This is a genomic window from Variovorax sp. KK3, assembly GCF_001984055.1.
In the GTDB taxonomy this organism is placed as follows: Bacteria; Pseudomonadota; Gammaproteobacteria; order Burkholderiales; family Burkholderiaceae_C; genus Variovorax.
Genome location: NZ_LYVO01000047.1, coordinates 1 through 51,342, shown reverse-complemented (window position 1 = coordinate 51,342; position 51,342 = coordinate 1). Strand labels below are relative to the sequence as shown.

Below are 51,342 nucleotides of genomic sequence, written 5' to 3'. Positions count from 1 at the left end.
GCCCAAGCCCGCCCAATGAGCCCCGCCGCCAAGTCCACCGAGCCCTCCGGCCCCCGCCTGCTGGTGGTGGACGACGATGCCGACATGCTGCGGCTGCTGTCGATGCGCCTCAACGCGGCCGGCTACCAGGTCACGGCCGTGACCTCGGCCGAATCGGCGCTCACGCAGCTCGAGATCGAGCATCCGCAGCTGGTGCTCAGCGACGTGCGCCTGCCGGGACGCGACGGCCTGCAGCTCTTCGACGAGATCCGCAAGCGCCATCCGACGTTGCCGGTGATCCTGCTGACCGCGCACGGCACCATTCCCGACGCGGTCGAGGCCACGGCGCGCGGCGTCTTCACCTACCTGACCAAGCCCTACGACGCACGCGAGCTGCTCGAGAAGATCTCGCAGGCGCTCGCGCTCGGCGCACCGCCGCCCAGCGCCGGCAAGAGCAGCGACGAGAGCTGGCGTTCCGAGATCGTCAGCCGCAGCAACCGCATGGCCGAGGTGCTGGCCGAGGCGCGCATGGTCGCGCAGTCGGATGCGAGCGTGCTGCTGCGCGGCGACAGCGGCGCCGGCAAGGAAATGCTGGCCCGCGCCATCCACAAGGCCAGCGCACGCGCGGCCAAGCCCTTCGTGGGGGTGAACTGCGGTGCCATTCCCGAAGCGCTGCTCGAATCGGAACTGTTCGGCCACATGAAGGGCGCCTTCACGGACGCCGTGGCCAACCACAAGGGACTGTTCCAGCAGGCCGACGGCGGCACCCTGCTGCTCGACGAAATCGGCGACATGCCGCCGGCGCTGCAGGTCAAGCTGCTGCGGGTGCTGCAGGAGCACGCCGTGCGGCCGGTGGGTGCCACGCAGTCGATCGCGGTCGACGTGCGGATCATTTCCGCCACCCACCGCGATCTCGACGCCGCGATGGAGGCAGGGCAGTTCCGCGAGGACCTGTATTACCGCCTCAACGTGGTCACGCTGAACCTGCCGCCGCTGTCGGCGCGGCGCGAGGACATCCCGCTGCTGGCCAATCACTTCCTGAACCGGCTGTCCAGCAAGTACAACAAGCGCCTTTCGGGCTTCGCGCCGGAAGCTTTGAAAGCGCTGACCACTGCGCCCTGGCCGGGCAACGTGCGGCAGCTCTTCAATGTGGTCGAGCAGGTGTGCGCGCTCTCGAGCTCGCCGTTGATCCCGTTGGCGCTGGTGCAGCGGGCGCTGCGCTCGCCGAGCGTCGAGGTCCAGACCTATGCCGATGCCAAGCAGCGCTTCGAGCGCGAATACCTGGTCGGCCTGCTCAAGCTGACCGACGGCAACGTGGCCGACGCGTCGCGGCTGGCGGACCGCAATCGCACGGAGTTCTACCGCCTGCTGCAGAAGCATGGGCTCACCCCGGGCCACTTCAAGGCCGACGTGTCGCTGGCCGGCGCTGGCGTGTCGCCGCCCGGCGACGAGCCTAAGTAGTTGATTTCATTGGAAATTGACCTGCCGTTTACCGAGCGTGTCGGGATTCGGCGACAAATTCGGGGGTTTTGAGGCCTTTGGACCTCAAAAAATCGCGCCGACAATGCTCAAATTGCCGTAAGCCTTTGATTTAAAAGCGCTTTTCAGGCCTGGCACAGGGTTTGCCCTTGTACTGGCATGACAGCTATCACCAGCCCATCTTTCGCACTGCGTCCGCAGCGCGACGGCCTGCGTCAAAAGCAGTTTTCCCTCTCGCGGTCGCGCACCGCGGGGCACCCGTCGTCGGCGCTGGCCCATGGCGGCGGCGCGGCACCGGACTGCGTCTTCAAGCGCTTTCCGGCCATTGGCGACACCGCCTCCGACAAACAACGTTGAGAAACAGCCAGCAAATTGCCATGAAGCCCAACGACTTCTCCCAACTCAACGTCCTGACCGAGGCCGATTTCTCCCACCGCAGCGTGCTGCGCGAGGAGCGTCACCCCAATTCGGTCACGGCGCCTCCCATCAACCGCGGCTCGATGACGCCCCGCCCCTGGCGCGGCTTCTGGAACAGCATCGGCACCGCCATGCTGGTCAAGCTCGGCGCCGGCAAGGCCGGCGCCGACGCGTCGCCCGCGCCCCGGCCGACGCAGGCTTGGCAACGTGCTGCCCAGCAACGCCGCCTCGCCTTCATGGCCCTGACGGTGTTCAGCACGATCGTCGCGTCCACACTGTTCGCCGGCGTGCAGCCCGACTACAACAACTTGTGGCTCGAGTACGGCCAGATCGGCCTCTACGGCTTGCTCTCCGGCTGGGTCGTGACCGGCTTCGTGACCGCGCTCATGGGCTTCTACGTGTCCGTTCGCGGTGACAAGCACGCGCTGTCGGCAAAGCAAGTGGCGCACCACCCGATGAACCCGGAAGCGCGCACGGCGATCATCATGCCGATCTGCAACGAAGACGTGGCGACCGTGTTCGCCGGCTTGCGTGCCACCTGCGAATCGGTGGCGTCGACCGGCCATGCGAAGCAGTTCGACGTGTTCGTGCTGTCCGACAGCTACAACCCCGAGACGGCCGCCGCCGAGCGCAAGGCCTGGGAAGAACTGCGCGCCGCGCTGGCCGACAGCCCGAACCAGCCGCAGGTCGAGGTGTACTACCGCCTGCGCACCCGCCGCACGCACCGCAAGGCCGGCAACGTGGCCGACTTCTGCCGCCGCTGGGGCAAGGACTACCGCTACATGGTGGTGCTCGACGCCGACAGCGTGATGAGCGGCGACTGCCTGACCTCGATGGTCAAGCTGATGGAAGCCAACCCGACGGCCGGCGTGATCCAGACCGCCACCCAGGCCATCGGACACGTGACGCTGCACGCCCGCGCCCAGCAGTTCGCATCGCGCGTGACGGGCCGCCTGTTCACGCTGGGCATGCAGTTCTGGCAACTCGGCGAGTCCCACTACTGGGGCCACAACGCGATCATCCGCGTCGAGCCCTTCATGCAGCATTGCGCACTGGCGCCGATCCGCGGCAAGGGCGGCTTCGCCGGCGGCATCATGTCGCACGACTTCGTCGAAGCCGCGCTGATGCGCCGTGCCGGCTACCACGTGTGGCTGGTCGCCGACCTGGTCGGCAGCTATGAACAGCAACCGCCGGACCTGCTGGCCGAACTGCAGCGCGACCGCCGCTGGTGCCAGGGCAACCTGCAGAACGCCCGCCTGATGGCCGAACCCGGCCTGCATCCGGTGCACCGCGCGATGTTCGTCACCGGCACCATGGCCTACGTCTCGGCACCGCTGTGGCTGGCCTTCCTGACCCTGGGCACCGCCCTGTGGCTGAGCGGCTCGAGCCTGATCGCCAACTGGATGGTGATGCCGATGGAACTGGCCGGCCTGTGGCTGTGGACCCTGTGCCTGTTGTTCCTGCCTCGCATCCTGGGCCTGGTGGCCGTGGTCATGCGCAAGGAGCAGCGCCAGTACGGCGGCGTCGGCGGCCTGATCAAGAGCGCCGCACTCGAAAGCGCGCTCGCCATCATCCAGGCGCCGGTTCGCATGCTGGCTCACTCGCTGTTCGTGGTGGTCGCGCTCACCGGCATCAAGCTGGAATGGAAGTCGCCTCCGCGGGAAGCAGCTGCCGTGCCGTGGCGCATCGCCTTCACGCAGCTCGCACCGATGACGCTGGTGATCGCCGCCTTGGCGGTGGGCATCGCGATGATCGATGCCAGCGCCCTGACCTGGTTGATGCCGGTTGGCCTGCCGCTGCTGCTGGCGATCCCGCTGACGGTGCTGACCAGCCAGATCGCGCTCGGCAACTCGCTGCGCGACCGTGGCTTCCTGCTGATTCCGGAAGAGTCGCGTTCGCCGGCCGTGCTGCGCAGGGCCTGGATGCACGCGGTGCGCCTGGCCAGAGCTTGACGCTCCCTCGCCCACAAAAAAGCCCGCTGAGCGGGCTTTTTTTATGGGCGCTCAGAAGCGCGGCATCCCGCCGCCGCCTCCGCCCATCCCCGGCATGCCCTTCATGCCCCCCATCCGCTTCATCATCTTCATGAGGCCGCCGCCCTTCATCTTCTTCATCATCGTCTGCATCTGCTCGAACTCGTTCAGCAGGCGATTGACCTCCTGAACCTGCACACCGGCACCCGCCGCGATGCGGCGCTTGCGCGTGGCCTTGAGCAGTTCGGGCTTGCGGCGCTCCAGCGGCGTCATGCTGTTGATGATGCCTTCCTTGCGGCGGATGTCGCGCTCGGCGCGGGTCATGTCGGCTTCGGTCGCCTTGGCGGCCATCTGGGCAGGCAGCTTGTCCATGATGCTCGACAGGCCGCCCATCTGCTTCATCTGCTGCAGCTGGCCAAGGAAGTCGTTGAGGTCGAAGCCCGCACCGCTCTTGACCTTGGCGGCGAGCTTCTGCGCCGCCGCCACGTCGACGCCGGCCGTGACCTGTTCGACCAGCGCCACGATGTCGCCCATGCCCAGGATGCGGCCGGCATGGCGCTCGGCATCGAAGACCTCCAGCCCGTCGATCTTTTCGCTGACACCCGCGAACTTGATCGGCACGCCGGTGACCTGCCGCACCGACAACGCAGCGCCGCCGCGCGAGTCACCGTCGGTCTTGGTCAGGATGATGCCGGTGAGCGGCAGCGCCTCCTTGAAGGCCTTGGCCGTGTTGATCGCGTCCTGGCCCTGCATCGCATCGACCACGAACAAGGTCTCGACCGGATTCAGCGCGCCATGCAATTGCTGGATCTCGGCCATCAGCACCTCGTCGATGGCGAGGCGGCCGGCCGTGTCGACCAGCAGCACGTCGAAGAAATGGCGCTTGGCGTGGTCGAGCGCAGCCCTGGCGATGTCGAGCGGCTTCTGGTCCGGCGTGCTCGGGAACCATTCGGCACCCGCCTGCTTCGTCACCGTCTTGAGCTGCTCGATGGCGGCCGGCCGGTAGACGTCGCCCGACACCGTCAGCACCTTCTTCTTGCGCCTCTCGATCAGGTGCTTGGCCAGCTTCGCGGTGGTGGTGGTCTTGCCCGCACCCTGCAGGCCGGCCATCAGGATGACGGCGGGCGGCTGGGCCACGAGGTTGATGTCGGCCACGCCTTCGCCCATGGTGGCGGCGAGCTCGCGGTTAACGATGCCCACCAGCGCCTGGCCCGGCTTGAGGGAGCCCAGCACTTCCTGGCCGAGCGCTTTTTCCTTGACGCGGGCGACGAAGTCGCGCACCACGGGCAGCGCGACATCGGCCTCGAGCAGCGCCATGCGCACCTCGCGCAGCATGTCCTGGACGTTGCTCTCGGTGATGCGGGCCTGGCCGCTGACCTGCTTGACGAGGCGTGAGAATTTTTCGGTGAGGGCGCTGGCCATGGTGCTTCCCGCGGCGGGGATCGGTGGGTGGGGGAGCAGGCGTTCCTTGGCGGGAAATACGCGAAGGCGAGAGGCTAAACTCCGGCCGATGATTTTAGCGATCCCCTCTCCACTCGGCGTGGCGCTGGGCATCGCCGCAGCCGCGGCCTACGGCGCGACCGCTGCCGCATCGTCCTGGCTCGGACGGCCCGCCACCCAATGGATGCTCGGCTTGGCCTGGCTGCTGCACGCCGGCGTGCTGGCCTGGTCGCTGGCTGGCGGCAACCCGCGCTTCGGCTTCGCGCCCGCGCTCTCTGTCACGGCCTGGTTGGTGATGACGGTGTATGCCATCGAAAGCCGCCTCTATCCGCAGTTGCAGGTGCGGCGCGTGCTCGCAGGGCTGGGCGCGCTGGCGGTGCTGCTGGCGCTGGTCTTCCCGGGCACGCCGCTGCACGTATCGGCCTCGCCCTGGCTGCCGCTGCACCTGGCGCTCGGCATCGCTTCATACGGCCTCTTCGGCGCGGCCGTCATCCATGCCTGGATCATGACCCGCACTGAAAAACAGATCCGCCTCGCGGCCGAGCCGCATGCCGGCGTGCCGCTTCTGACCATGGAACGACTGACCTTTCGCTTCGTCACCGCCGGCTTCGTGCTGCTGTCCGCCACGCTGCTCGCCGGCCTGCTGTTCAGCGAGCAGCTCTACGGCATCGGCGTGCGTGGCTGGAAGTGGGACCACAAGACAGTGTTCTCCGTGCTGGCCTGGCTCGCTTTCGCGGTGCTGCTGGTCGGGCGCTCGCGTTTCGGCTGGCGCGGTCGTGCGGCGCGGCGCGTCCTCTACGCCGGTTCGGCGCTTCTTCTTCTGGCCTACGTGGGCTCGCGCTTCGTGCTCGAAGTCGTCTTGGGGCGGGTGGCGGCATGAAATACCTGGTGGTTCTTCTCGTGGTGCTGATCGCCATCTGGGCCTGGCGCAATGCGCGCCACCGCAAGGAGTTGGAAGCGCATCACGCGGCGCCCCCAAAGCCGCCTGTTTACGACATGCCCAACAGCAAGGAGCCGATGATGCCCATGGTGCGCTGCCGGCATTGCGGCTTGCATGTGCCCAGCGCCGATGCGGTGTACGACTTCGACAAATCGACGTACTGCAGCGTCGCCCATCGGCTGGCGAAGACCGGCCGCTGAGACTGCCGATGACGCCGCTCCTCTGGTCGCGTGCCGAGCCGGCGACCGATTGGGCGCCGCTCGACCAGGTCCGCGGCGACAGTTCGGCCCTGCAGCGGCTCTGGCGCGGATTCATGACCGCGCGCAGCTTCGTCGCACTCGTGCTGCTGCTGCTTCAAGGCGTGATCTATGCGCTCGGGCAGCCGCCCCGGCCGGCCATCGTTCTGATCACGGGTGCGTACCTGCTGGCCACGATGTTGACGGCGCGCTTCGCGACGTTCCGGCCGCCGATCCGCCGCTTCGGCTCGGCCTGGCTGGTCACGGTCGGCATCGATCTCGTGGTCTTCAGCGCCCTTCAGTTGCTGCAGGCGGGCAGCATCAACTACACACCGCTCTTCGCGCTGCCGGTGCTGATGGGTGCGGTGCTCGGCACCGGCACGGTGGGCATGGGCACGACGGCGATGGTCGCGCTGCTCCTGCTCGCACATGCCGGCTGGTTCTGGCTGTTCGACCAGTCCGACGCCTCGGCACGCTTCGTCCAGGGCGCGCTCACCGGCACCGGTCTGTTCGTGGTCGCACTGCTGGCGCACGAGCTTTCTCGCCGCCTGATGCGCGAGGAGGCGCTGGCAGAAACCAACCGCAGCGCCGCGCAGATGCACGCACTGGTCAACGACCTGGTGATCGAGACGCTCAGCGAAGGCGTGCTGGTGATCGACTCGCAGGGCCAAGTGCATGCGTCCAACCCGGCCGCGGACACCATCCTCGGCCAGGGCCTCGCGCAGCTCGCGTTGCCCTTCACGCTGGGTGCGTATCCGGCCTGGGCACCGCTGGCGACGATCGCACGCAACACCTTTGCGCGCCGCACGTCGCAGGCACGCGAACTGCCCATCGCACAGGCGCAGGGCTCGCCGCGCGAGGTTCGTGTGCGCACGCGCCTCACGCGCGCCGAGGAGCTCGGCATCGACAGCCTGTGCGTGATGTTCCTGCAGGACCTGCGCGAACTCGAAGCGCGAATCCGCACCGAAAAGCTGGCCGCCATGGGCCGCATGTCGGCGGCCGTGGCGCACGAGATCCGAAACCCGCTGGCGGCGATCGCGCAGGCCAGCGCTCTTCTGGCCGAAGACCTGGTCGATCCGGCCCACCGCCAGCTCACGGGCATGGTGCAGCAGAACGCCCAGCGCCTGGCGCGCATCGTCGACGACGTGCTCGACGTGGCACGCGCCCGCCAGCAGCGGGTGCTGCCGCTGGGCGAACAGCTGGTGCTCGATCCGGCCGTGCGCATGCTGGCCGAGGAATGGGTGCAGCAGTCGCAGCGTCAGGGCGTTCAGCTGGTGCTTGCGGCCGGGGGCAGCGCGGTGCGTTTCGACATCGAGCACCTGCGCCGCATCCTGGTGAACCTGCTGGACAACGCCGCGCGCTATGCCGGATCGCGCGAGGGCTCGATCCAGGTGACGACGCGGCTGAACGCCTACGGCGGCGCCGGCCTGCACGTGTGGAGCGATGGCGCGCCGCTCGAACCGGCCGTTCAGCGCCATCTTTTCGAGCCCTTCTTTTCGTCGGAAAGCCGCTCCAGCGGGCTCGGGCTCTTCCTGTGCCGCGAGCTGTGCGAACGCCATGGCGCCACCATCAACTACGAGCGCCGCTCGCTGGGCGCGGGCGAGCCCGAGGGCAACGAGTTCGCGATCGCCTTCCTGTCCGGCGAAAGTGGGCTGACACAATAGCGCCGTGAGCAGTTCTCATCCGTCCGCACCGCGCACCGTCCAGATCCTGGTCGTCGACGACGAGCCCGACCTGCGCACGCTGTACGAACTCACGCTGCTGCGCGAAGGCTACCGCGTCGAAGCGGCGGGCAGCGTGTTGGAGGCGCGCCGGCACCTCGATGCCGGCCGCTTCGACGCCGTGATCACCGACATGCGCCTGCCCGACGGGCTGGGCCTGGAGATCCTGCAGCGCATACAGCAGGAACAGCGCAGCGAGCGCTGCGTCGTCATGACCGCCTACGGCTCGGCCGAGAACGCGGTCGAGGCGCTGAAAGCCGGCGCCTTCGACTACCTGACCAAGCCGGTGGACCTGAAGCAGTTCCGAAGCGTGGTCGCATCGGCCGTGCAGGCGCAATCCGTGGCACCGGCACGCGCGGTGCGACCGGTCGAGGACAGCGCCAGCAAGGCGACGGTCGCCGCGCCGAGCGACGCCGGCCAGGCCGCGCTCGAACGGCTGGTCGGCAGCTCCGAGCCGATGCGCCTGGTGAAGGCGCGCATCGCCAAGGTCGCGCGCGGCATGGCGCCGGTGCTGGTGCGCGGCGAGTCCGGCACCGGCAAGGAACTGGTCGCACGCGCGGTGCATGCCTGCAGCCAGCGCAGCGACGGGCCTTTCATCGCCGTCAATTGCGGCGCGATTCCCGAGAACCTGCTCGAGGCCGAGTTCTTCGGCGCACGGAAGGGCTCTTACACCGGCTCCGCGCAAGACCGCGACGGCTACTTCCAGGCCGCGCGCGACGGCACCCTGTTCCTCGACGAGATCGGCGACCTGCCGCTGGCCATGCAGTCCAAGCTGCTGCGTGCCATCCAGGAGCGCAGCGTGCGGCCGATCGGCTCGACCCAGGAAGACGCGGTCGACGTGCGCATCGTGAGCGCCACCCACAAGGACCTGCATGCCGAAGTGCAGGCGGGGCGGTTCCGGCAAGACCTGTTCTACCGGCTCAACGTCATCGAGATCGCGGTGCCGGCGCTGCGCGAACGCCGCGAAGACCTGCCCGCCCTCAGCGAAGCGCTGCTGACCCGCATCGCGCGCGACGCCGCGATGCCGGCGCCGGCGCTGTCTGCCGAGGTGCTGCACCGGCTGTCGCAGCATCCCTTGCACGGCAACGTACGCGAACTCGAAAACCTGTTGCATCGCGCGGTGGCACTGAGCGATGGCGACGTGCTGCACCTCGACATCGCCGGCGCGCCCGCGGCGCTGCAGCCGGCGGACCCCGCACCAGAAGCCGCGCTTCCAGGCGCACAGTCGGCAGCGGAATCGCCGGCCCCGTTGCCTCCGGTCTATGCATCGTTGGCCGTGCCCAGCGACCTGCAGAGCTACCTCGATCAGCAGGAGCGCGAGATCCTGGTGCGAGCGCTGCGCGAAAGCGGCTTCAATCGCACCGCGGCCGCGGCGCGGCTGGGGCTCAGCCTGCGGCAGATCCGCTATCGCATCGCACGCCTGGGCATCGCGACGCCGGGCGGGGACGACAACCATGGCAATGGCGCCGACGAGTGAGCGCAGCGGCGGCGACGGCCTCTGGCAGGCCGGCTGGTACCGCTTCGCACGCGCTCTCCACTCGCCGAATTTCGGACCACGGCCGGTCGGTGCGCATGTCGACCTGATCGTGCTGCATTCGATCAGCCTGCCGCCCGGCCGCTACGGCGGCGACGAAGTGCAGCAGCTCTTCACGAACCGGCTCGACTGGGATGCCGACCCGTACTTCGAGCGCATACGCGGGCTCGAGGTCTCGGCGCATTTTTTCGTGCGTCGCAATGGCGAACTCTGGCAGTTCGTGAGCTGCGACGACCGGGCCTGGCATGCCGGCGCGTCGTCGTGGCGTGGGCGCACCAACTGCAACGACGACTCGATCGGCATCGAACTCGAAGGGCTGGAAGGCGAGGGTTTCGAAGCGCCGCAGTACGAGACGCTGGCGAGCCTCTGCCCCGCGATCGCGCAGCACTACCCGATCGCCTTCATCGCCGGCCACGAACACATCGCGCCAGGCCGCAAGGAAGACCCGGGCAGCGGCTTCGACTGGCCCTTGCTGCAATCGCAAACGGGGTGGGACCGCGCGATGTTTCCCGATGCCGTAGTGCAACGCTGAATTTTTTCAATCGCTGCTCCGGTCGCGATGCAAGCGCGCGACGGTCGCGCGCAATTGTTTCCCGCAGCGATGCTGCCTAGCAACCATGCGGCTTTCAGGCCCAAAAGCGCTCGCAGGGCGCATGAACAGCGGCACGCGTTAAGGTGGTTCAACAGCCACGCGGCACGGCATGCCGCTCACCATCGCGCGTGGGCGGCGACGGGGATGTAGGTGCATTGAACTACAAGGAAAACACTACATCTAGTGGGTTGTAGCCCATTTGGACCCCAGATATAGTGTGCCCTGCCGCGCGCCTCACGCCGAGCAACCGGCCAGTGCGGCGCCGCCCCCAACAAGAATTGCCAACCGAGGACCGAATGCAAACTGCCCTGAACCAACCCGCCACGCCTCGCGCCGTACCCTCCTCTACGACGCAGCACGACAAAGCCGGCTCGCCTGCTGGAAGTGCACTCGCCAACTACCAGATCATCCGCCGCAACGGCGCGGTCGTCCCCTTCGAGCCCAACAAGATCGCGATCGCGATGATGAAGGCCTTCCTCGCGGTGCACGGCACCCAGGGCGCGGCCTCCGCCAGCGTGCGCGAGACGGTCGACACGCTGACCCAGGCCGTCGTGCGCGCGATGCAGCGCTCGCGCCCGGGCGGCGGCACCTTCCACATCGAGGACGTGCAAGACCAGGTCGAGCTCGGCCTGATGCGCGGCGGCCACCACGAAATCGCGCGTGCCTACGTGCTGTACCGCGAACGCCGCGCGCAGGAGCGCCTGCGCCAGGGCGAGCAGGATGCACCGATCGCGGTGTCCACCCTGCACGTGCTGGACCGCGGCGAACGCGTCGCGCTCGACCTGAACGAGCTCAAGGGCTTGATCGAATCCGCCTGCGCGGGCCTGGGCGACAGCATCACCGCCGGCCCGATCGTGGCCGAGACCATGCGCAACCTGTACGACGGCGTGCCGCTCGACGAGGTCTACAAAGCGTCCATCCTGGCCGCGCGCACGCTCATCGAGAAAGACCCCGACTACACGTTCGCCACCGCGCGCCTGCTGCTGCACACGATCTTCAAGGAGATCATCGGCCGCGAAGTGCCGTCCGCCGAGCGCGCCGGCGTGTATGCCGATTACTTCCCGCAGTTCATCAAGAAGGGCGTGGACAACGAACTGCTCGATGAGCGGCTGCTTCAGTTCGACCTGGCCCGCCTGGGCGCCGCGCTCAAGCCCGAGCGCGACCTGCAGTTCGACTACCTGGGCCTGCAGACCCTGTACGACCGCTACTTCCTGCACGTGCGCAAGTCGCGCATCGAGCTGCCGCAGGCGTTCTTCATGCGCGTGGCCATGGGCCTGTCGCTCAACGAGATCGACCGCGAAGCGCGCGCCGTCGAGTTCTACGAGGTGCTGTCCTCGTTCGACTTCATGTCCAGCACCCCGACGCTGTTCAACAGCGGCACGCTTCGCTCGCAGCTGTCCAGCTGCTACCTGACCACCGTGCCGGACGACCTGGACGGCATCTACGAGTCGATCAAGGAAAACGCCCTGCTGTCGAAGTTCGCCGGCGGCCTGGGCAACGACTGGACCCGCGTGCGTGCGCTGGGCAGCCACATCAAGGGCACCAACGGCGAATCGCAGGGCGTCGTGCCCTTCCTCAAGGTGGTGAACGACACCGCCGTCGCGGTGAACCAGGGCGGCAAGCGCAAGGGCGCGGTCTGCACCTACCTGGAGAGCTGGCACCTGGACATCGAGGAATTCCTGGAGCTGCGCAAGAACACCGGCGACGACCGCCGCCGCACCCACGACATGAACACGGCCAACTGGATCCCCGACCTGTTCATGCGCCGCGTGATGGAAAAGGGCAACTGGACCTTGTTCTCGCCCTCGAGCGTGCCGGACCTGCATGACCTGTTCGGCGCCGACTTCGAAGCCGCCTACGTGGCGTACGAAGAGAAGGCCGCGCGTGGCGACATCAAGCCCAGCAAGACGCTGCCGGCCTCCGACCTGTGGCGCAAGATGCTCACGATGCTGTTCGAGACCGGGCATCCGTGGATCACGTTCAAGGACGCCTGCAACGTGCGCTCGCCCCAGCAGCATGCCGGCGTGGTCCATTCGTCGAACCTGTGCACCGAGATCACGCTCAACACCAGCGACAGCGAAACGGCCGTCTGCAACCTGGGCTCGGTCAACCTGCTGCAGCACCTGAAGGACGGCAAGGTCGACCAGGAGAAGCTCAAGCGCACCGTCTCCACCGCGATGCGCATGCTCGACAACGTGATCGACATCAACTACTACGCGGTCAAGAAGGCGCGTGACTCCAACCTGCGCCACCGCCCGGTCGGCCTGGGCGTGATGGGCTTCCAGGACGCGCTGTACGAACTGCGCGTTCCCTACGCCTCGCACGAAGCCGTGCAATTCGCCGACGAGTCGATGGAAGCCATCTGCTACCACGCCTACTGGGCCTCGACCGAGCTGGCGCGCGAGCGCGGCAAGTACTCGAGCTACAAGGGCTCGCTGTGGGACAAGGGCGTGCTGCCGCCCGACACGCTCGACCTGCTGGAGCGCGCACGCGGCGGCTACGTCGAAGTGGACCGCTCGGCCACGCTCGACTGGGACGCCCTGCGCCAGAAGATCAAGGCCGACGGCATGCGCAACTCCAACTGCGTCGCCATCGCGCCGACCGCCACCATCTCGAACATCATCGGCGTGGACGCCTCGATCGAGCCCTGCTTCGGCAACCTCTCGGTCAAGTCCAACCTCTCCGGCGAGTTCACCGTCATCAACCATTACCTGGTGCGCGACCTCAAGCGCCTGGGCCTGTGGGACGACGTGATGGTGATGGACCTCAAGCACTTCGACGGCTCGCTGCGCCCGATCGACCGCGTGCCGCAGGACGTGAAAGCGCTCTACGCCACCGCCTTCGAAGTCGAGACCACGTGGCTCGTGGAAGCCGCTGCGCGGCGCCAGAAGTGGATCGACCAGGCGCAGTCGCTCAACATCTACATGGCGGGCGCATCGGGCAAGAAGCTCGACGACACCTACAAGCTCGCGTGGCTGCGCGGCCTGAAGACCACTTACTACCTGCGCACGCAGAGCGCGACGCATGCGGAGAAGTCGACCGTGCAATCGGGCCGGCTCAACGCGGTGTCGTCGGGTGCGGGCGGCGAGTCGTCGTCCGGCATGAGCGCGCTCGACGCAGCGGCTGCCGCTGCGAAGGCACAGCTCAACGCGATGCCCGCAACCGACATCGCGTTCTGCGGCGTCGACGATCCGACGTGCGAAGCGTGCCAGTGATGTCGGTCTGAAGTCGCATCGATTCGCGGCATCGCCCGACAGATGGCGATGCACGCGAACAACATAACGGCAACATAAATAGAGCGCGATGTGAAGGAGCACTTTGCAACTCACATCGTTGCTCACATAATTTGAGCATTGGATTTTTCTATGTTGACCTGGGACGAAGAAGTCAAGCCCTCCTTGCCAAGTACGCAACAAGGACTCCGGCATTCACCAAACAGCGGCGCGCAAGCCGGCCGCTCGGTGGAACATCCGACTTCGCAATTCGCGCCTGCACTCTCCGCAGTCGCCAACACCCTCTCTCCGCTCTCTCCGATTTCGCAACCGTCGGCCCGCACGCTCGATGACGGCGCCGCCCTGCGCGCACCGCAAGCCGCGCCCGCGACCGCTGCAGCGCGCCGCGTGAAGGCCGCCGACAAGCGCATCATCAACGGCCAGACCGACGTCAACCAGTTGGTCCCCTTCAAGTACAAGTGGGCCTGGGAGAAGTACCTGGCCACCTGCGCCAACCACTGGATGCCGCAGGAAGTGAACATGACGCGCGACATCGCGCTCTGGAAAGACCCGAACGGCCTGACCGAAGACGAGCGCCGCATCGTCAAGCGCAACCTCGGCTTCTTCGTGACGGCCGACTCTCTGGCCGCGAACAACATCGTGCTGGGCACCTACCGCCACATCACGGCGCCCGAATGCCGCCAGTTCCTGTTGCGCCAGGCATTCGAAGAAGCGATCCACACCCACGCCTACCAGTACATCGTCGAGTCGCTGGGCCTGGACGAGAGCGAGATCTTCAACGCCTACAACGAAGTGCCGTCGATCCGCGAGAAGGACCAGTTCCTGATTCCGTTCATCGACGCCATCAGCGACCCGAACTTCCACACCGGCACGCACGAGAACGACCAGACGCTGCTCAAGTCGCTGATCGTCTTCGCCTGCCTGATGGAGGGTCTGTTCTTCTACGTCGGCTTCACGCAGATCCTGGCGCTGGGCCGCCAGAACAAGATGACCGGCGCTGCCGAGCAGTACCAGTACATCCTGCGCGACGAGTCGATGCACTGCAATTTCGGCATCGACCTGATCAACCAGCTCAAGCTCGAGAACCCGCACCTCTGGACGGCCGAGTTCAAGGCGGAGATCAAGGCCCTCTTCCTGAAGGCCGTCGAACTCGAGTACCGCTACGCCGAAGACACCATGCCGCGCGGCGTGCTCGGCATGAATGCCTCCATGTTCAAGGGCTACCTGCGCTACATCGCCAATCGGCGCGCGCAGCAGATCGGCCTCGAAACGCTCTTCCCGAACGAGGAGAATCCTTTCCCGTGGATGAGCGAGATGATTGACCTGAAGAAGGAGCGCAACTTCTTCGAGACCCGCGTGATCGAGTATCAATCGGGCGGTGCGCTCTCCTGGGATTGAATTGTTCCGATAAAAAATACAGTGAGTTCAAGAATAGCTTTCACCGACGACATGCACCGAAGAGTGCGGCGGCGTTGAGAGCGCGGGTGTTCATGGCGCTGGGGCTCGAATCCAACGTCATGAATCGCTTCACGCTACCAACATGCGTGGAGTGCTTCGAAGGTTGATTTTTCAACTTGAATCAGGAGAAAAGAGAAATGGCAACTGCAAAGAAAGCGCCGGCCAAGAAAGCCGCTGCAAAGAAGGCTCCGGCCAAGAAGGTCGCTGCCAAGAAGGCTCCGGCTAAAAAGGTCGCAGCGAAAAAGGCTCCTGCCAAGAAGGTAGCGGCCAAGAAGGCGCCGGCCAAGAAGGCCGCAGCGAAGAAGGCTCCCGCCAAGAAGGTAGCGGCCAAGAAGGCGCCGGCGAAGAAGGCCGCAGCGAAGAAGGCTCCTGCCAAGAAGGCGGCAGCGAAGAAGGCGCCGGCGAAGAAGGCCGCTGCCAAGAAGGCCCCTGCGAAAAAGGCGCCTGCGAAGAAGGCTGCGGCAAAGAAGCCCGCCGCCAAGAAAGCAGCGAAGAAGCCTGCTGCCAAAAAGGCCGCCAAGGCACCCGCTGCCGCTGCCCCTGCGCCTGCTGCCCAGACGACGCTGAATCCCCAGGCTGCCTGGCCGTTCCCCACGGCCAGCAAGCCCTGAGTTTCTCAGCGCTCCAAAGGCAAAAGCCCGGCACGCAAGTGCCGGGCTTTTTTCTTTATGCGAGGCCCAGTGCCTGACGATCGACCTGGTAGTTCTGCGGGCCGCGTTGCGCGATCTTGAGCGCGCCCAGGCGGTTGCCCAACGCAGCGCAGCGTGCGAGGGGCCAGCCCTGCTCGAGGCCGTACAGCAGCGCGCCACGCCATGCATCGCCGCAACCCGTCGGCTCGACGACGGCGGTCGGCTTGACGGCCGGCACGTGCTCGCGCTCGCCCTGCGTCCACACCTCGCAGCCCTCTGCCGCCAGCGTGACGACCAAGCCTTGCACGCGCTTCGACAACTCGGCCAGGCTCCAACCCGTGCGCTGCGACAGCATCTTGCCTTCGTAGTCGTTGACAACCACCCAGTCGGCCAGCTCCACGAAATGCTTGAGCTCCTCGCCGTCGAACATCGGCAGACCCTGGCCCGGGTCGAAGACGAATGGAATGCGCGCGGCCTTGAACTGCTCGGCGTGCTGCAGCATGCCCTCGCGCCCATCGGGCGCAACGATGCCGAGCCGGATGTCGTCACGCGCCGTCACCTTCGTGATGTGCGCCTGCTGCATCGCGCCGGGATGGAAGGCAGTGATCTGGTTGTTGTCGCGGTCGTTCATGATCATGGCCTGCGCGGTGAAGGTGTCGCCGACCTGGCGCACGAACTCCGTGCTGATGCCCAGCGAACGCAGCCGCTCCAGGTAGTCGGCGCCGTCGCTGCCGACAGTGGCCATCGGCAGTGCCCTGCCGCCCAGTGCGTTGAGGCTGTAGGCGATGTTGCCGGCACAACCACCGAAATCACGACGCAGGCCAGGCACCAGGAAGGACACGTTGAGGATGTGAAGCTGGTCCGGCAGGATCTGATCGGCGAACCGGCCCTCGAACGTCATGATGGTGTCGAATGCGAGAGAACCGCAAATTACTGCTGCCATGTTGGAAGTACGGGTTGGATTGAAGAAAGGAGAAGCCGAAAGTCGAACGTGGTCGGCTCTCGTCAGGGATAGAACGCCAGCAGATGAAAGCCAGCCACCGGCGGCAGGGCCGCGGCCTCGGGGCCGCTGAGCGCGAGCGGCAGCGAGGTGGCGCGCTGGCCACGTGCCAGCAGCACTTCAGGCGCGCCGAAGTCGGCCGGTGTGAGCACGCGCCGCACCACGGTGCGTTCCTGCGTGTCGAGCAGCGACAGTTCGACGGCCGGCATCGCCAACGGCACGGTTGCCGCATTGCGCAGGGTGAAGCTCAAGCGATAAGCATCGCCGCTCTTCTCGCGCGCGAACGAGGCGCCGTCGATCGTGATGTCGCCGATTTGCCGCAGCGCCGACAGCTCGCAGCCCGTGAGCCCGCACAAGGCCGTGAGCACGGGGCGCAGCGAAGGCTGGCGCGCCAGGACGACGTCGCGTTGCTGGCGCAGCACCTGCATCACCAACAGGAGTCCGGCCAGCACGGCCACGGTAGTCAACGTGCGGCGTCCACCGATGCGCTGCCAGAAGTCCGCCGCGCCGTCGTTGGCGGCGAAGGCCGGCACATGGTGCGGCGAATCGGCATCGGCGTCCGACTCGGCGGCGGTCAGCACCACGGGGGCGGATTCGCGTGCGGCGCGCTCTTCGCCGCGGGCCTTGGCCTTGGCGATCTTCGCGGACTTCGCGCGTGCGCGCCGCAGCGCCTTCTTCAATTGCACGTCGGCGACTTCTTCACCGTCTGTCGCCTTGGCGGACGCCGTCGGCGCAGAAGACTCGCGCAGCGGCTGGGAGGACGACCAACGCGCCACCGAGCGGCCGATGGGCGGCGAGGCCGGCAAGTTCAGGTCGATGTCCGGAAAGGGGGGCAAGGTGCGGTACGGCGGCACGTACGGCTTCACTTCCTCCGCCGACACCGGCCACGGCTCTTCGGTCAGGATGCGGGCCAGAGACATCGGGTCGAGCGTCGCTGCCGCAGCGGTAGGCGCAGGTGTGGGCGCAGCAGGTGCAGGTGCTGCCGATGAACCTACGGTCGCGGTCGCGGGCAGTCCCAGAGGCGCGAGCACGGGTGAAGGCGAAGGTGCGGGCTCGGGCGCTGGTGGCGACTCGACGACCGGCGGGTCGGCTAGATGCTCGTCGTCGACGAAATCCGCTTCGATTTCTTCGCCTCGCACCCGCGTCGGTTCCCCCTGCGGCTCCGGTTCCGGTTGCGCTTCTGGCTCCCGTTCCGCTTCCGGTTGCAGCCTCTGCTCTGGCTCCGATTGCGCCTGCGATTGCGCCTCCGGCTCCGGGCGCCCCTCGGAGGCTTCATGCAACGCGAGCGTCGCATCGAAGACCTCGCTGCAGCGGCCGCATCGCACCCAGCCATCGGAGATGCGAAGCTGGTCGCGGACCACCTTGAAGGTGGTGCCACAGGCGGGGCAGCGGGTGACCAGGCTCATGAGGCGCAGATTGTAGGGTTGCGACCCCAGGCGAAAGGAGTTACGAGAGGCGAGCGGTCATGAGGATCCAGCCGTCCTCGGCGTCGCTGACCTCGAGCGCCGCGTAGGGCGCATACGCCATCTTCAGCTCGTCGGCCTGGCGTTCGAGGATGCCGGCCAGCACCAGTGCGCCACCGGGCGCCACGTGCTCGCAAAGCAGCGGCGCCAGCACCTTGAGCGGCGTCGCGAGGATGTTCGCGAGCACGACCTCGTAGCGCCCTTGGGCCAGGTCGCTGAGGCCGGCGCGAAGCTGAACGCCATTTGCCTCGGCGTTGAGCCGCGTGGCGTCGACCGCGGCTTCGTCGATGTCGACCGCATCGATCGTCGACGCGCCGAATTTGGCGGCGCCGATCGCCAGGATGCCCGACCCGCACCCGTAGTCCAGCACGCGGGCGCCGTCGATGCGCCCTTGCGTGGCGATCCAGCGCAGGCACATGCGGGTGGTCGGATGCGTACCGGTGCCGAACGCCAGCCCCGGGTCGAGCCGGATCACCTGCAGCGCGGCAGCCGGCGGCTCGTGCCAGGTCGGCACGATCCAGAACTCGGGCGTGATCTCGACCGGCGCGAACTGCGACTGCGTGAGGCGCACCCAGTCCTGCTCGGGCACGTCGACCAGGCCGAGCGTCGTGCAGCCTTCGAAGAAGTCCTGCGCCGCGAGCACGGTGGCCGCCTCGCGCGCCTGCGCCTCGTCGGCGAACAAGGCAATGACACGCGAACGCTGCCAGCCCTCCTTGGGCGGCGGCATGCCGGGCTCGCCGAAGAGCGCCTGTTCGGCATCGGTCTGCGCGTCGGCGTCTTCGACCGAGACACTCAACGCGTCGAGCGCCTCGAGCGCGTCGCTGACGGTCTCGACGCGGTCCTCGGGGGCCAGCAGGCGCAGTTCGAACATCAGCGACCGCTCAACGCTTGTGCGCCGCGAGCCACTCTTCGAGGTAGTGGATGTTGGTGCCGCCGTTCATGAAATTGGCGTCGACCATCAGCTCGCGGTGCAGCGGGATGTTGGTCAGGATGCCTTCGATGACCGTCTCGTTCAATGCCGTGCGCATGCGCGCGAGCGCCTGCTCGCGGGTGTCGCCATGCACGATGATCTTGCCGACCATCGAGTCGTAGTTGGGCGGCACGAAGTAGTTGGTGTAGACGTGGGAATCGACCCGCACACCCGGCCCGCCCGGCGGATGCCACATCGAGATGCGGCCTGGCGACGGCGTGAACTTGAACGGGTCTTCCGCATTGATGCGGCACTCGATCGCATGGCCGCGCATCTCGATCTGGCGCTGCGTGAAAGGCAGGCGCTCGCCGGCGGCGACCATGATCTGCGTCTTCACGATGTCGATGCCCGTCGTGAATTCGGTGACCGGGTGCTCGACCTGCACGCGCGTGTTCATCTCGATGAAGTAGAACTCGCCGTTCTCGTACAGAAACTCGAAGGTGCCGGCGCCGCGGTAGCCGATCTTCTTGCAGGCGGCTGCGCAGCGCTCGCCGATCTTCTCGATCAGCTTGCGCGGAATGCCCGGCGCGGGCGACTCCTCGATCACCTTCTGGTGGCGGCGCTGCATGGAGCAATCGCGCTCACCCAGGTACACCGCGTTCTTGTGCTTGTCGGCCAGCACCTGGATCTCGATGTGGCGCGGGTTCTGGAGGAATTTCTCCATGTAGACCGAGGGATTGTTGAAGGCCGCACCGGCCTCCGCCTTGGTCATCTGGATCGCATTGATCAATGCGGCTTCGGTGTGGACCACACGCATGCCGCGCCCGCCGCCGCCGCCCGACGCCTTGATGATGACGGGGTAGCCGATGGCGCGCGCGATTCGCTTGTTGATGGCGGGGTCGTCCGAGAGCTCGCCCTCGGAGCCGGGCACGCAGGGCACGCCCGCCTTGATCATGGCCTGCTTGGCCGAGACCTTGTCGCCCATGATGCGGATGGACTCGGGCGTCGGCCCGATGAACTGGAAGCCGCTTTGTTCGACGCGTTCGGCGAAATTGGCGTTCTCGCTCAAGAATCCGTAGCCCGGGTGAATGGCCTCGGAATCCGTCACCTCGGCTGCCGAGATGATCGCCGGCATGTTCAGGTAGCTCTGCGCCGACGGCGCCGGGCCGATGCACACCGCCTCTTCAGCGAGCTTCACGTACTTGGCTTCGCGGTCGGCTTCGGAATACACCATCACCGCCTTGATGCCCAGCTCGCTGCAGGCGCGCTGGATGCGAAGCGCGATCTCCCCCCGGTTCGCGACCAGTATCTTCTTGAACATGGTCACTCGATGATGAACAGCGGCTGGCCGTATTCGACCGCCTGGCCGTTTTCGCCGAGGATCTGGGTAACGGTGCCGGACTTGTCGGCCTCGATTTCATTGAGGATCTTCATCGCCTCGATGATGCAGATGGTGTCGCCTTCCTTCACTTGGCTGCCGACTTCGACGAAGGCAGGTGCACCGGGGCTGGACGAGCGGTAGAAGGTGCCGACCATCGGCGACTTGACCACGTGCCCGGACGGCGCGGTTTCGGTGGCAGGCGCCGCAGCGGCGACCGGAGCGGCCGCTTGGCCAGCAGCGGGCGCGGCACCAACAGCCGGCGCAGGCGCGGGAAGTGTCTGCACGTACTGAACCGGTGCGGCGATCCCACCCTTCACGATGCGGACCTTGCCTTCGGTTTCAGTGATTTCCAGCTCGGAAATATTCGATTCGGACACCAGGTCGATCAGTGTCTTGAGCTTGCGCAGATCCATGGGACTCCAGCTCCGGCATGGCCGGCAATGAGGACTAATTCAGGACATTTGGCCTGAACATCGGCGTACTGCGGCGTTTCGCGGTCAACTACACCGATTGGGGATCGGCATTCTAGCTGTGAACTAATTCCGCCGCCATGTCTGGAGGTCGGCGGGCTCGATCTTGCCCATTTTACGCGCGACAACCGCGCCACCCGCGTCGACAACGAGGCTGAAAGGCAGTCCTCCGGCGGTGTTGCCGAGGTTTTTCACCATCTCGGTGCCTTGCAGGCCGGCGAGGCCGATCGGATAGTTTACGGGCGTCTTGGCCAGAAACTTACGCACGGAAGTCGGCTGATCGATTGCCAATCCAACCACTTGCCAGCCGTTGGCCGAATTTTCACGGAAGAATGCATCGATCATCGGCATCTCTTCGACGCAGGGCGGGCACCAGGTTGCCCAGAAATTGACGAGCAGCGGCTTGCCGCGCAATTGCGTGAAAACCAGTTCGCCGCCTTCGGGCCGGTCGAAGCGCTGATCCCAAAAATCGCTTCCCAGCTTGGTGCCGGCGGCATCGCTGCGCGTTTGCCACAAAGCGCCACCCAGGCCGGCGACCGCGGCGGCGGCGGCCACCCCTCCAACAAGCCAATTGCGTCGCGTCGGCGTCGGTGTCATGTCGTGTCCTTTTCGATCAACCGCCGAAGCGCTGCCAGATTGCCCCGCGGGACACGGCCCTGCGAATCGGGCTTGAGGGCGCCGCGCAGGTCGTCCAGGTCGTAAACCAGCAAGTGCACCCCGATTTCCTCCCCGAGCGCACGGCTCGCGGCATGGACGCTGAGCGCCTCCACCTGCTCCCCATGAAAGCCGGTGACCATGCGCGGCTCGTAGTCCACGTGATGGTCGATCAGCGTGATCTCCGCCGATTTCGAGTCGTCGCAGAACAGCTGGATGTAGATGTCCGACAGCCGGGTCGCCGTGCCGTGCCACACGGCGCCGCCGATGTGCGGCCGAAACTGCGCCATGTGCTCCATCCATTCGAGGGCCAGCACGCGTAGCGCATGCAGTTCCTTGGGCTGGGTGTCGGCGCAGAAGAGCTGGATGTAGTCGCGGACCTCGTGCTCGACCTCGTCGTTGTGCGGCAGCGCGGTACGCGCCGGCAGGCCGAGGTCGCGCAGCGCGCGGCGCTTGGCCGGGCCGTACTCCAGCCCCTCCTCGACGATGAGGCGGGCGGCGGCGGCTGCGATTTCCTGCTTGGGCGCGTCCATCGGGCCATTGTGCCCAAAGGAGGACGCGTCCAGTGGATCGGCCTGCGCGCATCCCTAGAATCGACCGATGCACATTCACATCCTCGGCATCTGCGGGACCTTCATGGGTGGCGTGGCCGCCCTGGCGCGCGAGGCCGGCCATCGGGTCACGGGCTGCGATGCCGGTGTCTATCCGCCGATGAGCGACCAGCTGCGCGCGCTCGGCATCGAGCTGATCGAAGGGTATGGCGCCGACCAGATGGCCCTGCAACCCGACGTCTTCGTGATCGGCAACGTCGTGTCACGGGCCCGGCTCGCCGATGGCAGCCCCAAGTTTCCGTTGATGGAAGCGATCCTCGACGCCGGTGCCGACTACACCAGCGGCCCCCAGTGGCTGGCCGAGCAGGTGCTGCAGGGCCGCCACGTGCTGGCCGTGGCCGGCACGCACGGCAAGACGACCACCACATCGATGCTGGCCTGGATTCTCGAGCGCGCAGACCGGGCTCCGGGCTTCCTGGTGGGCGGCGTGCCCTTGGACTTCGGCGTTTCGGCTCGCCTGGGCAGCGGATCACAGAAGCTTTTCGTGATCGAGGCCGACGAATACGACACGGCCTTCTTCGACAAGCGCAGCAAGTTCGTGCACTACCGGCCACGCACCGCGGTGCTCAACAACCTGGAATTCGACCACGCCGACATCTTCGACGACCTGGCGTCGATCGAGCGGCAATTCCATCACCTGGTGCGCACCGTGCCGTCCAGCGGCCGCGTGGTGGTGAACGCCACCGAGGACAGCATGCAGCGCGTGCTGGCCCGCGGCTGCTGGAGCGAATTGTCCCGCTTCGGCGTCGGCGGCGAATGGCAGGCGCGCGGCTCGCACGACGTCTTCGACGTGCTGCGGCAGGGCCGGGTGGCCGGCCGCGTCGAATGGGGGCTGTCGGGGCTGCACAACCAGATGAACGCGCTCGCTGCGATCGCCGCGGCCGAACACGTGGGCGTGGCGCCGGCCGAGGCAGCAGCGGCCCTGGGAAGCTTCCGCAACGTGCGCCGGCGCATGGAACTGCGCGGCACGGTCGAGCGGGTGGCCGGCAAGCTCACCGTCTACGACGACTTCGCACACCATCCCACCGCGATCCGCACCACGCTGGAGGGCCTGCGCAAGAAGCTCGACGGGAGTGGGCACGAGCGCGATCGCATCCTGGCCGCCTTCGAGCCCCGCAGCAACACGATGAAGCTGGGCACGATGGCCGCGCAGCTGCCGTGGAGCCTGGAGCAGGCCGACCTCGCCTTCTGCCACAGCGGCGGACTGGACTGGGACGCCGCTGCCGCGCTCGCGCCCATGGGCGTACGGGCCTCCGTGGCCGACGCGATCGATCCCCTCGTCGCGAAGATCGTCGCGGCGGCCCGCCCCGGCGACCACATCGTGTGCATGAGCAACGGCGGCTTCGGCGGGGTGCACGAAAAACTTCTTTCGGCCCTGGGCAAGACGGGCGCGGCAGAATAGGCCCATGCGCGCGCGGCAGCTCATCGAGACCCTGCAGCTGACGCCCCATCCCGAGGGCGGCTGGTTCCGCGAGCTGTTCCGCTCCACCGCACAGGTGGCGCCGTCCGATGGGCGGCCGACACGTCAAGCGCTCACCACCATCTATTTCCTGCTCGAGGCCGGCCAGTATTCGCGCTGGCACCGCGTGCTGTCCGACGAAGTCTGGGTCCACCTCGAGGGCGCTCCGCTGTCGCTGTGGACCAGCGATGCAGCGCTGCGCACGCCGCCTGCGCACGTCCGGCTGGGGCCGGTCGACGTGCATGGCACACATCCGCAACACACCGTGCAAGCGGGCCGCTGGCAGGCCGCGAAGCCGCTGTTGCTGCCCGACGGCGCCGACTACACCTTGGTCCACTGCACCGTCGGCCCCGGCTTCGACTTCAGCGATTTTTCATTCATGCACCCCGAGGGCGAAGAGGCCGCGCTGCTGCGCCACCACTGGCCCACCCTGGCCGAGCTGATCTGATCCAGCCGACGACGGCGGGCGAGCCGCGCCTCAACCCCGGCGCGCTTTCACGGCCTGCGAGAGCACCGACAACACCTGCGTCGAATCGTCCCAGCCCAGGCAGGCGTCGGTGATGCTCTTGCCGTATTCGAGGTTCGAGACCTGATCCTTGCCGGGGCTGAACTTCTGGGCGCCGGGCTGCAGGTGGCTCTCGACCATCAGGCCGAAGATGCTGCGTCCGCCGTGCGCGATCTGCCCGGCGATGTCCTTCGCCACGTCGATCTGCCGCTGGTGCTGCTTGCTGCTGTTGGCATGGCTGCAGTCGACCATCAGCGTCGGCGGCAGCTTGGCGGCTTCCAGGTCCTTGCAGGCGGCAGCCACGCTGTCGGCGTCGTAGTTCGGCGCCTTGCCGCCGCGCAGGATCACGTGGCAGTCCCTGTTGCCGTTGGTCTGCACGATCGCGACCTGGCCGTTCTTGTGGACCGACAGGAAATGGTGCCCACGCGCCGCCGCCTGGATGGCGTCGGTGGCGATGCGGATGTTGCCGTCGGTTCCGTTCTTGAAGCCGATGGGCGCCGACAGGCCCGAGGCCAGTTCGCGGTGCACTTGGCTTTCGGTGGTGCGCGCGCCGATCGCGCCCCAGGAGATCAGGTCACCGATGTACTGGGGCGAAATCACGTCGAGAAATTCGCTGCCGGCCGGCAAGCCCATGCGGTTGATCTCGATCAGCAACTGGCGCGCGATGCGCAGGCCTTCGTCGATGCGGTAGCTTTCGTCGAGGTACGGGTCGTTGATCAGCCCCTTCCAGCCGACCGTGGTGCGCGGCTTCTCGAAATACACGCGCATCACGATCTCGAGCGTGTCGGCGTACTTGTCGCGCTCGACCTTCAGGCGGCGTGCGTACTCGAGCGCGGCAATCGGGTCGTGAATGGAGCAAGGCCCCATGATCACCAGCAACCGGTCATCCTTGCCCGCCATGATGTTGTGGATGCTGCGGCGGGTTCCGGTGATCAGCGTCTCCACCGGCGTGCCCCGTATGGGGAAGAAGCGGATCAGGTGTTCGGGAGGCGGGAGCACGGTGATGTCCTTGATGCGTTCGTCGTCGGTTCGGCTGGTTTTCTCGACGCTCGCATACCAGTTCTCGCTGGTGGGTGCATGGCTCGTGCTCATCGCTTTTTTCCTTCAGTGAATCAGTTCATCGGGACATAAAAAAACCGCCGGGGGCTGTGGCCGCCGGCGGTTTGGGAGGGGTGTTCGGGTGCTTTACGCGCTCGCCTCTCGTCCGCCGGAGTCCGGGAACCAAAAGTACGAAAAGAAAAACGCGAAGCGCGACATAGGGCGCGAATGTAGCACAGGGCGCTGAAAAAACTGTTGCGCGAAGGCCTCAGGCCGTGCCGCCGACCGTCAGGCCGTCGATGCGCAGCGTCGGCTGGCCGACGCCCACCGGCACGCTCTGGCCTTCCTTGCCGCAGGTGCCCACGCCCGAATCGAGCGACATGTCGTTGCCGATCATGGTGACGCGCGTGAGTGCATCGGGCCCGTTGCCCACCAGCGTCGCTCCCTTCACCGGGTACTGGATCTTGCCGTTCTCCACCCAGTAGGCCTCGCTGGCGGAGAACACGAACTTGCCGCTCGTGATGTCGACCTGGCCACCGCCGAAGTTGGTGGCGTACAGGCCCTTCTTGATGCTGGCCACGATCTCGGCCGGCTCCTTGTCGCCGCCCAGCATGTAGGTGTTGGTCATGCGCGGCATCGGCACGTGGGCGTAGCTCTCGCGGCGGCCGTTGCCGGTCGGCTTGACCTTCATCAGGCGGGCATTGAGCGCATCCTGGATGTAGCCCTTGAGGATGCCGTCCTCGATGAGCACGTTGCGCTGCGTCGCATTGCCTTCGTCGTCGACGTTGAGCGACCCGCGGCGGTCGGCGATGGTGCCATCGTCCAGCACCGTCACGCCCTTGGCGGCCACGCGCTCGCCGATTCGGCCGGAGAAGGCGCTCGATCCCTTGCGGTTGAAATCGCCTTCGAGCCCGTGCCCGATGGCCTCGTGCAGCAGGATGCCGGGCCAGCCGGGGCCGAGGACCACGGTCATCTCGCCGGCAGGCGCCGGACGCGATTCCAGATTGGTGAGGGCCTGCTGAACCGCCTGGTCGACGAATTCGGCAATACGCCCGTCGTCGAAATGCGCCAGCCCGAAGCGTCCGCCACCGCCGCCGGAGCCCACTTCGCGCCGACCGTTCTGCTCGGCGATGACCGTGACCGACAGGCGCACCAGCGGCCGCACGTCGGCGGCGATGGTGCCATCGGCCCGGGCCACCAAGACCACGTCGTACTCACTCGCGAGGCCGGCCATCACCTGCGCCACACGCGGGTCGCGCGAGCGCGCGAGCTTTTCGACCTTGCCCAGCAACTCGACCTTGGACGCACTGTCGAGCGTCGAGATCGGGTCGATGCCTTCGTAGAGCGATCGGCTGGTCGCGACCTTGCGCGTCGGCGCCTTCACCCGTCCACTGCGTCCGGCACTGGAGATGCTGCGCACGGTGCGCGCGGCGTCGAGTAGAGAGGCCTCGGAAATATCGTCCGAATAGGCGAAGGCGGTCTTCTCGCCGCTGACCGCCCGCACGCCCACGCCCTGGTCGATGCTGAAGCTGCCGGTCTTGACGATGCCCTCTTCCAGGCTCCAGCCCTCGCTGCGGGTGTATTGAAAGTAAAGGTCGGCGTCATCCACCTTGTGCGCGGTGATCTCGGCCAGGGCGCGCAGCAGGTGCGTTTCGTCCAGGCCGAATGGCGTGAGAAGAAGCTGCTGCGCCGTGGCGAGGCGCGGGATCGTGGGTTCGGTGGAGATCATCGGGGGATTCTAGGCGCGCCCCCCGGGCAGCGCTCAGCTCTGCACCAGTCTCTTGGCGCGCGCGATGGACATCAGGATGCCCAGCCCCAGCCCCAGCGTCACCATGGCCGTGCCACCGTAGCTGATGAAGGGCAGCGGCACCCCCACCACCGGCAGGATGCCGCTGACCATGCCCATGTTCACGAAGGCATAGGTGAAGAAGATCATGGTCACCGCCCCGGCCAGCAGGCGCGAGAACAAGGTGGGCGCATCCAGCGCGATGGCCAGGCCGCGGAAGATCAGGAAGATGAAGCCGGCGATCAGCGCCAGGTTGCCGGCCAGGCCGAATTCCTCGGAGTAGGCGGCGAAGATGAAGTCGGTGGTGCGCTCGGGAATGAATTCGAGGTGCGTCTGGGTGCCCTGCATGAAGCCCTTGCCGCCGACCCCGCCCGATCCGATGGCGATCATCCCCTGGATGATGTGAAAGCCCTTGCCCAGCGGGTCCTTGGTCGGGTCGAGCAGCGTGCAGACGCGCTGCTTCTGATAGTCGTGCAGCACGCGCCAGTCGACCCCGTCGGCGCACAGCTGCGACTCGAAGCCCACGATCAGCGACACCGCGATCGCGCCGATGATCACCGGCGGCACGATCAGCTTCCAGGACAGGCCGGCGAAGAAGATCACCGCCAACCCCGCTGCCAGCACCAGCAGCGAGGTGCCCAGGTCGGGCTGCTTCATGATCAGGCCGACCGGAATCGCCAGCAGCACGGTCGCGACCACGAAATCGAGCGTGCGCAATTGGCCCTCGCGGCGCTGGAACCACCAGGCCAGCATCAGCGGCATCGCGATCTTCAGGATCTCGCTGGGCTGGATCACCATGCCGACGTTGATCCAGCGCGTGGCGCCCTTCTTGGTGATGCCGAACAGCAGAACCGCCACCAGCAGGCCCACCCCCACCAGGTAGATCGGCACCGCGAAGGCCATCAGGCGTTGCGGCGGCACCTGCGCCACCACGAACATGATGAAGCCCGCCAGCAGCATGTTGCGGCCGTGGTCCATGAAGCGCGTGCCGTGGTCGAAGCCCGACGAATACATGGTGAGCAGGCCGGCGCAGGCCAGAAGCAGCACCGCGAAGGCCAGAAAACCATCGAATCCCTGGAAGATGGGCGCGACGCGCCGCGCGAGCGAGGGCTGATGGAACACGGCTGACATGGGCGCGGATTATCCGTCCGCCGGGCCCCTGCGCGGCCTTCAAGGACAATCGCCGCAGCAACGGACTGCCAGCGATTGAAAACAAACGCATGAAAAACCCGCCCGCCACCCATCTGCTGTATCTCCACGGCTTCCGCTCCTCGCCGCAATCGACCAAGGCACGGCAGGTGGCCGCGCGCGTTGCCGAGCGGCACCCGCAGCTGCATTGGTGGTGCCCCCAGCTGCCGCCTTCGCCGCGGGAAGCCATCGACCTGATCATGCGCGGCGTCGCGACGTGGCCGCGAGAGTCGATGGCGGTGATCGGCTCCTCGCTGGGTGGCTTCTACGCCACCTACGTCACCGGCATGACGCGCTGCCGCGCCGTGCTGCTGAATCCGGCCGTCCACCCTGCGCGCGACCTGACGCGCTACATCGGCGACCAGACCCTCTGGCACGACCCCGCGAGTCACTTCTACTTTCGGCCCGAGTTCGTCGACGAACTGCGCACCCTCGACGTCGGCCCCCTGACGCGGCCGGAACAAGTGTTCGCCGTCGTGGCCAAGGGGGACGAAGTGCTCGACTGGCGCGAAATGTCGGCCCGCTACCCCGGCAGCCGGATCAAGCTGCTCGAGGGAGGCGACCATGCGCTGTCCGACTTCGACCGCCACCATCTGGACGAGGTGATGGCCTTCGTCGGCCCTGCCTGAGCCTGCTCGCGGTGCGCCGGTGCGCGCCGCAGCCCATGGGAGAATCCGCCCCATGTTTGTTTTGTTCGAAGAAGCCGGAAAGTACCTGGGCGGCCGCGTGCTGTCCGAGGCGGAGACGTCGGCGCAGGTGGAGCTCGACTCCGGCAAGCGCGTCAAGGTGAAGGGCGCCAACATCGTGCTGCGCTTCGAGAAGCCGGCACCGGCCGCACTGCTCGACGAGGCCCGGACGCTCGCCGCCGGCATGGACCTCGACCTGGCGTGGGAGTTCGCGTCCGAGGGCGAATTCAGCTTCGCCGACTTGGCCGCCGATTATTTCCAGGCCAACCCCTCCTTGCCCCAGCAAGCCGCCGCGCTGCTGGCCCTGTTCGAGGCACCGCACTACTTCCGCCGCGCCGGCAAGGGCCGCTTCAAGAAGGCGCCGGCCGAGATCGTGCAGCAGGCGCTGGCCGCGATCGAGAAGAAAAAGCTGGTGCAAGCCCAGATCGCCGATTGGGCCGCCCAGCTGGCGGCCGGCGAATGCCCGGCACCGGTGCGCGACCAGCTCTACAAGATCCTCTTCAAGCCCGACAAGAACGCGCCCGAATACAAGGCCGTGGTCGAGGCCTCCCGCGCCAGCCAACGGCCGCCCCTCGAACTGCTGCGGCGCGCGGGCGCCATCGACTCGCCCTACCAATTCCACTGGCGCCGGTTCCTTTTCGAGAACTTCCCGAAGGGCACCGCCTTTCCGCCGCTGCAGGCACCCGCCATCGCCGACGAGTTGCCGCTGGCCGGCGTGCAGGCCTTCTCGGTCGACGATTCGCACACCACCGAAATCGACGATGCCTTGTCGGTCGAAGGGCTGGGCAGCGGCACCGTGCGCGTGGGTGTGCACATCGCCGCCCCGGGCCTGGCGCTGGTGCCGGGCAGCGCCATCGACCAGGTCGCGCGAGCCCGCATGTCCACCGTCTACATGCCGGGCCACAAGATCACGATGCTGCCCGACGACATGGTCGAGGCCTATACCCTGCAGGAAGGGCGCGACTGCCCGGCCGTGTCGCTCTACACCGAGTTCGACGAAGCGACGCTGGCGTTCAAGTCCAGCGAAACGAAACTGGAGCGCGTGCCCATCGTCGCCAACCTGCGGCACGACCAGCTCGACAGCTTCATCACGCAGCCCTGGCTCGAAGACGCAACGGTCGACGCCGGCGGCACGCCCGAGGCCGCCGCCCGCCTTCGCGCACCGCTGTCCTTCCTGTTCCGGCTCGCGAAGCACTTGAAGGCGCAGCGCGAGGTCGTTCGCGGCAAGCCCGAGAACTTCAACCGGCCCGACTACAACTTCCGCCTGCCCGGCGTGCAGGGCGAGCCCACCGGCGAAGAACAGGTCGAGATCAGCACGCGCCAGCGCGGCGCGCCGCTGGACCTCATCGTGTCCGAGGCAATGATCCTGGCCAACAGCGGCTGGGGCGGCTGGCTCGCCGAGCTGGGCGTGCCCGCGCTCTACCGCAGCCAGGCCAGCCTGGCGCCCGGCATCAAGGTGCGCATGGGCACCAAGGCCCTGCCGCATGCCGGCCTGGGCGTGAAGAGCTATGCCTGGAGCACCTCGCCGCTGCGCCGCTACACCGACCTGGTCAACCAGTGGCAGATCATCGCAGCCGCGCGCCACGGCCGCACCGCCGCGCTGGCGGCGCCCTTCAAGCCCAAGGACGCGGACCTGTTCTCCATCCTCTCGGGCTTCGATGCCGCCTACAGCGCCTACAACGCGCACCAGGCCGGCATGGAGCGCTTCTGGACGCTCAAGCACCTGGCGCAGCAAGGCATCACCGAACTCGAGGCCACGCTCATCAAGGACATGCCCAACGGCGCCCTGGCCCGCGCCGACCACCTGCCGCTGGTGTTCGACGTGGCCGGCGCCCAGGGCCTGGCGCGCGGCGCGCGGGTGCGCGTGCGCCTGGGCGAGATCGACGAGATCGCGCTGGACGTGCATGGCACGGTGATCGAACGCCTCGACGCGGCACCTGCCGAGGCCACCGTGGAAGAAGAAGGCGACGAAGAAGAAGTCGCGGGCCCGATCGCCATCGCCGTGGACCTTGCCGACAGCGAAGCGGCCCCGGAGAATCAGCCGGCATGAGCGCCGCCCGGCCGCCCGAAGGCGATCGCCCCCTCCTTCAGGAGGGGGTGCGCGAAGTACGCGAAGTGACAAGCCTGGGGGAGGCATCTCCATGAACTTGCGCGACCTGAGCAGCCTGCAGATCGCGCTCGGCATCTCCGTTGCCGCGCATGCCCTGCTGCTCGGGTTTCGCTTCGCCGATCCCGAAGGCTTCAACCGGGTGTTCACCGAAGCCCCGCTCGAAGTCATCCTGGTCAACGCCAAGACCACCGACCGCCCGCCCGAAAAAGCCCAGGCCATCGCCCAGACCTCGCTGGCTGGCGGCGGCGACCTCGACCGCGGCCGCGCCACCAGCCCGCTGCCGCCTTCCACCTTCACCGCCGTCGGCGAATCGATGGAGGAAGCCCAGCGGCAAATCGAAAGCATGCAGGCGCAGCAGATGCAGCTGCTCGCGCAGATCAGGCAACAGCTCGCCACCATGCCGAAGCCCGACCCGCGGCATCAAGGCAACCCGAGCGAGGCCGAGGCGCGCGAGGAAAAGCGCCGCCAGCTCATCGACATGCTGGCCGAGATCGAACGCCGGGTGAACGAAGAGAACGCGCGCCCGAAGAAGCGCTACCTGAGCCCCGCCACACGCGAGGCCGTGTACGCGGTGTACGTCGACGCGCTGCGCCGCCGCATCGAAGCGCGCGGCACCGAAAACTTTCCCGAGATGGCCGGCAAGAAGCTCTATGGCGAGCTCACCATGATGGTCACCGTCAACTTCGACGGCGCCATTCTCGCCACCGACATCATCGAGGGCTCGGGCAACGCCACACTGGACCGGCGCGCGCAGGCGATCGTGCGCAGCGTCGGCAACTTCGGCAAGTTCACCGACGCGATGCGGCGGCAGACCGACCAGATCGTGCTGCCCTCGCGCTTCAAGTTCACCCGCGACGAAACGCTGGAGACGCAGGTCTCCTCGTCTTCGAAGCAGTGACCCGGCATTGACGACTACCCCAGGGATGGCCATGGACCTCTATTGCGTGATGGGCAACCCGGTCGAGCACAGCCGCTCGCCGTGGATTCATGCGCGCTTCGCCGAACTGACCGGCCAGACGCTCGACTACGGCCGCCGCCTGGTGCCGCTCGACGGCTTCGATGCCGCGGTGGCCGCCTTCCGCGCCGATCCGGCCGGCCAGGCGCGCGGCTGCAACGTCACCGTGCCCTTCAAGTTCGAGGCCGCGGCGCTGTCGCAGCACCTGAGCCCGCGGGCCCGGCTGGCGCGGGCCGTCAACACGCTGCGCTTCGCCGACGACGGCATCCACGGCGACAACACCGACGGCGCCGGCATCGTGGCCGACATCACCCAGCATGCCGGCCTGCCGCTCGCCGGCAGCGAGCTCCTGCTGCTGGGCGCGGGCGGCGCCGCCGCGGGCGTGCTCGGCCCCTTGCTCGATGCGCGGCCGCGCCGCGTGGTCGTGGCCAACCGCACGCTGGACAAGGCCATCGCCCTGGTGCGCAGCCACGCGCCGCTGGCGCTGCAGCACGGCATCGTGCTCGAGGCCCATGCGCTGTCCACCGTGCCGGGCACCTTCGACGTGGTGGTCAACGGCACCGCCTCCAGCCTGGCCGGCGGCGAGGTGCCGGTGGGCGCGGAGGTCATCAAGCCCGGCACGCTCGTGGTCGACATGATGTATGGCCCGGCCGCTGCCGGCTTCATGGGCTGGGCCCGCAGCCATGGTGCGGTGGCGCGCGACGGCCTGGGCATGCTGGTCGAGCAGGCGGCCGAGTCCTTCAGCATCTGGCGCGGCCAGCGGCCGCCCTCGGCGCAGGTGCTGGCCGAGCTGCGCGCGATCGTCGACGCACCGCGTTGACGGCAAGCCGGTGATGGCGGTGCTGCGTTGGGTCTTGTGCCTGCTGTTCGCGGCGGTGGCGATGCAGCTGTTCTTCATCGGCCGCATCGCCACGATGGCGGTGGTCGATCCGCAATCCACCACCTTCCAGCGTTCGGAGGCCTGGCAGCTCGCGACCCAGGGGCGCGACAACGGCGACAAGGGCTGGCGCCAGCAGTGGGTGCCCTACTCGCAGATCGCCGACAACCTCAAGCGGGCCGTCATCGCGAGCGAAGACAGCGAGTTCGTCTATCACAACGGGGTCGAATGGGAAGCCATCGAGCGCGCCCGCCAGCGCAACGCGCGCGCCGAGGAGATCGCGGCCAAGCGCGCGGCGCAGATGCGCGCCCGCGGCAAGGAGCCTCGTCCGGTGCAGATGCGCGGCGGCTCGACCATCACCCAGCAGCTCGCGAAAAACCTGCTGCTGTCGGGCGAACGCACGCTGCTGCGAAAAGGTCAGGAGCTGCTGCTGTCGGTGGCGCTCGAACTGCTGCTCGACAAGCAACGCATCCTCGAGATCTACCTCAACAGCGTCGAATGGGGCGAAGGCGTGTTCGGCGCCGAGGCGGCGGCCCAGCACTATTTCAAAAAGCCCGCCTCGCGCCTGACGGCGCAAGAAGCCGCGCGGCTGGCCGTGATGCTGCCGAGCCCCAAGCAGTTCGAGCGGCGGCCGCAGTCGGCCTATCTGTCGGGCCGCACGGCCACCATCGTGGCGCGCATGCCGGCGGCCGAGCTGCCCTGAACCTTCACAGCAGGTCCGGGTGCGCCCGCATGTCGGCAGCGGTGCGGCGGATCGCGGCGCGCTCGTCGTCGCTGAATCGCCCGAGGTTGCGCGTCATCATCACGGTGCGCGGGTTGTTCTCGAGCATCCGCTCGTGCCGCGCCACGAAGTCCCAGTACATCACGGTCATCGGGCACGCGCCCTCGCCGCTGCGGGTGCCGGGCTGGTACCGGCAGCCATCGCAGTAGTTGCTCATGCGCCGGATGTACGCACCACCCGCCGCATAGGGCTTGGTGACGAAGCGCGCGCCATCAGCGAAGAGCGACATGCCGACGGTGTTGGGCAGCTCCACCCATTCCACCGCGTCGACGTACACCGACAGGTACCACGCATGCACCTGCGCCGGTGCCACGCCGAAGGTCAGCGCGAAGTTGCCGGTGACCATCAGGCGCTGGATGTGGTGCGCGTAGCCGGTTCGCAAGGTCTGGCCGATCGCCTGCCGCATGCAGTTCATGTGCACCTCGCCGGTCCAGTACCAGCCGGGCAGGTCTTGCTGGTGCTTCAGCGCGTTGGCTTCGAGCAGCTTCGGCATGCGCCACCAGTAGACGCCGCGCATGAATTCACGCCATCCGATGATCTGCCGCACGAAGCCTTCGACCGCTTCGATGGGCGCGGCGCCGGTGCGCCAGCGCGCCACCGCCGCATCGATCACTTCGCGCGGATCGAGCAGCTTGAGGTTCATCGACGACGACAGCAGCCCGTGATACAGGAAAGGCTCGTCGGCCCACATCGCATCCTGGAAGCGTCCGAAGTCCTGCAGCCGGTGCTCCACGAAATCGGCAAGCGCCACCAGTGCCTGCTCGCGCGTCACCGGCCAGTCGAAGGACGACGCGCTGCCATAGTGGTCGCCGAAGCGCAGTTCGACCTCGGCCAGCACTTCGCGCGTGATCGCGTCCGGTGCGAACGAAGGCGGCGCCGGCAGCAGGCCCGGCCCCTCGCGACCGAAAGCGCCGCGGTTGTCGTGGTCGAAGTTCCATTGCCCGCCTTCGGGCTGCCCCTCGTCGTCCATCAGCACCTTGTGCTTCATGCGCATGTGCCGGTAGAAGTTCTCCATGACCAGGCGGCGCTTGCCCTGGGCATGCTCGGCGAACTCGGCACGCGAAGCCATGAAATGCAGGTCGTCGCGCAACGCGAGCTGCACGCCGGATGCGCGGCAGACGTTGGCGATCGCTTGTTCGAGGCGCCATTCGCCGGCCTCGACCATCAACACAGTCTCGGGGCGATGGCGCGCCAGCGTGTCGGCCAATGCGCTTTCGATCGATGCGAAGGGATGTGCGCCGAGCTTCAAGTAGTCGAGCGGCATGCCACGCGCAGTGAGCGCCTCTGCGAAGTGCCGCATCGCCGACAGGAAGATCGCCGTGCGCATCTTGGTGCTCGGCACGTGCTCCGACTCTTCCCGCACCTCGGCCATCCACACTCGGTCGCGCGCGGCATCGAAGCCATCGAAAGCCACGCTCGAAAGACTCAGCTGGTCGCCCAGCACCACCACCAGGTTGCGCATGATCCAGTATGGCGCCGGACTGTACGAACCAGAAAGCAGAAAGGCCACCCGAGGGTGGCCTTGACTTCGACGATGCAAAAAACTGGAGCGGGAAAAGAGTCTCGAACTCTCGACCTCAACCTTGGCAAGGTTGCGCTCTACCAACTGAGCTATTCCCGCGTTTGAAGGGTTCGAATCATAACGGATTCGAGAGGCATTTTCGGAGCGGGCACCAGAAAAGTCGGCCTGCGCGCCACGTCATGCGCGCCTCGTATCATCGCCGCCATGCTTGCAAAGTTGACGGGGTTGATGCTGCTGGGCCTGATCCGGCTGCTCACCGGGGCCCAGGCGCGCTGGAGGGGCTGCCCGCCCAAGGCCGAGCAGCGCATCTACTTCGCCAATCACCAGAGCCATCTCGACCTGGTGATGATCTGGGCCGCGCTGCCGGAAGAACTGCGCAGCATCACGCGGCCCATCGCCGCGCGCGACTACTGGGCCAACACCCCCTTCAAGCGCTGGATCACCACCGAGGTGTTCAACGCCATCTACGTCGAACGCGGCGGCAGTGCCGCCGTGCCTCCCGAGCCCGCGGCGCCGCCGGCACCACGCGAGCGCATCGAGCCCTCGTTCGAGCCCGCTGCCGCACCGCCTGCCGAGCCACCTGCCGAGCCCGCACAAGTGGTGCAGGGCGAGCTGCCTCTGGCCGCCCCCGCCGACGCGCCGGCCATGCCCGTACCCGGCAGCGCCGAGGCCCTGCTGCCACTGCAGCCGCTCATCGAAGCGCTGCAAAGCGGCGACTCGATCATCATCTTTCCCGAAGGCACGCGTGGCCACACCGGCGAACCGCAGAAGTTCAAGTCGGGCCTGTTCACGCTGGCCCAGATGTTCCCCGACGCCGTGCTGGTGCCGGCCTGGATCGACAACGTGCAGCGCGTGATGCCCAAGGGCGAGGTGGTGCCGGTGCCGATCCTCTGCTCCGTCACCTTCGGCGAACCGCTCAAGCTGCACGACGGCGAAGAGCGCCGTCCCTTCCTCGACCGCGCGCGCGAAGCGGTGATCGCCCTGCGGTACGTGTAGATGAACCAGTTCCTCCGCCAGCTCACACCGACGCAGCAGGTCGCGGCGCTGTTCTTCATCGTCTTCGGCCTGCTCGTGCTCGTGAGCACGGTGGCCTTTCTGTTGACCTTCCGCGAACGGCGCAACCCCGTGCACGACGAGCGCTGGCAGCGCGAGCTCGCCCACTTCCGCAAGCTGCTGGGCACCACCTGGTTCATGGTCGTGGTGTTCTGGGTCGGCTGGGCGCTCGGCGAGACGATCGCCACCATCCTGTTCGCGCTCATCTCCTTCTTCGCGCTGCGCGAGTTCATCACCCTGTCGCCGACCCGGCGCGGCGACCACCGCAGCCTGATCCTGGCCTTCTTCATCGTGCTGCCGATCCAGTTCTGGCTGGTGGCCACGGCACGCTTCGACCTGTTCACCGTGTTCATCCCGGTCTACGTGTTCCTGGCCATCCCGGTGGTGAGCGCGCTCGCTGACGACCCGAACCACTTCCTCGAGCGCAATGCCAAGCTGCAGTGGGGCATCATGGTCTGCGTCTACGGCATGAGCCACGTGCCGGCGCTGCTGCTGCTGTCCTTCCCGGGCTACGAGGGCAAGAGCGCCTTCCTCGTGTTCTTCCTCGTCTTCGTGGTGCAGACCTGCGTGCTGGTGCAGCACGTGATCGCGCGGCGCAGCAGCCTGCCGGGCACCGAAGAGGACGACGCCGCAACGCGCGGCGCCTTGAAGCGGGCCGGTCATTGGCTGTTCCGCGACGACCCGGTGGCCCCGCACGTCAGCAGCAGCTTCAACTGGCGCAGCTGGGCCATCGGCATGGCCATCGCGAGCGTCGTCGGCGCGCTTTTCTCGTTCATCACGCCCTTCCGTTTCGAGCAGGCCCTGGCCGTCGCGCTACTGGCCTGCGTGGCCGGCTCGATGGGCCACCTGGTGATGAAGGCACTCAAGCGCGACCGCGGCATTCCCAGCTGGGGCCGGCGCGAGGTGGGCGTGACCGGCGCCAACGGCCTGCTCGACCGCGTCGATGCGCTGTGCTTCGCGGCGCCCGTGTTCTTCCACTCCGTCCGCTGGTATTTCGGCGCATGAGAATCCTCGGCATCGACCCCGGCCTGCAGACCACCGGCTTCGGCGTGGTGGACATGGAAGGCCACGCGCTGCGCTACGTGGCCAGCGGCACCATCAGCACCCGCAAGGTGGCGCAGGGCGAGCTGCCGGCGCGGCTCAAGGTGCTGTACGACGGCATCGGCGAGATCGTGACGCGCTACCAGCCCGACGTGGCCGCGGTCGAGATCGTGTTCGTCAACGTCAACCCGCAGTCCACGCTGCTGCTGGGCCAGGCGCGCGGCGCCTGCCTCACCGCGCTGGTCTCCAACGCGTTGCCCGTGGCCGAATACACGGCGCTGCAGATGAAGCAGGCCGTCGCCGGCCACGGCAAGGCCGCCAAGGCGCAGGTGCAGGAGATGGTGCGCCGGCTGCTTCAGTTGCCCGGCCTGCCCGGCAGCGACGCCGCCGACGCGCTGGGCATCGCCATCACCCATGCCCACGTGGGCAGCTCGATGGCGCGAATCGGGCAGGCCGCCGTGCTCAACCGCACTGCCACCGGGATGTACCGGAGCGGCCGGACGCGCTGAGCGGGGCCGGCCGCGGATCGGTGAACGATCAACGCAGCAACTGGTGCGTAGAGGTCTTCGCCGCCCGCTTGTCGAACGTCAGGACCGGAGCGTGGCCGGCAGCCTGCGCCAGCCGAGGGATGGCCCTGGAGCCACGCTCGAACTTGGCAAAAAAGTTGGTGTCGAGCGCTGTTACTTCTTCATGCCGACGCGTTGCTTCTCGCGCAGATGATCGGCGATTGCCGCGTCCGCTTCTTCCAAGGATCTGGCCCTCGCCGGTTGTGCGAGCAGCCCCCGCAAACCCCGAACCGGCGGCGACGGCAATCGTTTCAAAACGATGGTCTCGGTATCCACAACAGTCACCTGCAGCCGGTCGCCTGCCTTGAGGCCCAACTGTGCCCGCGCTGCGCTGGGCAGCGTCATCTGGCCTTTAGCTTTCAATGTGGTTTCCATGGCGTTCCAGCAAAGATGCTACTGGGACGGACGTCACGCACCGCTTGGTCTTGCCACACGCAAGATCCAAACGCCTGCTCGCTGCGTACAGGCCTTGCTCGGCACGGTGCCGCGCACATCACCCTGGACGAATACCGGCCATGCAGACTGCCGACATTGCGCTTCAATGGGCCGAACAGGGCCTGATGCCCGACTCCGTCGTGCGCGTGGGCATCCGCCGCCTGCTGCGCGAACGGCTGGGCGAGCTGCACGGCGGCGACGCCGAACGCCGTGCCGAGCTGACATCCGAGTTCGTCGAAGGCATGCGCGCCGCCGAGCTGGCTCCCTTGCCCGAGAAGGCCAACGAACAGCACTACGAACTGCCCGCCGACTTCTTCGGCAGCGTGCTGGGGCCCCACCGCAAGTACAGCAGCGCGTACTGGCCCGAAGGCGTGTCGACCCTGGCCGAGGCCGAAGAGGCCGCGCTGGCGCAGACCTGCGAGCGCGCAGGCCTGGCCGACGGGCAGGACATCCTCGAGCTGGGCTGCGGCTGGGGTTCGCTGACGCTGTGGATGGCCGAGCGCTATCCGCAGGCCTGGATCACGGCCTTGTCCAACTCGCATTCCCAGCGCGCGCACATCGAGCACGAGGCGCAACGCCGCGGGCTCGACAACGTGCGCGTCGTCACCTGCGACATCAACGCGTTCGACACGTCCGAGCGCTTCGACCGCGTGGTGTCGGTCGAGATGTTCGAGCACCTGCGTAACTGGCCGCGCGCCTTCGCCCAGGTGGCCCAGTGGCTCAAGCCGGAGGGGCGCTTCTTCATGCACGTGTTCGCGCATCGCTCGGTGCCCTATGCCTTCGTCGAACGCGATGCCAGCGACTGGATGAGCCGCCATTTCTTCTCGGGCGGCATGATGCCCAGTGACGACCTCGCCCTGCACTGCCAGGACGACCTGCGCCTGCTGCGGCGCTGGCGCTGGGACGGCCGGCATTACCAGCGCACGGCCGAGGCCTGGCTGCGCACGATGGACGAGCACCGCGCCGAACTGCAACCGCTGTTCGATGGCACGTATGGCGCCGACGCGGCGTTGTGGTGGTCGCGCTGGCGCATCTTCTTCATGGCGGTGGCCGAGCTGTTCGGCTTCGACGACGGGCAGCAGTGGTGGGTGAGCCACTACCTGTTCGAGAATCGCGGATGACGACGACCCTGGCCGCCTCGGGCCTGGCACTCGCGCTCGGCATCAGCCTGCTGACCTGGTTCGCGAGCCTGGCCCGCCGCGATGCCAGCCTGGCCGACCGCGTGTGGTCGCTGATGATCGTCGGCCCCGGCCTGCTCTACCTCGCGCTTCGCCCTGGGATGCCGGCGCGCGACCTGACGATGGCCGTGCTCGGCGCCGCCTGGGCCTTGCGGCTCGGCCTCTACGTCACCTGGCGCAACTGGGGGCATGGCGAGGACCGCCGCTACCGCGCCATTCGCGAGCGCAACGAACCGAACTTCGCGTGGAAGAGCGTGTACCTCGTGTTCGGCCTGCAGGGCGTGCTGGCCTGGCTGGTCTCGGCGCCCTTCCTGGCCGCCGCCGGCTCGCCGCGACCCTTCGGTTGGCTGGACGTCGCCGGCGTGGCACTGGCAGCGTTCGGCATCGTCTTCGAAGCGGTGGGCGACGCGCAGCTCGCGCGCTTCAAGGCCGACCCCGCCCACGAGGGCCGCGTGATGGACCGCGGCCTCTGGCGCTACACGCGCCACCCCAACTACTTCGGCGAAGCCTGCGTGTGGTGGGGCCTGTGGCTCATGGCGCTGGGCGCGGCCGGCGCCGGGGGGCTCTGGACCCTGGTGTCGCCACTTCTGATGACGGCCCTGCTGCTCAAGGTATCGGGCGTGAGCCTGCTCGAAAAAGACATCGGCGAGCGGCGCCCCGCCTACCGCGACTACATCGAACGCACCAGCGCCTTCGTGCCCGCGCCGCCGCGCCGGGCACCGCCCCGGTGATCCGCCGCGGCCCGCGGCTCGTAACCCACGGGTCCGACCATCGGTTCAACCAGGAGCATCCATGACCATCCGCCAGTTCGCCGTCGCCTACGTCGCCGGAGGCGCCGCCCTGCTGGTGCTCGACGCCGTGTGGCTCTCCACGATGGCCGAGCGCCTGTACCGACCTGCCATCGGCCACCTGATGCAGCCCGGCTTCGACATGAAAGCGGCCGCCATCTTCTACGCGCTCTACCTGGCAGGGATCGTGTTCTTCGCGGTGGTGCCGGCGCTCGAGGCGCGCTCGTGGACGGCCGCGCTCGGCCGCGGCGCGCTGCTCGGGTTCATCGCCTATGCCACCTACGACTTCACCAACAAGGCCACGCTGAAGGATTGGCCCTGGCGGCTGACCCTGATCGACCTGGCCTGGGGCACGATCGTGACCGCCGCAGCGGCCGCAGCGGCCTGTGCCGCCGCGCTCGTATTCGGCGGCGACGCAGGTCGCTAAAGGGCCGCTCAAGGGCCGCTGAAGCGTCGGCTACATGCCGATGACCGCGGCCAGTGCCCGCGCCAGCGGGCTGTCGAAGCGCATGCGGCCCTCGACCGACGCCAGGCAGATGCACTCGCTGCCGCCCTGTACCACCGGCTGGTGATGCACCGCCGTGTCGGCCGCGTCGAAATCGCCGGGGCCGAACAGATCGCGACCGTCGTGAAAGGCGCCGTGCAATATCTGCGTCAACTCGCTGTCGCTGTGCGAATGGGTCGCCAGGCTGCGGCCTGCGCCGATGCGCAGCAGGAACAGCTTGGCCTGGGGATCGGCATGCAGCCGCAGCCGGCTCCAGCGCATGCCCGGGCCGAGCCAGCGCCATGGCGTGGCGGTGCAGGTCTCGAGTGCGCGCGGCCAGGCCATGCCGGGCGGCAGCACGGGCCGCTCGGCGCGTGGCATGGTCGCCTCGGCCTGGAGCGGCACGGCATCGATCGCGGCCAGCGTGCGCGCCATCGCCTCCGGTGCCAGGGCCTCGGGCGCCAGCCCCTCCAGCAGCGCGCCACCGACGCTTTCCAGCATCTGCAGTTGCGCCTGGCAGTGGGCGCAGCCCTCGACGTGGGTAGCGACGACCAATGCAGGGCCGGCAGCCAGGCTGCCAGCCGCCATTGCGAGCAGCAGGTCGTCCCCGGGATGGTGGCGGATCATGATTCGAGCCCCTCCAGCAGTCGGCGCAGGTGGCTGATGGCCAGTCGCGCGCGCGACTTGACCGTGCCCAGCGGCAAGCCCAGCTCCTGCGCGATCTGGGCGTGCGGATGCTCTTCGAAGAAGGACAGCCGCAGGATCTGCGCCTGTTCCTCGGACAGGCGGGACATCGCCTTGCGCACACGCGCTTCGCGTTCGCGCGCCAGCACCTGGTCGTCGAGCGCGGGCAGCGGGTCCAGCATCTGGCTGGCCTGCTCGTCGTCGTCCGACAGCAGATGATTGCCCTGTCGCCGCAGATGATCGACGCGCAGGTTGCGCGCGATGGTGAAGATCCAGGTCGACGCGCCGGCCCGCGCGGGATCGAAGGTCGCGGCCTTGCGCCAGACGCTGACCATCGCTTCCTGCGTGAGTTCCTCGGCCAGCGGCTCGCTGGCGCCGCGCAGCATCAGATAAGCCTTCACCCGGGGCGCGAAATGCTTGAACAAGGCAGCGAAGGCCTGTCTGTCGGCGGCCAGTGCCACCGCCCTGAGCCATGTGTTCAGTTCCTCGCTGCTGGGCACGAATCCTCGCGGCTGTTCCTTGGTCACGATCGACAGCCAGGGCGTCGCCGAGGCAAGAGGCCTGGCGCTGGTGATCGCGGGTTGTCGGGCGGTGCGCATGCCACTCATACGCAACGTCCAGGGCATTAGATCATGGTGCCCGCAAGCGACCGAATCCAAAAGCCCGGCCACCACGTACAAGCGGCATGACGCTTGCGGCCGGCTTCGAGACCCCCCCTCCCACATCCACCCCGCGGCCCGGCCCGGTGCTCGATATCGCCGTGGTCGGCAGCGGGATTTCGGGCCTGTCCGCCGCCTGGCTGCTGGCGCAGCGGCACCGTGTCACGGTGTTCGAAGCCGACCCCCGCCCCGGCGGCCACAGCAACACGGTGGAAGTGCCTGGCGAACACGGCCCGGTGCCGGTCGACACGGGCTTCATCGTCTACAACGAATCGGCCTACCCCAACCTGGGCGCGCTGTTCGCGCACCTGGGGGTGGAAACCGACGCGTCCGACATGTCCTTTGCCGTGAGCCTGGACGGCGGCGCGCTCGAATACTCCGGCAGCGGGTTGCAGGGCCTGTTCGCGCAGCGCGGCAACCTGCTGCGCCCGCGTTTCTGGTCGATGCTGCGCGAGCTAGTGCGCTTCTACCGGCAGGCATCCGCCGACGCTCGTGCGCTCGCCCCGATGTCGCTCGACGCGTACCTCGATCTGCGCGGCTACGGCCGCGCGTTCCGCGAAGACCACCTGTACCCGATGGCGGCCGCTATCTGGTCGACGCCGGCGGCGCGCATCGGCGAGTACCCGGTCGAGGCCTTCGTGCGCTTCTGCGAGAACCACCAGCTGCTCGACCTCGGCCACCGGCCCGCGTGGCGCACCGTGCGCGGCGGCAGCCGCTGCTATGTCGAGCGGCTGGTGCAGGCCATCGGCCAGTCGCCAGGATCGGGCGTGCACCTGGGCAGCCCGGTCGTCGACGTGCGGCGGGGCGCCGACGGCGTCACCGTCCGCACGGCCGCCATGCCGGCCGGCCAGCGCTTCGACCACGTCGTGATCGCGACCCACGCGGACCAGGCGCTGCGCCTTCTGGCCGATGCCGGCACGGATGAGTCGCGGCTGCTCGGCGCCTTCAGCTACACGCGCAACCACGCCGTGCTGCATGCCGATGCCGCCGCCATGCCGCAGCGGCGCGCCGTGTGGTCGAGCTGGAACTACATTGCCGCGCGCGGTGCCGCCGAAGCACCCTGCGTCACCTACTGGATGAACCGGCTGCAGCAGCTCCCCGGCGCGGCGCCGCTGTTCCTGACGCTGAATCCGCGGCAAGAGCCACGCCACATCCTGCGCAGCGAGGTCTACGAACATCCGGTCTTCGATGCAGCCGCCATGCAGGCCCAGCGCGAGCTGTGGTCGCTGCAGGGGCGCGGCGGCGTCTGGTTCTGCGGCGCGCACTTCGGCTCGGGTTTCCACGAAGACGGCCTGCAGGCCGGCCTGGCGGTGGCCGAGGCCCTCGGCGGCGTGCGGCGGCCCTGGTCGGTCGCCGGTGAATCCGACCGCATCCACCTTCTTCGCGCGCCGCTGGCGCCGGTCGTGCAGTGAGCGAACGTTCAGCCCTGTATGCCGGCAACGTCATGCACCGGCGCGTGCGGCCGGCGGCGCATCGGCTGCGCTACCGCATGTTCTCGCTGCTGCTCGACCTGGACGAACTGCCGCAGCTCGCACGGCGGCTGCGGCTGTTTTCGGTGGACCGCTTCAACCTCTTCAGCCTGCATCAGCGCGACCACGGCGCCGGCGACGGGCAGGACCTGCGCGCCCATGTCGAAGCACAGCTGCGCACCGCAGGCCTCGAGACCGGCGGGCCGATCCGCCTGCTCGCGATGCCGCGCATCCTGGGCTGGACCTTCAATCCCCTGAGCGTCTACTTCTGCCACGGCCGCGACGAAGGGCTGCAAGCCATCCTGTACGAAGTGCACAACACCTTCGGCGAGCGCCACAGCTACCTGATCGAGGTCGACCCGGCCCAGCGCCATGGCGGCGCCGTGCGCCAGGCCTGCGCCAAGCGCTTCCACGTGTCGCCCTTCCTGGGCATGGACATGCACTACGCCTTTCGCGTGGTCGCGCCGCACGAGAATGCCGAAGAGCGCCTGCGCATCGCCGTCACCGCCAGCGACAAGAGCGGCCCGGTGCTCGCGGCCAGCTTCGACGCGCAGCGCCGCGCGCTCGACGACCGCACACTGTTGCGTGCCTTCTTCTCGGTCCCGCTGCTCACGATGAAAGTGGTGGCAGCCATCCATTGGGAGGCGCTGCTGCTGTGGGCCAAGGGCCTTCGCTTCCATTCCCACCCAGGCGCGCCTCGCGAGCCCGTGACCATCGTCAAGACTCCGAATCCATGAGTACCTCGCCTTCCAGTCCCGACCGTTCGCTGCCACTGATCGCCGATGCCGGCGAAGATGAAACGCCGGGCACGGCCGCACCGCTCGCGTGGACCATGCGGCCGCTGCGCCTCTTCCTGGCGCGGCTGCTGGCGCGCCTGCAGTTCGGCACGCTGGCGATCGAGCTGCCCGGCGGCGAGCGCCTCGAAGGCCGCGGCCCCGCGCCCGGCCCGCACGCCTGCGTCGCGCTGCACCGCTGGCGCCCGCTCGTGCGGCTGCTGATGCAGGGCGACATCGGCCTGGCGCGCGCCTACCGCGACGGCGACTGGTCGACCCCCGATCTCGCGGCCCTGCTCGAACTCGGCATCCGCAACGAGGCGGCCTGGTCGGATTCGCTGAACCCGACGCGCCCCTCGCGCTGGCTGCATCGCCTGCGGCACTTGGCCCGCGGCAATTCGCGGCGCGGCAGCCGCGACAACATCGCCTTCCACTACGACCTGGGCAACGAGTTCTACCGCCAGTGGCTCGATGCGGAGCTGAACTACTCGAGCGGCGTGTACACGCACGGCGACGAGCCGCTCGAAGCGGCTCAGGCCGCCAAGCGCCAGCGCGTCGTCGAGCTCATGTCGCTGCCGCCACAGGCCGCGCGCGTGCTCGAAATCGGCTGCGGCTGGGGCGGCCTCGCGCTGGCCCTGGCGCGCGACCACGGCGCACACGTGACCGGCTTGACGCTGTCCAGCGAACAGCTCGCCCATGCGCGGCGCTGCGCCGCACGCGAGGGCCTGGACGGGCAGCTCGACCTGCGCCTGCAGGACTACCGCGACGTCGAAGGCCACTACGACCGGATCGTCTCGATCGAGATGCTCGAGGCCGTGGGCGAGCGCTACTGGCCGGTGTACTTCGACACGCTGCGCGAACGGCTGGCACCGGATGGCCTGGCCGTGCTGCAGGTGATCACCATCGCCGACGCACACTTCGATGGCTACCGCGCGAACGCCGACTTCATCCAGCACTTCATCTTTCCCGGCGGCATGCTGCCTTCGTGGACGGTGCTGCAGGCCCAGGCGGCGCGCGCGGGCATGACGATCGAACGGGACCAGACCTTCGGCGACAGCTACGCCACCACGCTGGCCCAATGGCGCAGCCGTTTCCAGCGCGCCTGGCCTGCCATCCGTGCACTGGGCTTCGACGATGCGTTCCGCCGCCTGTGGGAGTACTACCTGTGCTACTGCGAGGCGGGCTTTCGCACCGGGCGCATCGATGTGGGGCTGTACACGCTGCGGCGTGCGACGCCGGCCGAATAGCGGATCGAGAAATCCGACGCGTCCGGAGGAACCCCCGACGACGGCTGCGCCGGGCGACGCGCCTCAGAAGCCCCGCTCGGCGATCAGCACCGCGAAGAAGCCGAAGGCGGCCAGCAGCGTCCACTTGAGCACGATCCAACCGAAGCGCTTGTACTTGGGCTGGCCGGTGCCTGCGTAGAAAGCGAAAGAAACGCCCGCCACCAGGAGCAGCAGCAGGATGGCCCAGCGGAACAACAGCATCGAATCGTCGGGATGATCGGAAGGGTGAAGGCTCGCCGCGCTACCAGGCGCGTGCGACCTCGGCGAAGCCGGCCGGTGCCTGGCGCTGGTCGTCGAAGGTCACGACCTCGTAGGCGTCTTCCTGGGCCAGCAGTTCGCGCAGCAGCTTGTTGTTGAGCGCGTGGCCTGAGCGGAAGGCGCTGTACGCAGCCAGCAGCGGGCGGCCGATGACGTAGAGGTCGCCCATGGCGTCGAGGATCTTGTGCTTCACGAACTCGTCGTCGTAGCGCAACCCGCCGGCATTGAGCACCTTGGTGTCGTCCATCACGATCGCGTTGTCGAGCCCGCCGCCCAGCGCGAGGCCCTTGGAGCGCATGTACTCCACTTCTTTCGTGAAGCCGAAGGTGCGGGCCCGCGCGATGTCGCGGCTGTAGGAGCCCGAGCCCAGGTCGAACTCGAAGCGCTGGCCGCTGGCGTTGACGACGCGATGGTCGAAGTCGATCTGAAAGCTGAGCTTGTAGCCGTGGTAGGGCTCCAGGCGCGCCCACTTGAGGTCGTGGCCCTCGCCCTCGCGCACCTCCACAGGCTTGAGGACCTTGATGAAACGCCGTGGCGCCGCCTGCAGCACGATGCCCGCGCTTTGCAGCAGGAATACGAAGGACGATGCAGAGCCATCGAGGATCGGCACCTCGTCGGCCGTGATGTCGATCTGCAGGTTGTCGATGCCCAGACCGGCGCAGGCCGACATCAGGTGCTCGACCGTCTGGACCTTGGCGCCGTTGGTGGACACGGTCGAGGCGAGCCGCGTGTCGGTCACGGCCTCGGCACTCATCGGAATGTTCACCGGCTCGGGCAGGTCGACGCGACGGAACACGATGCCGCTGTCCACCGGCGCTGGCCGCAGCGTCAGCTCGACACGCTGGCCGCTGTGCAGCCCCACGCCCACGGCGCGGGTGATGGATTTCAGGGTTCTTTGCTGGAGCACGGCAGCGATTCTAGGAGCGCGAGGCACCCGGCGCGCCGTGCGCCTCGCTATGTCCACGATAGCCGCCATGTTCTCAGTCGGCTTGGCGGCGCAGGAACGCGGGGATCTCGAAGTCGTCCATGCCGCCCGAAGACAGCGCGTCGACCTTCGCCGCGGCCATGGTGCGGTTGGTCCGCCACACGCTGGGCACGGCCATGCCGTCGTAGTTGGGCTGGGCGTGGCCCTGCACCATGTTGCCAAGGGTCGGCACGGTGAACGGAATGTTGTCGGTGCCGGTGCGGATGACTTCCAGCGTGGGCTGCTGGCGGCGCTGGTCCTGGCGCGACAGGCCGGTGGCGACCACGGTCACGCGCATCTCGTCGCCCAGGCTGTCGTCGTAGGCGGCACCGTAGATGACGTGCGCGTCTTCCGCCGCGAACGCGCGGATGGTGGTCATCGCCAGCTTCGACTCGCTCAGCTTCAGCGATGCCTTCGATGCCGTCACCAGCACCAGCACGCCCTTGGCGCCCGACAGGTCGATGCCTTCGAGCAGCGGGCAGGCCACGGCCTGCTCGGCCGCGATGCGCGCGCGGTCGGGGCCCGAGGCCGCGGCCGTGCCCATCATGGCCTTGCCGGGCTCGCCCATCACGGTGCGCACGTCTTCGAAGTCGACGTTCACGCCGCCGTATTCGTTGATGATTTCCGAGATGCCGCCCACGGCGTTCTTGAGCACGTCGTTGGCATGCGCGAAGGCCTCGTCCTGCGTGACGTCCTCACCCAGCACGTCGAGCAGTTTCTCGTTGAGCACCACGATCAGCGAGTCGACGTTGGCTTCCAGCTCGGTCAGGCCCGAGTCGGCATTGGTCATGCGGCGGCCGCCTTCCCAGTCGAAGGGCTTGGTCACCACGCCGACCGTCAGAATGCCCATCTCCTTGGCAACGCGCGCGATCACCGGCGCCGCGCCGGTGCCGGTGCCGCCGCCCATGCCGGCCGTGATGAACAGCATGTGCGCGCCGTTGATGGCGCCGCGGATGTCGTCCACCGCGGCTTCGGCCGCGTCGCGGCCCTTCTCGGGCTTGCTGCCGGCGCCCAGGCCGTTGGTGCCCAGCTGGATGGTCTTGTGTGCATTGCTGCGCTGGAGCGCCTGTGCATCGGTGTTGGCGCAGATGAACTCCACGCCTTGCACGCGCCGCTCGATCATGTGGCCGACCGCGTTGCCGCCGCCGCCGCCGACGCCGATCACCTTGATCTGGGTGCCTTGGTTGAATTCTTCGATTTCGATCATTTCGATGGGCATTTCTGACTCCTTGAAATTTGCAGTTGCCGTGTTCATGTGAATGGGTTTTTTTGGGTCACCGTCGTCTGCATCCGGATGGCGGTCCGGTGCGCCGCCATCGCTCGTTGAAGTGGCGTGGAGGGCTGCCACGCGCAAGCCAAAGTGGTGTGGTGTTCATCGTCAGAAGTTCCCCACGATGAAGTCCTTGAAGCGGCCGAAAGCCGTCTTCACGGAGCCGTTCTTCTGCGCCACCTTGAAGCCGCGAAGACGCGCATAGCGGGCTTCCTCGAGCAGCCCCATCACGGTCGCGGCCCGTGGCTGCGCGACCATGTCCGACAGCGCGCTCGAATACTTGGGGATGCCGCGCCGCACCGGCTTCAGGAAGATGTCTTCGCCCAGCTCGACCATGCCGGGCATCACCGCGCTGCCGCCGGTGAGCACCACGCCCGAGGACAGCATTTCCTCGTAGCCCGACTCGCGCACGACCTGCTGCACGAGGCTGAAGATTTCTTCCACCCGCGGCTCGATCACGCCGGCCAGCGCCTGCTTGCTCAGCATGCGCGGCCCGCGGTCGCCGAGCCCGGGCACCTCGACCTGCGTGTCGGGGTCGGCCAGCAACTGCTTCGCATAGCCGTTCTCGACCTTGATGTCTTCGGCGTCCTTGGTGGGCGTGCGCAGGGCCATCGCGATGTCGCTGGTGATCAGGTCGCCGGCGATCGGGATCACGGCCGTGTGGCGGATGGCGCCGTTGGTGAAGATGGCCACGTCGGTGGTGCCGGCGCCGATGTCGACCAGCACCACGCCGAGTTCGCGCTCGTCCTCGCTCAGCACCGCCTGGCTCGATGCCAGCGGGTTGAGCATGAGCTGGTCGACTTCCAGCCCGCAGCGGCGCACGCACTTGATGATGTTCTCGGCCGCGCTCTGGGCGCCGGTGACGATGTGCACCTTGGCTTCGAGCCGCATGCCGCTCATGCCGATCGGCTCCTTCACGTCCTGGCCGTCGATGACGAATTCCTGCGGCTCCACCAGCAGCAGGCGCTGGTCGCTCGAGATGTTGATGGCGCGTGCCGTCTCCACCACGCGGGCCACGTCGGCCTGGGTGACTTCCTTGTCCTTCACCGCCACCATGCCGCTCGAGTTGATGCCGCGGATGTGGCTGCCGGTGATGCCGGTGTAGACGCGGCCGATCTTGCAGTCGGCCATCAGCTCGGCCTCTTTCAGCGCCTGCTGGATGCTCTGCACCGTGGCGTCGATGTTGACCACCACGCCGCGCTTGAGCCCGTTGCTCGGCGCCACGCCCAGCCCCGCCAGCTTGAGCTCGCCGCTCGCCAGCACCTCCGCGACCACCGCCATCACCTTGGCGGTGCCGATGTCGAGTCCGACGACCAGGTCTTTGTATTCCTTGGACATGAATTCCTCTGTCTTGCTCTGTCTACTTTTTCCGGGGCGCCGGCGCTTCGTTGGTGACCGTGGTGACGCCGCGCAAACGCAGCGCGTAGCCTTCGTTGTGCCGCAGGTCGGCGGCCTCGACCGCTGCGACCGTGCGCCCGTACTGCCGCGCGACCGGCGCTACCGTGGTGAGAAAACGCTGGGTGCGGGCCGCCACTTCCTCGCTGCGCCCGCGGCCCAGTTCGAGCACAGCGCCGCTGTCGAGCAGCACGCTCCAGCTGCCGCGGCTCGACAGCCGCAGCCGGTCGATGGCCAGTTCGTAGGGCGTGAAGATCGGCTGCAGCACGCGGAACATGCCCAGCACCTGGCCGGCCTGCTCGGCCGGGCCTTCCAGGCGCGGCAGGTCGTCGTCGACCTCGGCCACGTTGGCCTCGAAGACCTCGCCGAAGCCGTTGATGAGCCGCGACTCGGACTCGTCGCCCCAGTGGGCCACCGGCACGTGTTCGGTGAGCGTGGCACGCAGCTTGTTGGGGAATTCGCGCCGCACCACCGCCTTGCGCACCCAGGGCACCGACTCGAAGGCCGCACGGGCCTTGGCCAGGTCGACGGTGAAAAAGTTGCCCGCCAGCTGCGGCGCCACGTTGGCGCGCAGCGTGACCGCATTGTTGTGCGTGACCTCGCCGTCGACCTTGATCCCGGCGAGCGGAAAGAAGGGCTGGCGCAGCACCCACCACGCACCCGCCGCCAGCAGCACGAGCGTGAACACCGCGTACACCAGGGTCGCGGTCACGTTCATGAGCTTGACGTCGAAGGGCGTGGGGATGGAAACGGCCATCAGCTTTGCGCTTTCGAATCGAGCGTGGCCGCCGCCAGCACGCGCAGGCAGAGGTCTTCGTACGAGATGCCGGCGGCGCGTGCGGACATAGGCACCAGCGAATGGCTGGTCATGCCGGGCGAGGTGTTCATCTCCAGCAGGAAGGGCTTGCGGTCGCTGGCGCGAATCATCAGGTCGGCGCGGCCCCAGCCGCGGCAGCCGAGCTGGTGGTAGGCCGCCAGCGAGATGCGGCGGATCTCGTGCTCTTCGGCCTCTGGCAGCCCGGCCGGGCAGTGGTACTTGACGTCGTCGGTGAAGTACTTGTTCTGGTAGTCGTAGGCACCTTCGGGCGCGGCGATGCGCACCACCGGCAGCGCCACCGCGTCGAGGCCGTTGCCCAGCACGGCGCAGGTGACTTCCTCGCCCTCGATGAACTCCTCGCACAGCACGTCGTTGTCGTAGCGCACGGCCAGCGCCACCGCGTCCTGCATCTGCGAGTAACCCTGCACCTTGGTCACGCCGATGGACGAGCCCTCGCGCGGCGGCTTCACGATGAGCGGCAGGCCCAACACATCGGGCACCGCCATGACCTGCTCGCGGCTCTGCTGGTCGAAGGCCAGCCGTGCATAGCGCGGCGTGGGCAGGCCGTCCGCCTGCCAGATGCGCTTGGTCATGACCTTGTCCATGGCCACGGCCGAGGCCATGACGCCGGAGCCGGTGTAGGGAATGCCCAGCAGCTCCAGCGCGCCCTGCACCGTGCCGTCTTCGCCATGGCGGCCGTGCAGCACCACGAAGCAGCGCGCGAAGCCTTCGCGCTTGAGTTCGACCAGATCGCGCTCGGCCGGGTCGAAGGCATGTGCATCGACGCCGCGCGAACGCAGCGCCTCGAGCACGCCGGAGCCCGACATGATGGAAATCTCGCGCTCGGCCGAGGTGCCGCCGAACAGCACCGCGACCTTGCCGAAGTCTGTCGGGTTCACAGCGACCTCCCTTCGCGCACGGCGGGGCCGGCTGCGCGCTCGGCATGGATGGAAGAAGAATCGACCGTGCCGCCCTGCTCGACCACCCGGCCCGGCACGGCACCGATGGAGCCGGCGCCCATGCAGATCACCACGTCGCCGTCGCGCGCGTTGTCCAGGATGGCCTGCGGCATGGCCGCGATGTCGTCGACGAAGACCGGCTCGACCTTGCCGGCCACGCGCAGCGCGCGCGCCAGCGAGCGGCCGTCGGCCGCCACGATGGGCGGCTCGCCGGCGGCGTAGACCTCGCCCAGCAGCAC

The 51,342-nt window shown here is 67.6% G+C and carries 48 protein-coding genes, 1 tRNA gene and 1 pseudogene; 27 read left to right on the top strand and 23 right to left on the bottom strand.

Annotated elements, in window-relative coordinates; translation table 11 throughout:
• Window positions 1-15 precede the first annotated feature (15 nt).
• The 3 genes from B0W80_RS21310 to mdoH all read left to right on the top strand — a co-directional run bounded on the left by B0W80_RS21310 (window position 16) and on the right by mdoH (window position 3,827).
• Entirely contained in the window at window positions 16-1,440 is a 1,425-nt protein-coding gene (locus B0W80_RS21310; protein WP_077001166.1) for a sigma 54-interacting transcriptional regulator, read from the top strand.
• A gap of 177 nt (window positions 1,441-1,617) precedes the next feature.
• A complete protein-coding gene (locus B0W80_RS21305) occupies window positions 1,618-1,815 on the top strand; it encodes a hypothetical protein (RefSeq protein WP_077001165.1) in 198 nt (65 codons plus the stop codon).
• Window positions 1,816-1,835: 20 nt separating this feature from the next.
• Window positions 1,836-3,827: a glucans biosynthesis glucosyltransferase MdoH gene (mdoH, locus tag B0W80_RS21300; protein WP_077001164.1), complete on the top strand. Its 1,992-nt coding sequence runs from the start codon at window positions 1,836-1,838 to the stop codon at window positions 3,825-3,827.
• Between the two features lie 51 nt (window positions 3,828-3,878).
• Here mdoH and ffh read toward each other — a convergent pair whose 3' ends face one another.
• Window positions 3,879-5,267: a signal recognition particle protein gene (ffh, locus tag B0W80_RS21295; protein WP_077001163.1), complete on the bottom strand. Its 1,389-nt coding sequence runs from the start codon at window positions 5,265-5,267 to the stop codon at window positions 3,879-3,881.
• Window positions 5,268-5,355: 88 nt separating this feature from the next.
• Here ffh and B0W80_RS21290 point away from each other — a divergent pair, with 88 nt between their 5' ends.
• From B0W80_RS21290 to B0W80_RS21255, 8 genes are all read left to right on the top strand, one after another.
• Entirely contained in the window at window positions 5,356-6,165 is an 810-nt protein-coding gene (locus B0W80_RS21290) for an inner membrane protein YpjD (RefSeq protein WP_077001162.1), read from the top strand.
• Window positions 6,162-6,425 carry a PP0621 family protein gene (locus tag B0W80_RS21285; protein WP_077001161.1) on the top strand — a complete coding sequence of 88 codons (264 nt, stop codon included), beginning with the start codon at window positions 6,162-6,164 and terminating at the stop codon, window positions 6,423-6,425. Before B0W80_RS21290 ends, B0W80_RS21285 begins: the two co-directional genes overlap by 4 nt.
• An 8-nt stretch (window positions 6,426-6,433) precedes the next feature.
• Window positions 6,434-8,125: a PAS domain-containing sensor histidine kinase gene (locus B0W80_RS21280; protein ID WP_077001160.1), complete on the top strand. Its 1,692-nt coding sequence runs from the start codon at window positions 6,434-6,436 to the stop codon at window positions 8,123-8,125.
• A 4-nt stretch (window positions 8,126-8,129) separates the two neighbouring features.
• Window positions 8,130-9,659, top strand: coding sequence for a sigma-54 dependent transcriptional regulator (locus tag B0W80_RS21275; RefSeq protein WP_077001159.1), 1,530 nt, complete (start codon window positions 8,130-8,132; stop codon window positions 9,657-9,659).
• Window positions 9,643-10,248 (top strand): 1,6-anhydro-N-acetylmuramyl-L-alanine amidase AmpD, encoded by a 606-nt coding sequence (ampD, locus tag B0W80_RS21270; RefSeq protein WP_077001158.1) that lies wholly within the window; start codon window positions 9,643-9,645, stop codon window positions 10,246-10,248. Before B0W80_RS21275 ends, ampD begins: the two co-directional genes overlap by 17 nt.
• 356 nt (window positions 10,249-10,604) lie before the next feature.
• The gene (locus B0W80_RS21265; protein WP_077001157.1) at window positions 10,605-13,523 is read left to right on the top strand and encodes a ribonucleoside-diphosphate reductase subunit alpha; all 2,919 of its coding nucleotides are present in this window, start codon (window positions 10,605-10,607) and stop codon (window positions 13,521-13,523) included.
• Between the two features lie 150 nt (window positions 13,524-13,673).
• On the top strand, window positions 13,674-14,939 hold the full coding sequence (locus B0W80_RS21260) for a ribonucleotide-diphosphate reductase subunit beta (RefSeq protein WP_077001156.1): 1,266 nt from the start codon (window positions 13,674-13,676) through the stop codon (window positions 14,937-14,939).
• 197 nt (window positions 14,940-15,136) lie between these two features.
• A complete protein-coding gene (locus B0W80_RS21255; RefSeq protein ID WP_077001155.1) occupies window positions 15,137-15,610 on the top strand; it encodes a histone H1-like DNA-binding protein in 474 nt (157 codons plus the stop codon).
• A gap of 55 nt (window positions 15,611-15,665) precedes the next feature.
• Here B0W80_RS21255 and B0W80_RS21250 read toward each other — a convergent pair whose 3' ends face one another.
• The 7 genes from B0W80_RS21250 to B0W80_RS21220 all read right to left on the bottom strand — a co-directional run bounded on the left by B0W80_RS21250 (window position 15,666) and on the right by B0W80_RS21220 (window position 22,039).
• Window positions 15,666-16,571 (bottom strand): carbohydrate kinase family protein, encoded by a 906-nt coding sequence (locus B0W80_RS21250; RefSeq protein ID WP_077001154.1) that lies wholly within the window; start codon window positions 16,569-16,571, stop codon window positions 15,666-15,668.
• 62 nt (window positions 16,572-16,633) lie between these two features.
• A complete protein-coding gene (locus tag B0W80_RS21245) occupies window positions 16,634-18,034 on the bottom strand; it encodes a DUF3426 domain-containing protein (protein ID WP_077001153.1) in 1,401 nt (466 codons plus the stop codon).
• Between the two features lie 40 nt (window positions 18,035-18,074).
• Complete coding sequence (gene prmA / locus B0W80_RS21240) at window positions 18,075-18,962, bottom strand: 50S ribosomal protein L11 methyltransferase (protein WP_077001152.1); 888 nt, start codon at window positions 18,960-18,962, stop codon at window positions 18,075-18,077.
• A gap of 10 nt (window positions 18,963-18,972) precedes the next feature.
• Window positions 18,973-20,322 carry an acetyl-CoA carboxylase biotin carboxylase subunit gene (accC, locus tag B0W80_RS21235; RefSeq protein WP_077001151.1) on the bottom strand — a complete coding sequence of 450 codons (1,350 nt, stop codon included), beginning with the start codon at window positions 20,320-20,322 and terminating at the stop codon, window positions 18,973-18,975.
• A 2-nt stretch (window positions 20,323-20,324) separates the two neighbouring features.
• Window positions 20,325-20,795, bottom strand: a complete 471-nt coding sequence (gene accB, locus B0W80_RS21230; protein ID WP_077001150.1) for an acetyl-CoA carboxylase biotin carboxyl carrier protein — start codon at window positions 20,793-20,795, stop codon at window positions 20,325-20,327.
• A gap of 123 nt (window positions 20,796-20,918) precedes the next feature.
• Window positions 20,919-21,449 carry a TlpA disulfide reductase family protein gene (locus B0W80_RS21225; RefSeq protein WP_077001149.1) on the bottom strand — a complete coding sequence of 177 codons (531 nt, stop codon included), beginning with the start codon at window positions 21,447-21,449 and terminating at the stop codon, window positions 20,919-20,921.
• Complete coding sequence (locus B0W80_RS21220) at window positions 21,446-22,039, bottom strand: hypothetical protein (protein ID WP_077001148.1); 594 nt, start codon at window positions 22,037-22,039, stop codon at window positions 21,446-21,448. The genes B0W80_RS21225 and B0W80_RS21220 overlap by 4 nt, the downstream gene beginning before the upstream one ends.
• A 67-nt stretch (window positions 22,040-22,106) precedes the next feature.
• Between B0W80_RS21220 and mpl the strand changes: the two genes are divergently transcribed.
• Complete coding sequence (gene mpl / locus B0W80_RS21215) at window positions 22,107-23,519, top strand: UDP-N-acetylmuramate:L-alanyl-gamma-D-glutamyl-meso-diaminopimelate ligase (protein WP_077001147.1); 1,413 nt, start codon at window positions 22,107-22,109, stop codon at window positions 23,517-23,519.
• A 4-nt stretch (window positions 23,520-23,523) separates the two neighbouring features.
• Window positions 23,524-24,024 (top strand): cupin domain-containing protein, encoded by a 501-nt coding sequence (locus B0W80_RS21210; protein WP_077001146.1) that lies wholly within the window; start codon window positions 23,524-23,526, stop codon window positions 24,022-24,024.
• Window positions 24,025-24,054: 30 nt separating this feature from the next.
• Here the strand turns inward: B0W80_RS21210 and B0W80_RS21205 are convergent, their stop codons facing one another.
• The 3 genes from B0W80_RS21205 to rodA all read right to left on the bottom strand — a co-directional run bounded on the left by B0W80_RS21205 (window position 24,055) and on the right by rodA (window position 28,036).
• Window positions 24,055-25,173 carry a 3-deoxy-7-phosphoheptulonate synthase gene (locus tag B0W80_RS21205; RefSeq protein ID WP_077001145.1) on the bottom strand — a complete coding sequence of 373 codons (1,119 nt, stop codon included), beginning with the start codon at window positions 25,171-25,173 and terminating at the stop codon, window positions 24,055-24,057.
• A gap of 214 nt (window positions 25,174-25,387) precedes the next feature.
• Window positions 25,388-26,848: a metalloprotease TldD gene (gene tldD / locus B0W80_RS21200; protein WP_077001144.1), complete on the bottom strand. Its 1,461-nt coding sequence runs from the start codon at window positions 26,846-26,848 to the stop codon at window positions 25,388-25,390.
• 33 nt (window positions 26,849-26,881) lie between these two features.
• Window positions 26,882-28,036: a rod shape-determining protein RodA gene (rodA, locus tag B0W80_RS21195; RefSeq protein WP_077001143.1), complete on the bottom strand. Its 1,155-nt coding sequence runs from the start codon at window positions 28,034-28,036 to the stop codon at window positions 26,882-26,884.
• An 89-nt stretch (window positions 28,037-28,125) separates the two neighbouring features.
• Between rodA and B0W80_RS21190 the strand changes: the two genes are divergently transcribed.
• The 5 genes from B0W80_RS21190 to mtgA all read left to right on the top strand — a co-directional run bounded on the left by B0W80_RS21190 (window position 28,126) and on the right by mtgA (window position 33,424).
• A complete protein-coding gene (locus B0W80_RS21190; RefSeq protein WP_077001142.1) occupies window positions 28,126-28,722 on the top strand; it encodes a YqiA/YcfP family alpha/beta fold hydrolase in 597 nt (198 codons plus the stop codon).
• A gap of 52 nt (window positions 28,723-28,774) precedes the next feature.
• Complete coding sequence (locus B0W80_RS21185) at window positions 28,775-30,829, top strand: ribonuclease catalytic domain-containing protein (RefSeq protein ID WP_077001141.1); 2,055 nt, start codon at window positions 28,775-28,777, stop codon at window positions 30,827-30,829.
• Between the two features lie 91 nt (window positions 30,830-30,920).
• Window positions 30,921-31,787 carry an energy transducer TonB gene (locus B0W80_RS21180; protein WP_077001140.1) on the top strand — a complete coding sequence of 289 codons (867 nt, stop codon included), beginning with the start codon at window positions 30,921-30,923 and terminating at the stop codon, window positions 31,785-31,787.
• Window positions 31,788-31,818: 31 nt separating this feature from the next.
• Window positions 31,819-32,664: a shikimate dehydrogenase gene (gene aroE / locus B0W80_RS21175; RefSeq protein WP_143684717.1), complete on the top strand. Its 846-nt coding sequence runs from the start codon at window positions 31,819-31,821 to the stop codon at window positions 32,662-32,664.
• A 10-nt stretch (window positions 32,665-32,674) separates the two neighbouring features.
• Window positions 32,675-33,424, top strand: a complete 750-nt coding sequence (gene mtgA, locus B0W80_RS21170) for a monofunctional biosynthetic peptidoglycan transglycosylase (protein ID WP_077001138.1) — start codon at window positions 32,675-32,677, stop codon at window positions 33,422-33,424.
• Between the two features lie 4 nt (window positions 33,425-33,428).
• Here mtgA and B0W80_RS21165 read toward each other — a convergent pair whose 3' ends face one another.
• Together B0W80_RS21165 and B0W80_RS21160 are read right to left on the bottom strand one after the other, a co-directional pair.
• A complete protein-coding gene (locus B0W80_RS21165; RefSeq protein WP_077001137.1) occupies window positions 33,429-34,964 on the bottom strand; it encodes a cryptochrome/photolyase family protein in 1,536 nt (511 codons plus the stop codon).
• Window positions 34,965-35,047: 83 nt separating this feature from the next.
• Window positions 35,048-35,123, bottom strand: a tRNA-Gly gene (locus tag B0W80_RS21160).
• 105 nt (window positions 35,124-35,228) lie between these two features.
• Here B0W80_RS21160 and B0W80_RS21155 point away from each other — a divergent pair.
• Genes B0W80_RS21155 through ruvC form a run of 3 tightly spaced genes read left to right on the top strand, consistent with a single transcriptional unit; the run spans window position 35,229 to window position 37,627 of the window.
• Window positions 35,229-36,020, top strand: coding sequence for a lysophospholipid acyltransferase family protein (locus B0W80_RS21155; protein ID WP_077001136.1), 792 nt, complete (start codon window positions 35,229-35,231; stop codon window positions 36,018-36,020).
• A complete protein-coding gene (locus tag B0W80_RS21150) occupies window positions 36,021-37,082 on the top strand; it encodes a phosphatidate cytidylyltransferase (protein WP_077001135.1) in 1,062 nt (353 codons plus the stop codon).
• Window positions 37,079-37,627: a crossover junction endodeoxyribonuclease RuvC gene (ruvC, locus tag B0W80_RS21145; RefSeq protein WP_077001134.1), complete on the top strand. Its 549-nt coding sequence runs from the start codon at window positions 37,079-37,081 to the stop codon at window positions 37,625-37,627. Before B0W80_RS21150 ends, ruvC begins: the two co-directional genes overlap by 4 nt.
• Before the next feature lie 171 nt (window positions 37,628-37,798).
• Here the strand turns inward: ruvC and B0W80_RS21140 are convergent, their stop codons facing one another.
• The gene (locus B0W80_RS21140; protein WP_077001133.1) at window positions 37,799-38,059 is read right to left on the bottom strand and encodes an AbrB/MazE/SpoVT family DNA-binding domain-containing protein; all 261 of its coding nucleotides are present in this window, start codon (window positions 38,057-38,059) and stop codon (window positions 37,799-37,801) included.
• Window positions 38,060-38,199: 140 nt separating this feature from the next.
• On the opposite strand from B0W80_RS21140, the gene B0W80_RS21135 reads away from it, so the two are divergent.
• The 3 genes from B0W80_RS21135 to B0W80_RS21125 all read left to right on the top strand — a co-directional run bounded on the left by B0W80_RS21135 (window position 38,200) and on the right by B0W80_RS21125 (window position 40,512).
• On the top strand, window positions 38,200-39,240 hold the full coding sequence (locus tag B0W80_RS21135; RefSeq protein WP_077001132.1) for a cyclopropane-fatty-acyl-phospholipid synthase family protein: 1,041 nt from the start codon (window positions 38,200-38,202) through the stop codon (window positions 39,238-39,240).
• Window positions 39,237-40,028: a DUF1295 domain-containing protein gene (locus B0W80_RS21130; RefSeq protein ID WP_077001131.1), complete on the top strand. Its 792-nt coding sequence runs from the start codon at window positions 39,237-39,239 to the stop codon at window positions 40,026-40,028. The genes B0W80_RS21135 and B0W80_RS21130 overlap by 4 nt, the downstream gene beginning before the upstream one ends.
• Window positions 40,029-40,089: 61 nt before the next feature.
• Window positions 40,090-40,512: a DUF2177 family protein gene (locus B0W80_RS21125; RefSeq protein ID WP_077001130.1), complete on the top strand. Its 423-nt coding sequence runs from the start codon at window positions 40,090-40,092 to the stop codon at window positions 40,510-40,512.
• 30 nt (window positions 40,513-40,542) lie between these two features.
• Here the strand turns inward: B0W80_RS21125 and B0W80_RS21120 are convergent, their stop codons facing one another.
• Together B0W80_RS21120 and B0W80_RS21115 are read right to left on the bottom strand one after the other, a co-directional pair.
• Window positions 40,543-41,196 carry a ChrR family anti-sigma-E factor gene (locus tag B0W80_RS21120; protein ID WP_256856639.1) on the bottom strand — a complete coding sequence of 218 codons (654 nt, stop codon included), beginning with the start codon at window positions 41,194-41,196 and terminating at the stop codon, window positions 40,543-40,545.
• The gene (locus B0W80_RS21115) at window positions 41,193-41,852 is read right to left on the bottom strand and encodes a sigma-70 family RNA polymerase sigma factor (RefSeq protein ID WP_077001129.1); all 660 of its coding nucleotides are present in this window, start codon (window positions 41,850-41,852) and stop codon (window positions 41,193-41,195) included. The genes B0W80_RS21120 and B0W80_RS21115 overlap by 4 nt, the downstream gene beginning before the upstream one ends.
• 86 nt (window positions 41,853-41,938) lie before the next feature.
• Between B0W80_RS21115 and B0W80_RS21110 the strand changes: the two genes are divergently transcribed.
• The 3 genes from B0W80_RS21110 to B0W80_RS21100 are packed head-to-tail and all read left to right on the top strand — an operon-like array spanning window position 41,939 to window position 45,401.
• Complete coding sequence (locus B0W80_RS21110) at window positions 41,939-43,324, top strand: NAD(P)/FAD-dependent oxidoreductase (RefSeq protein ID WP_077001128.1); 1,386 nt, start codon at window positions 41,939-41,941, stop codon at window positions 43,322-43,324.
• Complete coding sequence (locus B0W80_RS21105) at window positions 43,321-44,118, top strand: DUF1365 domain-containing protein (RefSeq protein WP_077001127.1); 798 nt, start codon at window positions 43,321-43,323, stop codon at window positions 44,116-44,118. Before B0W80_RS21110 ends, B0W80_RS21105 begins: the two co-directional genes overlap by 4 nt.
• Window positions 44,115-45,401 carry a cyclopropane-fatty-acyl-phospholipid synthase family protein gene (locus B0W80_RS21100; RefSeq protein ID WP_077001126.1) on the top strand — a complete coding sequence of 429 codons (1,287 nt, stop codon included), beginning with the start codon at window positions 44,115-44,117 and terminating at the stop codon, window positions 45,399-45,401. Before B0W80_RS21105 ends, B0W80_RS21100 begins: the two co-directional genes overlap by 4 nt.
• A gap of 63 nt (window positions 45,402-45,464) precedes the next feature.
• On the opposite strand, the gene B0W80_RS35600 is transcribed toward B0W80_RS21100, so the two are convergent.
• The 7 genes and pseudogenes from B0W80_RS35600 to murC all read right to left on the bottom strand — a co-directional run.
• On the bottom strand, window positions 45,465-45,641 hold the full coding sequence (locus tag B0W80_RS35600) for a hypothetical protein (RefSeq protein ID WP_179106990.1): 177 nt from the start codon (window positions 45,639-45,641) through the stop codon (window positions 45,465-45,467).
• Between the two features lie 40 nt (window positions 45,642-45,681).
• Entirely contained in the window at window positions 45,682-46,605 is a 924-nt protein-coding gene (gene lpxC, locus B0W80_RS21095; RefSeq protein WP_077001125.1) for a UDP-3-O-acyl-N-acetylglucosamine deacetylase, read from the bottom strand.
• 73 nt (window positions 46,606-46,678) lie between these two features.
• Window positions 46,679-47,881: a cell division protein FtsZ gene (gene ftsZ, locus B0W80_RS21090; protein WP_077001124.1), complete on the bottom strand. Its 1,203-nt coding sequence runs from the start codon at window positions 47,879-47,881 to the stop codon at window positions 46,679-46,681.
• Window positions 47,882-48,040: 159 nt separating this feature from the next.
• Entirely contained in the window at window positions 48,041-49,270 is a 1,230-nt protein-coding gene (gene ftsA / locus B0W80_RS21085) for a cell division protein FtsA (protein ID WP_077001123.1), read from the bottom strand.
• 22 nt (window positions 49,271-49,292) lie between these two features.
• Window positions 49,293-50,084, bottom strand: a complete 792-nt coding sequence (locus B0W80_RS21080; RefSeq protein ID WP_077001122.1) for a cell division protein FtsQ/DivIB — start codon at window positions 50,082-50,084, stop codon at window positions 49,293-49,295.
• Complete coding sequence (locus B0W80_RS21075; RefSeq protein WP_077001121.1) at window positions 50,084-51,043, bottom strand: D-alanine--D-alanine ligase; 960 nt, start codon at window positions 51,041-51,043, stop codon at window positions 50,084-50,086. Before B0W80_RS21075 ends, B0W80_RS21080 begins: the two co-directional genes overlap by 1 nt.
• Window positions 51,040-51,342 (bottom strand): annotated as a pseudogene (gene murC / locus B0W80_RS21070) (UDP-N-acetylmuramate--L-alanine ligase); the annotation flags it as partial. The pseudogene murC and the gene B0W80_RS21075, both read right to left, overlap by 4 nt.

Excerpts from the sequence above, each read along its gene's own strand:
- B0W80_RS21245 (WP_077001153.1), bottom strand. The coding sequence starts at position 18,034 with ATGAGCCTGGTCACCCGCTGCCCCGCCTGTGGCACCACCTTCAAGGTG.
- B0W80_RS21265 (WP_077001157.1), top strand. The coding sequence starts at position 10,605 with ATGCAAACTGCCCTGAACCAACCCGCCACGCCTCGCGCCGTACCCTCC.
- B0W80_RS21305 (WP_077001165.1), top strand. The coding sequence starts at position 1,618 with ATGACAGCTATCACCAGCCCATCTTTCGCACTGCGTCCGCAGCGCGAC.
- ftsZ (WP_077001124.1), bottom strand. The coding sequence starts at position 47,881 with ATGCCCATCGAAATGATCGAAATCGAAGAATTCAACCAAGGCACCCAG.
- tldD (WP_077001144.1), bottom strand. The coding sequence starts at position 26,848 with ATGATCTCCACCGAACCCACGATCCCGCGCCTCGCCACGGCGCAGCAG.
- B0W80_RS21115 (WP_077001129.1), bottom strand. The coding sequence starts at position 41,852 with ATGCGCACCGCCCGACAACCCGCGATCACCAGCGCCAGGCCTCTTGCC.
- B0W80_RS21125 (WP_077001130.1), top strand. The coding sequence starts at position 40,090 with ATGACCATCCGCCAGTTCGCCGTCGCCTACGTCGCCGGAGGCGCCGCC.
- ffh (WP_077001163.1), bottom strand. The coding sequence starts at position 5,267 with ATGGCCAGCGCCCTCACCGAAAAATTCTCACGCCTCGTCAAGCAGGTC.
- B0W80_RS21150 (WP_077001135.1), top strand. The coding sequence starts at position 36,021 with ATGAACCAGTTCCTCCGCCAGCTCACACCGACGCAGCAGGTCGCGGCG.
- mpl (WP_077001147.1), top strand. The coding sequence starts at position 22,107 with ATGCACATTCACATCCTCGGCATCTGCGGGACCTTCATGGGTGGCGTG.
- B0W80_RS21080 (WP_077001122.1), bottom strand. The coding sequence starts at position 50,084 with ATGGCCGTTTCCATCCCCACGCCCTTCGACGTCAAGCTCATGAACGTG.
- ruvC (WP_077001134.1), top strand. The coding sequence starts at position 37,079 with ATGAGAATCCTCGGCATCGACCCCGGCCTGCAGACCACCGGCTTCGGC.
- B0W80_RS21280 (WP_077001160.1), top strand. The coding sequence starts at position 6,434 with ATGACGCCGCTCCTCTGGTCGCGTGCCGAGCCGGCGACCGATTGGGCG.
- B0W80_RS21165 (WP_077001137.1), bottom strand. The coding sequence starts at position 34,964 with ATGCGCAACCTGGTGGTGGTGCTGGGCGACCAGCTGAGTCTTTCGAGC.
- B0W80_RS21255 (WP_077001155.1), top strand. The coding sequence starts at position 15,137 with ATGGCAACTGCAAAGAAAGCGCCGGCCAAGAAAGCCGCTGCAAAGAAG.
- B0W80_RS21190 (WP_077001142.1), top strand. The coding sequence starts at position 28,126 with ATGAAAAACCCGCCCGCCACCCATCTGCTGTATCTCCACGGCTTCCGC.
- B0W80_RS21100 (WP_077001126.1), top strand. The coding sequence starts at position 44,115 with ATGAGTACCTCGCCTTCCAGTCCCGACCGTTCGCTGCCACTGATCGCC.
- B0W80_RS21140 (WP_077001133.1), bottom strand. The coding sequence starts at position 38,059 with ATGGAAACCACATTGAAAGCTAAAGGCCAGATGACGCTGCCCAGCGCA.
- B0W80_RS21120 (WP_256856639.1), bottom strand. The coding sequence starts at position 41,196 with ATGATCCGCCACCATCCCGGGGACGACCTGCTGCTCGCAATGGCGGCT.
- B0W80_RS21225 (WP_077001149.1), bottom strand. The coding sequence starts at position 21,449 with ATGACACCGACGCCGACGCGACGCAATTGGCTTGTTGGAGGGGTGGCC.
- B0W80_RS21210 (WP_077001146.1), top strand. The coding sequence starts at position 23,524 with ATGCGCGCGCGGCAGCTCATCGAGACCCTGCAGCTGACGCCCCATCCC.
- B0W80_RS21290 (WP_077001162.1), top strand. The coding sequence starts at position 5,356 with ATGATTTTAGCGATCCCCTCTCCACTCGGCGTGGCGCTGGGCATCGCC.
- B0W80_RS21110 (WP_077001128.1), top strand. The coding sequence starts at position 41,939 with ATGACGCTTGCGGCCGGCTTCGAGACCCCCCCTCCCACATCCACCCCG.
- B0W80_RS21135 (WP_077001132.1), top strand. The coding sequence starts at position 38,200 with ATGCAGACTGCCGACATTGCGCTTCAATGGGCCGAACAGGGCCTGATG.
- rodA (WP_077001143.1), bottom strand. The coding sequence starts at position 28,036 with ATGTCAGCCGTGTTCCATCAGCCCTCGCTCGCGCGGCGCGTCGCGCCC.
- B0W80_RS21205 (WP_077001145.1), bottom strand. The coding sequence starts at position 25,173 with ATGAGCACGAGCCATGCACCCACCAGCGAGAACTGGTATGCGAGCGTC.
- B0W80_RS21250 (WP_077001154.1), bottom strand. The coding sequence starts at position 16,571 with ATGGCAGCAGTAATTTGCGGTTCTCTCGCATTCGACACCATCATGACG.
- B0W80_RS21155 (WP_077001136.1), top strand. The coding sequence starts at position 35,229 with ATGCTTGCAAAGTTGACGGGGTTGATGCTGCTGGGCCTGATCCGGCTG.
- B0W80_RS21185 (WP_077001141.1), top strand. The coding sequence starts at position 28,775 with ATGTTTGTTTTGTTCGAAGAAGCCGGAAAGTACCTGGGCGGCCGCGTG.
- ampD (WP_077001158.1), top strand. The coding sequence starts at position 9,643 with ATGGCGCCGACGAGTGAGCGCAGCGGCGGCGACGGCCTCTGGCAGGCC.
- B0W80_RS21130 (WP_077001131.1), top strand. The coding sequence starts at position 39,237 with ATGACGACGACCCTGGCCGCCTCGGGCCTGGCACTCGCGCTCGGCATC.
- B0W80_RS21180 (WP_077001140.1), top strand. The coding sequence starts at position 30,921 with ATGAACTTGCGCGACCTGAGCAGCCTGCAGATCGCGCTCGGCATCTCC.
- B0W80_RS21310 (WP_077001166.1), top strand. The coding sequence starts at position 16 with ATGAGCCCCGCCGCCAAGTCCACCGAGCCCTCCGGCCCCCGCCTGCTG.
- prmA (WP_077001152.1), bottom strand. The coding sequence starts at position 18,962 with ATGTTCGAACTGCGCCTGCTGGCCCCCGAGGACCGCGTCGAGACCGTC.
- B0W80_RS21260 (WP_077001156.1), top strand. The coding sequence starts at position 13,674 with ATGTTGACCTGGGACGAAGAAGTCAAGCCCTCCTTGCCAAGTACGCAA.
- ftsA (WP_077001123.1), bottom strand. The coding sequence starts at position 49,270 with ATGTCCAAGGAATACAAAGACCTGGTCGTCGGACTCGACATCGGCACC.
- accC (WP_077001151.1), bottom strand. The coding sequence starts at position 20,322 with ATGTTCAAGAAGATACTGGTCGCGAACCGGGGGGAGATCGCGCTTCGC.
- aroE (WP_143684717.1), top strand. The coding sequence starts at position 31,819 with ATGGACCTCTATTGCGTGATGGGCAACCCGGTCGAGCACAGCCGCTCG.
- accB (WP_077001150.1), bottom strand. The coding sequence starts at position 20,795 with ATGGATCTGCGCAAGCTCAAGACACTGATCGACCTGGTGTCCGAATCG.
- B0W80_RS21220 (WP_077001148.1), bottom strand. The coding sequence starts at position 22,039 with ATGGACGCGCCCAAGCAGGAAATCGCAGCCGCCGCCGCCCGCCTCATC.
- mdoH (WP_077001164.1), top strand. The coding sequence starts at position 1,836 with ATGAAGCCCAACGACTTCTCCCAACTCAACGTCCTGACCGAGGCCGAT.
- B0W80_RS35600 (WP_179106990.1), bottom strand. The coding sequence starts at position 45,641 with ATGCTGTTGTTCCGCTGGGCCATCCTGCTGCTGCTCCTGGTGGCGGGC.
- B0W80_RS21285 (WP_077001161.1), top strand. The coding sequence starts at position 6,162 with ATGAAATACCTGGTGGTTCTTCTCGTGGTGCTGATCGCCATCTGGGCC.